This is a genomic window from Ningiella ruwaisensis (genome assembly GCF_004798935.1).
Taxonomy (GTDB): domain Bacteria; phylum Pseudomonadota; class Gammaproteobacteria; order Enterobacterales; family Alteromonadaceae; genus Glaciecola; species Glaciecola ruwaisensis.
The window spans coordinates 1-57,671 of record NZ_RAHT01000008.1; the positions used below are offsets into that span (position 1 = coordinate 1).

The 57,671-nt window shown below is 42.6% G+C and carries 54 protein-coding genes and 1 tRNA gene (1 of these 55 running past the window's edge); 17 read left to right on the top strand and 38 right to left on the bottom strand.

Annotated features, from left to right (window positions below; genetic code table 11):
- Positions 1-88: 88 nt before the first annotated feature.
- The 3 genes from D6V41_RS15115 (at position 89) to D6V41_RS15125 (ending at position 2,955) form a co-directional block, all read left to right on the top strand.
- Positions 89-796, top strand: coding sequence for a CoA transferase subunit A (locus D6V41_RS15115; protein ID WP_136252385.1), 708 nt, complete (start codon positions 89-91; stop codon positions 794-796).
- Complete coding sequence (locus tag D6V41_RS15120) at positions 796-1,455, top strand: CoA transferase subunit B (RefSeq protein WP_136252386.1); 660 nt, start codon at positions 796-798, stop codon at positions 1,453-1,455. Before D6V41_RS15115 ends, D6V41_RS15120 begins: the two co-directional genes overlap by 1 nt.
- Before the next feature lie 147 nt (positions 1,456-1,602).
- Positions 1,603-2,955 (top strand): DEAD/DEAH box helicase, encoded by a 1,353-nt coding sequence (locus D6V41_RS15125; RefSeq protein ID WP_136252387.1) that lies wholly within the window; start codon positions 1,603-1,605, stop codon positions 2,953-2,955.
- A gap of 80 nt (positions 2,956-3,035) precedes the next feature.
- Here the strand turns inward: D6V41_RS15125 and D6V41_RS15130 are convergent, their stop codons facing one another.
- The 4 genes from D6V41_RS15130 to D6V41_RS15145 all read right to left on the bottom strand — a co-directional run bounded on the left by D6V41_RS15130 (position 3,036) and on the right by D6V41_RS15145 (position 5,606).
- A complete protein-coding gene (locus D6V41_RS15130; protein WP_136252388.1) occupies positions 3,036-3,233 on the bottom strand; it encodes an LPXTG cell wall anchor domain-containing protein in 198 nt (65 codons plus the stop codon).
- 248 nt (positions 3,234-3,481) lie between these two features.
- Positions 3,482-3,745 (bottom strand): EF-hand domain-containing protein, encoded by a 264-nt coding sequence (locus tag D6V41_RS15135; RefSeq protein ID WP_136252389.1) that lies wholly within the window; start codon positions 3,743-3,745, stop codon positions 3,482-3,484.
- Between the two features lie 83 nt (positions 3,746-3,828).
- The gene (trhO, locus tag D6V41_RS15140) at positions 3,829-4,824 is read right to left on the bottom strand and encodes an oxygen-dependent tRNA uridine(34) hydroxylase TrhO (RefSeq protein WP_136252390.1); all 996 of its coding nucleotides are present in this window, start codon (positions 4,822-4,824) and stop codon (positions 3,829-3,831) included.
- A 110-nt stretch (positions 4,825-4,934) separates the two neighbouring features.
- Positions 4,935-5,606 carry a hypothetical protein gene (locus tag D6V41_RS15145; protein ID WP_136252391.1) on the bottom strand — a complete coding sequence of 224 codons (672 nt, stop codon included), beginning with the start codon at positions 5,604-5,606 and terminating at the stop codon, positions 4,935-4,937.
- A gap of 206 nt (positions 5,607-5,812) precedes the next feature.
- On the opposite strand from D6V41_RS15145, the gene D6V41_RS15150 reads away from it, so the two are divergent.
- Positions 5,813-7,459 (top strand): response regulator, encoded by a 1,647-nt coding sequence (locus D6V41_RS15150; RefSeq protein WP_136252392.1) that lies wholly within the window; start codon positions 5,813-5,815, stop codon positions 7,457-7,459.
- Positions 7,460-7,461: 2 nt separating this feature from the next.
- On the opposite strand, the gene D6V41_RS15155 is transcribed toward D6V41_RS15150, so the two are convergent.
- Entirely contained in the window at positions 7,462-8,391 is a 930-nt protein-coding gene (locus tag D6V41_RS15155; protein WP_136252393.1) for a DMT family transporter, read from the bottom strand.
- Positions 8,392-8,406: 15 nt separating this feature from the next.
- A complete protein-coding gene (locus tag D6V41_RS15160; RefSeq protein WP_136252394.1) occupies positions 8,407-9,249 on the bottom strand; it encodes a DUF6279 family lipoprotein in 843 nt (280 codons plus the stop codon).
- A gap of 131 nt (positions 9,250-9,380) precedes the next feature.
- On the opposite strand from D6V41_RS15160, the gene D6V41_RS15165 reads away from it, so the two are divergent.
- Positions 9,381-10,376, top strand: a complete 996-nt coding sequence (locus D6V41_RS15165; RefSeq protein ID WP_136252395.1) for an ATP-dependent 6-phosphofructokinase — start codon at positions 9,381-9,383, stop codon at positions 10,374-10,376.
- 138 nt (positions 10,377-10,514) lie between these two features.
- On the opposite strand, the gene D6V41_RS15170 is transcribed toward D6V41_RS15165, so the two are convergent.
- On the bottom strand, positions 10,515-10,976 hold the full coding sequence (locus tag D6V41_RS15170; protein ID WP_136252396.1) for an Mpo1 family 2-hydroxy fatty acid dioxygenase: 462 nt from the start codon (positions 10,974-10,976) through the stop codon (positions 10,515-10,517).
- A gap of 146 nt (positions 10,977-11,122) precedes the next feature.
- Between D6V41_RS15170 and D6V41_RS15175 the strand changes: the two genes are divergently transcribed.
- Together D6V41_RS15175 and gnd are read left to right on the top strand one after the other, a co-directional pair.
- The gene (locus tag D6V41_RS15175) at positions 11,123-13,042 is read left to right on the top strand and encodes a M61 family metallopeptidase (RefSeq protein ID WP_136252397.1); all 1,920 of its coding nucleotides are present in this window, start codon (positions 11,123-11,125) and stop codon (positions 13,040-13,042) included.
- 406 nt (positions 13,043-13,448) lie between these two features.
- On the top strand, positions 13,449-14,915 hold the full coding sequence (gene gnd, locus D6V41_RS15180) for a decarboxylating NADP(+)-dependent phosphogluconate dehydrogenase (RefSeq protein WP_136252398.1): 1,467 nt from the start codon (positions 13,449-13,451) through the stop codon (positions 14,913-14,915).
- A 118-nt stretch (positions 14,916-15,033) separates the two neighbouring features.
- On the opposite strand, the gene D6V41_RS15185 is transcribed toward gnd, so the two are convergent.
- The 3 genes from D6V41_RS15185 to yejK all read right to left on the bottom strand — a co-directional run bounded on the left by D6V41_RS15185 (position 15,034) and on the right by yejK (position 18,003).
- Positions 15,034-15,864 (bottom strand): M23 family metallopeptidase, encoded by an 831-nt coding sequence (locus D6V41_RS15185; RefSeq protein WP_421907853.1) that lies wholly within the window; start codon positions 15,862-15,864, stop codon positions 15,034-15,036.
- 181 nt (positions 15,865-16,045) lie between these two features.
- Positions 16,046-16,957, bottom strand: a complete 912-nt coding sequence (locus D6V41_RS15190) for a 6-carboxytetrahydropterin synthase (RefSeq protein WP_136252399.1) — start codon at positions 16,955-16,957, stop codon at positions 16,046-16,048.
- Entirely contained in the window at positions 16,954-18,003 is a 1,050-nt protein-coding gene (gene yejK, locus D6V41_RS15195) for a nucleoid-associated protein YejK (RefSeq protein ID WP_136252400.1), read from the bottom strand. The genes D6V41_RS15190 and yejK overlap by 4 nt, the downstream gene beginning before the upstream one ends.
- A gap of 156 nt (positions 18,004-18,159) precedes the next feature.
- Here yejK and D6V41_RS15200 point away from each other — a divergent pair, with 156 nt between their 5' ends.
- Positions 18,160-18,378 (top strand): YejL family protein, encoded by a 219-nt coding sequence (locus D6V41_RS15200; protein ID WP_136252401.1) that lies wholly within the window; start codon positions 18,160-18,162, stop codon positions 18,376-18,378.
- Between the two features lie 33 nt (positions 18,379-18,411).
- The gene (locus D6V41_RS15205; protein WP_136252402.1) at positions 18,412-19,950 is read left to right on the top strand and encodes a DUF3413 domain-containing protein; all 1,539 of its coding nucleotides are present in this window, start codon (positions 18,412-18,414) and stop codon (positions 19,948-19,950) included.
- Between the two features lie 66 nt (positions 19,951-20,016).
- Here D6V41_RS15205 and gmhB read toward each other — a convergent pair whose 3' ends face one another.
- From gmhB to D6V41_RS15275, 14 genes are all read right to left on the bottom strand, one after another.
- Complete coding sequence (gene gmhB, locus D6V41_RS15210) at positions 20,017-20,616, bottom strand: D-glycero-beta-D-manno-heptose 1,7-bisphosphate 7-phosphatase (RefSeq protein ID WP_136252403.1); 600 nt, start codon at positions 20,614-20,616, stop codon at positions 20,017-20,019.
- 64 nt (positions 20,617-20,680) lie between these two features.
- A complete protein-coding gene (locus tag D6V41_RS15215; RefSeq protein ID WP_136252404.1) occupies positions 20,681-21,034 on the bottom strand; it encodes a hypothetical protein in 354 nt (117 codons plus the stop codon).
- A gap of 18 nt (positions 21,035-21,052) precedes the next feature.
- On the bottom strand, positions 21,053-21,532 hold the full coding sequence (locus tag D6V41_RS15220; protein WP_136252405.1) for an AAA family ATPase: 480 nt from the start codon (positions 21,530-21,532) through the stop codon (positions 21,053-21,055).
- A gap of 92 nt (positions 21,533-21,624) precedes the next feature.
- The gene (locus D6V41_RS18400; protein ID WP_241664564.1) at positions 21,625-21,882 is read right to left on the bottom strand and encodes a hypothetical protein; all 258 of its coding nucleotides are present in this window, start codon (positions 21,880-21,882) and stop codon (positions 21,625-21,627) included.
- Positions 21,883-21,957: 75 nt separating this feature from the next.
- Positions 21,958-22,101 (bottom strand): helix-turn-helix domain-containing protein, encoded by a 144-nt coding sequence (locus D6V41_RS18405; RefSeq protein ID WP_338324272.1) that lies wholly within the window; start codon positions 22,099-22,101, stop codon positions 21,958-21,960.
- A gap of 127 nt (positions 22,102-22,228) precedes the next feature.
- Entirely contained in the window at positions 22,229-22,666 is a 438-nt protein-coding gene (locus D6V41_RS15230) for a hypothetical protein (RefSeq protein ID WP_136252406.1), read from the bottom strand.
- Positions 22,667-22,857: 191 nt separating this feature from the next.
- On the bottom strand, positions 22,858-23,328 hold the full coding sequence (locus tag D6V41_RS15240) for an energy transducer TonB (protein ID WP_136252407.1): 471 nt from the start codon (positions 23,326-23,328) through the stop codon (positions 22,858-22,860).
- A gap of 44 nt (positions 23,329-23,372) precedes the next feature.
- On the bottom strand, positions 23,373-23,777 hold the full coding sequence (locus D6V41_RS15245; RefSeq protein WP_136252408.1) for an energy transducer TonB: 405 nt from the start codon (positions 23,775-23,777) through the stop codon (positions 23,373-23,375).
- Between the two features lie 92 nt (positions 23,778-23,869).
- Entirely contained in the window at positions 23,870-24,286 is a 417-nt protein-coding gene (locus D6V41_RS15250; RefSeq protein ID WP_136252409.1) for a DUF6010 family protein, read from the bottom strand.
- 242 nt (positions 24,287-24,528) lie between these two features.
- A complete protein-coding gene (locus tag D6V41_RS15255) occupies positions 24,529-25,002 on the bottom strand; it encodes a cell wall metabolism sensor histidine kinase WalK (protein ID WP_136252410.1) in 474 nt (157 codons plus the stop codon).
- Positions 25,003-25,051: 49 nt separating this feature from the next.
- Complete coding sequence (locus D6V41_RS15260; RefSeq protein ID WP_136252411.1) at positions 25,052-25,525, bottom strand: hypothetical protein; 474 nt, start codon at positions 25,523-25,525, stop codon at positions 25,052-25,054.
- Between the two features lie 1,405 nt (positions 25,526-26,930).
- Positions 26,931-27,620, bottom strand: a complete 690-nt coding sequence (locus D6V41_RS15265) for a hypothetical protein (protein WP_136252412.1) — start codon at positions 27,618-27,620, stop codon at positions 26,931-26,933.
- A 94-nt stretch (positions 27,621-27,714) separates the two neighbouring features.
- Complete coding sequence (locus D6V41_RS15270) at positions 27,715-28,362, bottom strand: hypothetical protein (protein ID WP_136252413.1); 648 nt, start codon at positions 28,360-28,362, stop codon at positions 27,715-27,717.
- Positions 28,363-28,650: 288 nt separating this feature from the next.
- Positions 28,651-29,577, bottom strand: coding sequence for a LysR substrate-binding domain-containing protein (locus D6V41_RS15275; protein ID WP_136252414.1), 927 nt, complete (start codon positions 29,575-29,577; stop codon positions 28,651-28,653).
- Between the two features lie 215 nt (positions 29,578-29,792).
- Between D6V41_RS15275 and D6V41_RS15280 the strand changes: the two genes are divergently transcribed.
- Entirely contained in the window at positions 29,793-30,122 is a 330-nt protein-coding gene (locus D6V41_RS15280; protein WP_136252415.1) for a hypothetical protein, read from the top strand.
- Between the two features lie 73 nt (positions 30,123-30,195).
- Here D6V41_RS15280 and D6V41_RS15285 read toward each other — a convergent pair.
- From D6V41_RS15285 to D6V41_RS15305, 5 genes are all read right to left on the bottom strand, one after another.
- Positions 30,196-30,272: transfer RNA gene (locus D6V41_RS15285), tRNA-Arg, on the bottom strand.
- Positions 30,273-30,390: 118 nt separating this feature from the next.
- Complete coding sequence (gene mmsB, locus D6V41_RS15290) at positions 30,391-31,359, bottom strand: 3-hydroxyisobutyrate dehydrogenase (RefSeq protein ID WP_136252416.1); 969 nt, start codon at positions 31,357-31,359, stop codon at positions 30,391-30,393.
- A gap of 79 nt (positions 31,360-31,438) precedes the next feature.
- Positions 31,439-32,704 (bottom strand): enoyl-CoA hydratase/isomerase family protein, encoded by a 1,266-nt coding sequence (locus D6V41_RS15295; protein WP_136252417.1) that lies wholly within the window; start codon positions 32,702-32,704, stop codon positions 31,439-31,441.
- A 77-nt stretch (positions 32,705-32,781) separates the two neighbouring features.
- Positions 32,782-33,936 carry an acyl-CoA dehydrogenase family protein gene (locus D6V41_RS15300; protein WP_136252418.1) on the bottom strand — a complete coding sequence of 385 codons (1,155 nt, stop codon included), beginning with the start codon at positions 33,934-33,936 and terminating at the stop codon, positions 32,782-32,784.
- 69 nt (positions 33,937-34,005) lie between these two features.
- Positions 34,006-35,496, bottom strand: a complete 1,491-nt coding sequence (locus D6V41_RS15305) for a CoA-acylating methylmalonate-semialdehyde dehydrogenase (RefSeq protein WP_136252419.1) — start codon at positions 35,494-35,496, stop codon at positions 34,006-34,008.
- A gap of 470 nt (positions 35,497-35,966) precedes the next feature.
- Here D6V41_RS15305 and D6V41_RS15310 point away from each other — a divergent pair, with 470 nt between their 5' ends.
- Positions 35,967-37,622 (top strand): response regulator, encoded by a 1,656-nt coding sequence (locus tag D6V41_RS15310; RefSeq protein WP_136252420.1) that lies wholly within the window; start codon positions 35,967-35,969, stop codon positions 37,620-37,622.
- Positions 37,623-37,757: 135 nt separating this feature from the next.
- Positions 37,758-38,246: a glutathione peroxidase gene (locus D6V41_RS15315; RefSeq protein WP_136252421.1), complete on the top strand. Its 489-nt coding sequence runs from the start codon at positions 37,758-37,760 to the stop codon at positions 38,244-38,246.
- 7 nt (positions 38,247-38,253) lie between these two features.
- Here D6V41_RS15315 and D6V41_RS15320 read toward each other — a convergent pair whose 3' ends face one another.
- Together D6V41_RS15320 and D6V41_RS15325 are read right to left on the bottom strand one after the other, a co-directional pair.
- Positions 38,254-39,006: a methyltransferase gene (locus tag D6V41_RS15320; protein ID WP_136252422.1), complete on the bottom strand. Its 753-nt coding sequence runs from the start codon at positions 39,004-39,006 to the stop codon at positions 38,254-38,256.
- 37 nt (positions 39,007-39,043) lie between these two features.
- Complete coding sequence (locus tag D6V41_RS15325; protein ID WP_136252423.1) at positions 39,044-39,838, bottom strand: Nif3-like dinuclear metal center hexameric protein; 795 nt, start codon at positions 39,836-39,838, stop codon at positions 39,044-39,046.
- A 102-nt stretch (positions 39,839-39,940) separates the two neighbouring features.
- Between D6V41_RS15325 and D6V41_RS15330 the strand changes: the two genes are divergently transcribed.
- Positions 39,941-40,291, top strand: coding sequence for a hypothetical protein (locus D6V41_RS15330; RefSeq protein WP_136252424.1), 351 nt, complete (start codon positions 39,941-39,943; stop codon positions 40,289-40,291).
- 96 nt (positions 40,292-40,387) lie between these two features.
- On the opposite strand, the gene sohB is transcribed toward D6V41_RS15330, so the two are convergent.
- The 3 genes from sohB to D6V41_RS15345 form a co-directional block, all read right to left on the bottom strand.
- A complete protein-coding gene (sohB, locus tag D6V41_RS15335) occupies positions 40,388-41,434 on the bottom strand; it encodes a protease SohB (RefSeq protein ID WP_136252425.1) in 1,047 nt (348 codons plus the stop codon).
- 129 nt (positions 41,435-41,563) lie between these two features.
- Entirely contained in the window at positions 41,564-44,128 is a 2,565-nt protein-coding gene (locus D6V41_RS15340) for an acylase (RefSeq protein WP_136252426.1), read from the bottom strand.
- Between the two features lie 194 nt (positions 44,129-44,322).
- Complete coding sequence (locus tag D6V41_RS15345; protein WP_136252427.1) at positions 44,323-46,941, bottom strand: VolA/Pla-1 family phospholipase; 2,619 nt, start codon at positions 46,939-46,941, stop codon at positions 44,323-44,325.
- 267 nt (positions 46,942-47,208) lie between these two features.
- Between D6V41_RS15345 and D6V41_RS15350 the strand changes: the two genes are divergently transcribed.
- A complete protein-coding gene (locus D6V41_RS15350; protein WP_136252428.1) occupies positions 47,209-47,970 on the top strand; it encodes a YciK family oxidoreductase in 762 nt (253 codons plus the stop codon).
- 133 nt (positions 47,971-48,103) lie between these two features.
- Here D6V41_RS15350 and glnS read toward each other — a convergent pair whose 3' ends face one another.
- Positions 48,104-49,765, bottom strand: a complete 1,662-nt coding sequence (glnS, locus tag D6V41_RS15355; RefSeq protein ID WP_136252429.1) for a glutamine--tRNA ligase — start codon at positions 49,763-49,765, stop codon at positions 48,104-48,106.
- A 240-nt stretch (positions 49,766-50,005) separates the two neighbouring features.
- Between glnS and D6V41_RS15360 the strand changes: the two genes are divergently transcribed.
- Positions 50,006-51,046, top strand: a complete 1,041-nt coding sequence (locus D6V41_RS15360) for a LacI family DNA-binding transcriptional regulator (protein WP_136252430.1) — start codon at positions 50,006-50,008, stop codon at positions 51,044-51,046.
- A gap of 49 nt (positions 51,047-51,095) precedes the next feature.
- Here D6V41_RS15360 and D6V41_RS15365 read toward each other — a convergent pair whose 3' ends face one another.
- Entirely contained in the window at positions 51,096-52,562 is a 1,467-nt protein-coding gene (locus tag D6V41_RS15365; protein WP_136252431.1) for an MFS transporter, read from the bottom strand.
- Between the two features lie 250 nt (positions 52,563-52,812).
- On the opposite strand from D6V41_RS15365, the gene D6V41_RS15370 reads away from it, so the two are divergent.
- Positions 52,813-53,271 carry a tryptophan 7-halogenase gene (locus D6V41_RS15370; RefSeq protein WP_136252432.1) on the top strand — a complete coding sequence of 153 codons (459 nt, stop codon included), beginning with the start codon at positions 52,813-52,815 and terminating at the stop codon, positions 53,269-53,271.
- A gap of 19 nt (positions 53,272-53,290) precedes the next feature.
- Positions 53,291-53,860 carry a tryptophan 7-halogenase gene (locus D6V41_RS15375; protein WP_136252433.1) on the top strand — a complete coding sequence of 190 codons (570 nt, stop codon included), beginning with the start codon at positions 53,291-53,293 and terminating at the stop codon, positions 53,858-53,860.
- Here the strand turns inward: D6V41_RS15375 and D6V41_RS15380 are convergent.
- A complete protein-coding gene (locus D6V41_RS15380) occupies positions 53,844-56,534 on the bottom strand; it encodes a glycoside hydrolase family 31 protein (RefSeq protein WP_241664565.1) in 2,691 nt (896 codons plus the stop codon). The two genes, D6V41_RS15375 and D6V41_RS15380, sit on opposite strands and share 17 nt — an antisense overlap.
- An 8-nt stretch (positions 56,535-56,542) precedes the next feature.
- On the bottom strand, positions 56,543-57,671 hold the 3' portion of the coding sequence (locus D6V41_RS15385; RefSeq protein ID WP_136252434.1) for an alpha-amylase family protein. Its footprint extends 938 nt past the window's final position; 1,129 of the gene's 2,067 nt are visible here — the last part of the coding sequence; the start codon falls outside the window, past its right edge — the gene reads right to left on this strand; the stop codon is at positions 56,543-56,545.

The following is a 57,671-nucleotide window of genomic DNA, read 5'->3' on the forward strand; positions in this document are numbered from 1 at the left end:
ATTTTTATCAATTTTAATATTAATTTAATTTTACATAAGTTAACAAGTCGTAAATACTTATACGCATGCAATTAAATAGGAGCATTCAATGGCAGGTTTTGACAAAGTTGTGTCGAGTTATGAAGAGGCCATGCAAGGTCTTGAAGATAACATGACGGTAATTGCAGGCGGCTTCGGCTTATGTGGCATTCCGGAAGGGCTAATCGCGCAAATTAAACGCATGGGGACAAAAGGTCTTACCGTTGTATCAAACAACTGCGGTGTAGATGGTTTTGGATTGGGTCTCTTGTTAGAAGATAAGCAGATTAAAAAAATGGTGTCTTCTTATGTGGGTGAAAACGCCTTGTTTGAAAAGCAGCTTCTTAATGGCGAGCTGGAAGTAGAACTTACTCCGCAAGGCACACTGGCCGAAAAAATGCGCGCAGGTGGTGCAGGTATCCCTGCGTTTTACACCGCTACCGGCTACGGAACGCCCGTTGGCGAAGGCAAAGAAGTAAAAGAATTCAATGGTCGCCCTTACATATTGGAAGAAAGCATTACCGGTGATTTTGCTATTGTTAAAGCTTGGAAAGCAGACCGCTATGGTAACTGCATTTACCGCCACACTGCCATGAACTTTAATCCTATGGCAGCAACCGCCGGTAAAATTACCGTGGTTGAAGTAGAAGAAATTGTCGAGCCAGGTGAATTGGAGCCAAGCGCCATTCATACTCCCGGTATTTATGTTGATCGTGTTATAAAAGGCAGTTTTGAAAAACGTATAGAGCGTAAAGTATTAGCGAAGGAGGCAAACTAATGGCGTTAAGTAGAGACCAAATCGCAATGCGTGTTGCGCAAGAATTTAAAGATGGTGATTACGTTAATCTTGGCATTGGTATTCCAACACTTGCGGCGAATTACGTACCAAAAGGTATTAGCGTGATGCTTCAATCTGAAAACGGACTTTTGGGTATGGGACCCTACCCTAGCGAAGAACAAGTTGATGCAGATATGATCAACGCGGGCAAAGAAACCGTCACCGCAAGCACAGGTGCCTCTATTTTTAATTCTGCTGAAAGCTTTGCCATGATCCGCGGCGGACATGTTGACTTTACTGTGTTAGGCGCATTTGAAGTTGATGTGAACGGTAATATCGCCTCGTGGATGATCCCGGGAAAATTGGTAAAAGGCATGGGTGGCGCAATGGACTTGGTGGCCGGTGCAAAAAACATCATTGTGACAATGACTCATGCTGATAAGCACGGTAATTCCAAGCTTTTGTCTGAATGTACCCTGCCATTAACGGGCGTAAATTGTATCACCCGTATTATTACTGACCTTGCCGTGTTAGAAGTAAAAGACGGTGCCTATCATCTGCAAGAACGAGCGCCCGGCGTTACGGTGGAAGAAATTCGCGAAAAAACTGCCGGAAAACTGGTTGTTGAAGGTGATATTCCCGAAATGCAGGTCAATTAGGTCCACTTGGAGCTTTGCTCTTGTAAAAGAAAATGCGCTTCTTCTAAATTTAACGTTTAGTGGAAGCGCTATAAACGATATACTTGCGTCAATGACTAAATTAAAGCGTGTAGTTCTCACTATATGTTTTCTGGCACGGGCGCTACTTTGCAATTCACTGACCTCTCATTAGACAATCGACTCCAACGAGCCATCGCCACACTTCAGTTGAGCGAAGCCACTGAGGTACAAAAACAAGCGATTCCAAGAGCAATGCTGGGCAAAGACATTCTTGTCGCATCTAAAACAGGCTCAGGAAAAACCTTTGCTTTTTTGATCCCCGCTTTTAATCGTTTACTTACGCAAAAAGCGCTGTCTAAAAGAGACCCGAGAGCACTCATTCTTGCGCCTACAAGAGAGTTGGCGAAACAAGTGTTTAGCGTGGCCAAGCAGCTTGCCTCATCATTGAATATCAAATGCACACTTGTGGTAGGCGGAGAGAACTATAACGACCAAGCAAAAATGCTAAAAAAAGATCCTCACATTGTGGTCGGCACCGCTGGCCGGATTTTTGATCACCTTGAAGCAAAACATCTGTTCCTAAATGGTTTGGAACTGCTTATATTAGATGAAGCAGACCGGATGCTTGAGCTTGGGTTTGAAGAAGCGCTGAAGCGAATTCACCAAAGTGCCGATCACCGCAAGCGACAAACCATGATGTTTTCAGCCACAGCAGACAGCGCACAAGTAAATAGTTTAACGTCCCTCTTGCTCAAATCACCAGATACTATTTTTATTGATAAAGTGGCAACACCACATGCAGATATAAAACAACGCTTTTATTTAGCAGATGGGGTTGAGCATAAAAATATCCTTTTAAACCACTTGCTGAACATTGAAGGAAGAGAACAGGCCCTTGTTTTCACGGCGACCCGTGAAGATAGCGAGCGGCTTGCAAAACACTTGCAGCAACAAGGTATTGATGCGGCATTTTTGCACGGTGACCTGTTGCAGAATCAGCGCTCCGCCATTATCAACGACTTCAGCCGTGGCAAAATAGCCGCATTGGTGACAACCGACCTGGCATCTCGTGGCTTGGATATTGCCAATGTCGCCCTCGTCATTAACTACGATTTACCAAAATTTGCTGATGAATACGTTCACAGAATTGGCCGCACTGGTCGCGCTGGCAGTAAAGGTATGGCGCTGTCACTTGTTGGCAGAAAAGACTGGCAGAGCTTTTTGCTCATTCAGACTCGACTTGAAACCCGTTTTGAGTTTGCCGTCTTAGATGGCTTTGAGGCAAAGTTTAAGGGTATGGGAAGCAAACCAAGGAACTGGCAAAAAAAGCCGTCAGGATCAGCCTCAACAAAATTAAAGAAACCGACTCATAAAGCAATACAGAAAAAACGCTTTGATCCGCTTTCTTCTGAAGAAACCGGTTTTATCCCTGTCAAACGTAAGCCTTTGAAAGAAAACGATACCTCAAACGATAACAGCTCAGAAAGTGATAGTAACTAGTACGTATTTGTAAAAACGGGAGAAGGCGTTTTAAGCTATGCTGAACGATAAGCTTAAACGATCAGCTTAGACAATCGTGTTTAATTAATATCTTCACGCAGTAGTAAAACTAACAAAAATACAAAAGCAAAAGGCGGGAAAAACCCAGATAAAAAGCCCAGAAAGGTCGCTACAAAAGGACGCTTGCTTTTGCGTCGCCCCAAAAAATAGCCAATCAGTGCCATAATAAGCGATAAGCCAAGTAAATAAGGAACAAGCGCATTTAGTTCAAAGTTCATAAGCCAATCTCCTTAAGCAGGTTCTTCTTATTTAGCATTTTTAATATTTTCCAATGTATGTTGCATATTTTCGTAACCGTTCAATACATTTCATCGAATTTACCAAAATATAAATTTATTAGATTTTGGCCAATTTAATCTAAATTTCGGTACAAATAACTACAACCAAAAGCGTATATGGAAAATATTAAAAAAAGCGCCGTTTGGCGCTTTTAGAATCATTTAATGCATTTTATGGAAGTTGCTGCTTAGTATTCCCACCAGCATTCTTGCCACCACGCTAAAAACTCTTCAAAGTCGATATAGCCATCGCCATTACCATCAATTAGATCAAAGCCCTCTTGGACATGATTGATCTTGGTTTTAGGCGATAAAATCGTCAACAATTCTATAAATTCCTGAAGATCGATTTGGCCGTTTTGGTCTCTGTCAAAAAAATCGAAATCTTTTCTGATCTCAGCGATCTGCTCGTCGGTCATTTTGCTGACCGCAGGCGTTTGTGAATCACTCATGGGCAATCCCTGTTTGTGAAATGTTAGGGTCAGTTTACTCTGATAAAGCTTGCGCTGTCCAGGGAAAAACCTGATGATTTTGTCTATTGCTGTTGTTGCTGTTTTTCCAGTGCCCGCCTGCGCTGCGCTTGGGCTTTTTCTTCACGTTTCTGACGCATTAGATCACGCGCTTCTGTGCCCACATGCTCTTGCTGACGAGCTTTTGCCAGCTGTACCTGTTTTTCGCGCTCTCTGAATCGCGCCAATTGCTCTTCTGTGTGAGTTCCATAGCATTTAGGACAAGTAACGCCCGCTTCGTACATAGGACTTTGTTTATCTTCTTCGGTAATTGGTAAGCGACAGCCATAGCACTGGTCGTATTCGCTTTTTTGCAGTGCATGATTCACTGCAACGCGATTGTCAAATACAAAGCAGTCACCTTCCCAAAGGGAGTTTTCTTCAGGCACATCCTCAAGGTATTGTAGTATTCCGCCCTCTAAATGATATACCTCTTCAAAGCCCTGCTCTTTCAAATAAGCGGTAGACTTTTCGCAGCGGATCCCGCCGGTGCAAAACATCGCGACTTTTTTATGTTTTGCTGGATCCAGTTCCTTTGCCACATACTCAGGAAATTCACGAAATGATTCTGTCTTTGGATTTATCGCACGTTTAAAGGTCCCGATTTCTACTTCGTAGTCATTTCGGGTATCAATAAGCGTCACTTCAGGATCAGAAATCAAGGCATTCCAGTCGGCGGGCTTTACATAAGTACCAACAGTTCGGCGAGGATCAATACCCTCAACCCCCATGGTGACAATTTCTTTTTTGAGTTTGACTTTTGTGCGGTAAAACGGCTGTTCATCGTGCCAACTCTTTTTAAATGAAATTGGCGCTATCCGGCTATCTTTATTCAAGTAAGCCAGTAATTCTTCGACGGATGATTCTGAGCCTGAAACGGTGCCATTTAGCCCTTCGTTTGCAAGTAGGATGGTCCCTTTGATACTGCGGGATTCCATAAACTCGCGAAGTGGCGTTCTCATTTCTTTATAATTTTTCAGCGTAACGAACTTGTATAGCGCACACACCAAATACTGTTTCATTCTATTTTCCTTTGCTAGTTGGAACGTAAAACCAATGCAAATTGCATAACGACTTTTAAAACGGCGGCGAGACTAGCACACTCTGACGTATTTTTCGAATAAAAAGCAGCTTAGCAGTGTGTGTTCTCTGCTGTATGAGCAGTGGGCGTATAAGCAGTGGAAGCTTGAATAAGCTCGTATAACAAGGTGTTATCTTCTTTAAATGCTGCAGTAACAGAGCGATGCCCTAGATTATTATCACTCCAATGCTCATTGATACCCTCACTATCGTCGTGCAGCGAGCGTTCTATTTCTTTTTGGCAATGATGAGGACAATTGGCGATTATGTCGTCACTCAAACGCTGTGCATCATTGTGTAAGGATAGTGCAATGGGAGCAGCATTATTTATCCAGCGTAAATAAGTGCTTTTTAGCTCATTTGTTGAAGAGTTAGCGTCTGAAGTATTCGTATTCAACACAGCATTAATTTTGGCAAGTTGCGCAAAATCATTGGGCTCGGCCTTTTGATGATAATGCTCGAGGGTATCGTCAATTATACCTTGTAGAGCATGAGGGAATGGTCTTTCTCTGAACGCTTGGATAGGATCACGCTCGTGCTCCATGGCTTTTAAATATTGTGTTTCAAGCAACATCGCAGCAAACAATTGAAAGGATGCGCGTTTATCGCCGCCGCTTTGATTCACACCGCTTTTATTTTCATTATGCAATGTTTGCGCGTTCGCAGCTAAATGCAGACTTTCATTTAGTCGCGCTTGAGACGCGAGGTATTCATTTATATTCATGTATCTTGTATTTAGTCGCCTGAAGCAAATTCGTGATTGTAATATTTATAAAAACACATCGTTTTATCGCGTATGTTCAAATGTTAATCAACCAACATGGCTTTGTATCGGCAAGGGGCAAAAAGCCTCAAGCCTTTCTTTAAAAGGGCGATATTAAACATAGCAGGCCTAATGCTTAACCGTATGAGAGTGCAGTTCATATCACCATGGAAAAATTAGATTATTCAGATAAGCGATGTCTGGTTGTAGAGGATCGTAAACCTTTTATGATGCTCCTGCGTGGCTTGCTGAATGCCTTAGGCGCAAAAAAAGTGGATACAGAATTATCGGCTGAAGCAGGTATAAAAGCATGTAAGAGCAAAAAATACGATATTGTAATAAGCGATTTGCATTTAGGTACCAATCGCAAAAACGGATTTGAGTTTTTAGAAGAAATACGTAAAACCAAACTGGTTAAACCCACTACCGTATTTATTATGATTAGCGGCGACAGCCAGCGAGGTATTGTGCTCGGTTCGCTTGAAAAACAGCCTGACGACTATCTTATCAAACCCTTTTCACAGGCACAGCTAAATTCGCGTATCACTCGCGCTACACAAAGGCGCACAACACTTGCTGCCTTGTATAGCCAAATTGACCACGGAAAATATAAACTTGCCATTGAAACGGCAAAGCACTTTCTGGAGACTGAGCCGCGATACACCAGCCATTTACTCAAATATCTTGTAAAGCTTTACTGGAAATTAGAGCAATACGATTCGGCTGAACGTCTTTTGAATCAAATACTCGAAGAACGCGCTCTGCATTGGGCTGTATGCTGCATGGCTAAAACCAATTTGCTTCAGAAAAAGTTTGATAAAGCGGTTGAACTGGCAAAACGCGTTATTGAGAGCTCGTCAAATACTGTAGAAGCCTACGACATTATTGCTGATGCATACTTGCAAGATAATAAAAAGCCAGAAGCGCTTAAATATATACTTGAAGCTCTGGAGCTCTCCCCACTTTCAATCGACCGGCATTTTAGAGTGTGCGAGATAGCCCGTGAAAACAAGCACTATGAACTGGCTATGCAAAGTGCAAAATCCATATTTGAATTGTCACAGCGCTCTGTACACAAGAATGTGAATCATGTGTGCGGCTATATTCGCTCGATACTCGATATTGCTGCAAACGCTGAAAACAAAAGCGTGCGAAATCGCTTTTTGCAAGACACCATGCTAACGATGCAGCGACTGCAAACAACGGAATCGATGTTTGATAATCCAGATGACTTTGATTTTGATATCTTCTCACAAGTCATTCAGTCGCGAATGCTATTTATTGAAGGCAAACAGTCTGAAGCAAAAAAACAATTTGAAGAAACGCAAATCCTTATTGAGCGTAATTTTTCTGACTATCCGGTTGCCATGGCACCCGACTCACTTAAATTAATGATTGATTTAGGGGATTTTGAGGAGGCAAGTAAACTGGTTAAGATTATTCAGGCCAACAAAGAAAAGGTCGATCAATCCATACTTTATCTTGTGGAAAGTGAGCTCGCTAATGCATCAGACACGCGTCAAGCCTATATAAAACACAACAAGAAAGGCGTTAGCTTGTATAGTAAAGGTAGCTACGGTGAAGCGTATGAAGAGTTCACAGCAGCAAAAGCCGTTTGCCCTTTAAATATCAACGTGAATTTAAATCTCTTACAATGTTTGGTCAAACTCATAGAAAAAACCAACAAACCTGAAGGTCAGCATATTAAACAGTCTCGTGAGCTGTACCGCTTTATTAAAGACATGCCCTTAAAAGACGTGCATAAGACAAAGTTTACCAATATGAGAGAAGATGTTGAAAAAATCATTGGCTAAACCTACAAAGGTTTAGCGGTTTTTCGTCCGATAGAAGCAAGCATTGCACCTCCCATAATCATCAAGGCGCCCAAATAAGCCAGCATGTCCATTTGCGCATCAATAAAAATGTCTGGCGCAATTTCAATGGCTAATTTATTACTCACGTAAGTAAAAACAGGCGCAATCGTAATGACTGCACTGACCTTTGACGTGTCCCAAATATGCATCGCTTTCGTGAAAGCTCCGTATCCTATAACGGTATTTAGGCAACAAAAAAGCAAGGCGAATATCTGCCAATCTGATAGCGTCAGCAAAGATGCAAAGTCTGTAAAAGGTAAAAGCAAAAAACTGCCGAGGATGTAAATAAGCAAAGTCAATTGCGCACTCGTAAAGCTCATCAATAGCTTTTTTTGCGTTAAGGCATAAGCAGCCCAGGCAATAGCCGACAGCACAACCAAAAATACGCCTTCAATTGATTCTACCGCTGAGCTCAATATTACGGGGATACGCTGATTGAAAAACAGCCCCATCCCCACAAAAAGCACAATTGCGCCAAAAAACTGCAAGCGCGAAAAACTTTCTTTATAAAACACTACCCCGCCTATCATCAATATCAAAGGAGCCAGTTGCAGAATCAGCTGCACCGTAGCGGGACTCACATAGGCTAAAGCAATAACATTGGTAACGTAGTTAATGAGCAAAACAAAGGTACTGAGAAAAAGCACAATCCATATCGCCCCAGTTGCTTGTCTAGCATGCGGAAGCGCGCGAGACAGCGCAAGTGAAGCCAACACAAATAGCGCGGCAAATATGAAGCGAGACGCTGTGATCGTATAAGCATCCGTATGGCTTAGCAGCACTTTTAAAAAAACAGGAAGAACACCCCACATAAGTGCAGTAGTTAGTGCCAATAAAAAGCCCATCATAGATGGGCTTAAGGAAGATTTCATCACGTGTTAATTCAACTAGTTAGCCAATTCTGTAATATCATCTCGCAAGCTATCAATTTCTTCAATTAAATGTTGACGCTGTTTTTCAGTACTTAAGCTGAAAATAGTCAAAAGGTATTGTTTACTCGCACTTTCATTTCTGGCGCTTACTGCCTGCATTTCGTCACTACGAAAACGCTCAGGGTCGGTCAATAATTCTGCCAGCCTTGATGTGAACTCCTCGCCACGCCCTGCTTGACTAAACACTTTTCTAAGCGCCTGCTGATAATTGCGTTTATATTCCAGCCAGTATTGAGATGTGGAACTGAAGTTGCCATAACTGTTTTCAACGAAGGTTTCCTGTTCATCGGTCAGGTTTCCTAGCCATTTTTCAAGATTATCTTCGTTACGATCAAGCCAATCCGCCTTTTTGCGTTTTTCGCTACGTTTGGCACGCTCCTCTCGTTCTTCTTCATCTTCGAGGTTTTCTTTTTCAAGCGCGGCAAATAAATACACAACTTGTTCATCAGACAGTGTGGTGGCAAGCTGCGCTAAATCGGGCGCGATGTGCGCTCGAAACCGTGTCCAGTGCTCTCTTGCTTTTTCCTGATGATAATCCATTTGCGCAATACTGATGTTTTGTGACGCAATATCTGCTTTTAACTCTTCCAAATGCGCCAGATACAAAGGCAACTCTGAGCGCTTGTGCCAGCTAAGCCACTGCTCTAAATAAGTATCGAACTGCTGTTCCTGTGCTTTTGTCATATCAATGTAATCGTCGATATACCAGTACACCAACCAGTCGATATTTTTATATGCGAATTTGGTTGAACAGCCTGCCACTAAAAATACCGTTAATAAAACGATGATTTTTTTCATGCAGAGGTTTCCTTTCTTTGCTTTTGCGAGGTTTTTGTTATGCTAGCATTTATCTTTATTCACAAGCGCTTGCGTCTATTTGCGTCTCTATGACAGCATATATACGACAATCATAATAAAAAAGGTTTCGAATGAGTGTGAAGAAAATTGCAGTTTTAACATCGGGTGGAGATGCACCGGGTATGAATGCCTGTATTCGTGCGGTATATCTTGCAGCAAGAAATGAAGGTATCGATGTTATTGGCTTTCAGCATGGTTACAATGGCCTGTTAAAACGTGATTACGTTGAATTTGCCCATAAAGATATTCGTAACTTGATTCAGCGCGGTGGAACTGTGCTTTACAGTGCTCGCTGTGAAAAGTTTCACAAAGAAGAGCATCGCAAAAAGGCGGCATCTTATCTCGAAGAACTTGAACTTGACGGGTTGATTGTCATTGGCGGAAATGGGTCTTTCAAAGGTGCAGAGCTTCTTCAGCAAATTTGGAATAAGCCTGTCATAGGAGTTCCTGGAACTATTGATAATGATATTGCCGGAACCGACTACACCATTGGCTATCATACCGCTATTCAAACCGCAGTCGAAAGTATAGACAAAGTACGCGATACCGCAGACGCATTTGAACGTATTTTTATTGTTGATGTGATGGGGCGTGATGCAGGCTTTATTGCACTTAACTCTGCCATAGCGGCAGGTGCTGACCATGTTGTTTTGCCTGAGACCTTTGAATCCGCGGGTGATGAGTTAGTCAGAATTTTAGACAAGCTGGATCAGCGACGAAAAAATCACGCTAACAGCAGCCATATTATCGTGATCACCGAAAATTTGTGGCCCGGTGGACTGAATATTTTATGTGACTCGCTACAAAGTGAAACCGGTGTAGAAACGCGTATTTTAACCCTTGGTCATGTGCAGCGCGGCGGCTCACCTGTTTGGCAAGACCGCATTTTGGCAACCAAACTGGGCGCCTACGCTGTTGAAATGGTGATGAACAATGAAAGAGGAAGAATGGCGGGGATTCGCCATCGTTATCCAGAATCTGTTCCGCTGGAAAATAGTCGCGAAGATAGAAAGCCGCTAAATCACTATTCCATGAGCATGCTCGATAAAATCACCCTGCTCGGCTAGCAATTAATCCTCCCAAAACACGAAAAGCCGAAGGTGAATATTACTTACTTTCGGCTTTTGTATATTAGGGCTTTTGTATATTTGGGCTTTTGTATATTGGGCTTTTGCAAAATCGGCGTTAGCCAAAGTAAGCCAGTGCTAATAGCTAATGTTCATTCGCTTGAGCCAATGCACCCACCACCAAGCAGGTCCCACCAGGAGGTAGCGCAGATCTTCAAAAAACGAAGGCTTTTTACCTTCAATTTTGTGACCAACAAACTGTAAAATCCACATAACAACGAAAAGCGCCAAACAAAACTGCCAAACGCTAATATCCAGCATCACCAGAAGTTTAATCCCGCCAAAGGCTAAAATGGTGAGTAATGTCATGGCTGCGCCAATTGGTCCCGATAGCTTGAAATAATAATACAAGGTGGGAATAGCTAGCACATGTGCCCAGGTCACTTTCATTTGCGCCAAAAACTCTGGCACAGGAATAGACCAGATTAAGCCAATTGTGACAAAATAAATGCTCGGCACAGCAATGGCGTGGATCAGTATATTCGTTTTGTTCTGATGACTTTCGCCATAATGGTTAATTAAACGTTCTATCTCGCGCATACATCACTCTTGTTGTTGACTTGTTGAGAAGTTGTTAAAGCAAAGTTTACAACGGCTTTGCTCATCCGACAAGTAATCTAAGCCGGGGAATGTTAAAACACGAAAGAGCTTGATAAACTAGTAAAAATTTAAAAACTTTGGTCTACATGTCTCAATTAAACTCCCTATCTGTAAATCAATCAGACAAAGCTCAATCTGGCTCTCAAGCAGACCCGCGAATTAGCTACCACATTGCCCCCATTAACCTAAGTGAACATATTTTTGCTGTTGATATGATGATTGTGCTGCCTCATGAAGAAGCTAAATCGTCGCTAACTTTACGCCTACCAGCCTGGATCCCCGGCTCTTACATGATTCGAGATTTTGCGCGAAACATCATTGAAGTGTCTTGTAGCGAATCAAATATCAGTATCTTAAAAAAAGACAAACAAACCTGGGAACTTACTCACAAGCAAGGCAACAACATTCAGCAGGTGCTAATTAGCTATCGAGTGTTTGCCTTTGATTTATCGGTGAGAAGCGCCTATTTAAATCATGAGTATGGTTTTTTCAACGGCACTTCAATGTGTTTAAATGTCAAAGGTTTTGAAAAACTTCCTCACTATGTGCAGCTCGCTTTTGATCAGTGCAACGTGGATATCCATCACTGGGATTGCGTCACCGCAATGCCTATAAGCAAAAATGCGCTTAACGAGTTTGATAACAAGCTCACTCAATATTGCAATCCAGATTACGATACCCTAATTGACCATCCAGTTTTACTGGGTGAGTTATGCAAAAAGCAGTTTGTGCAAAGCGGTGTTACCTTTCATGTTGTATTTACCGGAAAAGAGACAATGGATCTCTCGCGTATTTGCGAGGATCTGAAGCCGATTTGCGAACACCACATTCAACTGTTTGGCGAAAGCCCGGTTGACGAATACTATTTTATGACACTGTTATGTGAGCGAGGATTTGGTGGGCTTGAACACAAGGGCTCGACGGTTCTTCAGTTTTCGCGATTTGAGCTTCCTTTCCCCAACGAATCTTTCCAAGATGCGAGCACTGCTTCAAAGCAGAAGGCAAAGTTGCCTGAAGGTTATCAGCAATTTTTAAGTCTGTGCTCACATGAGCTCTTTCATACCTGGCATGTCAAACGTATTAAGCCAAAAATGATGGTGATGCCTGACTTGAGTCAAGAATCATACACACCACAACTCTGGATTTACGAAGGGTTTACCTCTTTATACGATGACTTGACGCTTGCACGCACAGGCATAATTGATCCTCAGCAGTACTGCGAAATTTTGGGGCAAAACTTTACACGCCTTATGCGTAATCCCGGTCGACATTTGCAAAGCATCAGTGAGTCAAGCTTTGATGCATGGACGCGGTTTTACAAGCAAGATGCGAACTCAATAAATCATATTGTTAGCTATTATCTTAAAGGTGCCATTGTCGCTTTAGCACTTGATATCACCATCCGACAGCAAACCCAGAATACACATTCTCTGGACGATGTCATGCGCGTCCTTTGGCACGAGTATGGAAAAGAGGAAATTGGCACGCTTGACTCGGTCATAGACACAATCTGTGCAGAAAAATTGGGGATAAATATCTCAAGCTTTTTGCATGTGGCGGTTAACACCACCATGGATTTACCCTTCTCTTCAATGATTAACAGCATTGGTTTAAGTTTGCACATGCGAACAAGAAGCTCAAACACAGACAAAGGCGGAAAGGCAGCGGAAACGGCACTAAAACACGACATTGGTGCTAGCTTTACACAAGAGCCGCTCGGATTAAGAGTGAATCAGGTACTTGCCGGCAGTGCAGCTGCAAAAGCCGGTATACAGCTCAATGACGTAATTATTGCTTGTGATAAATTCAAAGCAGACATTGGGCTCTTGTATCGTCAACTGAATGCAAAGGCTGAATCTGATTGCATACTGTTGCATCTTATGCGCGATCATCAACTGATTGAATTGCCATTAGTGCTTGAAGCAGGCGTAATGGACACATGCTACCTAAGCATAGACGACTCGGCACGCTTTGAGCAATGGCTTGGGATTAAAAGGCATGAATAAAAGACAAGCAAAAGTGGCCTGCAGTCTGCACTACTTGCTACGCTACTTGTTAGAGTGCTTGCGATATATCTTATAGTAAAAAATAAATACAAAATAAAATAAGCACCTGCCAAAATAAGTAGTTGTTATCGTATTTAGACAACCTACAATATACATCAATGAAATTCATCGGCTTTACGTCGCTTGTGATTGAATGTTGGCCTTATGCTCGCAGGAAGCGTGGGGCAATTTTAAAGCGTCAAAATCATGGATGATTTTGTCGAGCGCCCATGGATGGGTTTACAGCAACTTTAAAATTGGTCCACGCTTCCTGCGCGCACAAGGTTTGATTCAACGCGCTGCGTCATAAGGCCTGTAAACACACCCCTTGTGTGTTTGAGCAGCAAATACAACAATAAGGAACTTTATGAAAGCACAATCAGACATCGCCGTAGTGGGTTTAGCCGTAATGGGCGAAAATTTAATTCTTAACATGGCGAGCAAAGGTTTCACTGTGACTGCTTACAATCGCTCCTATCATAAAGTCGAAATTTTTCTCGCTGGACGAGCTAAAGACCAATCCATACGCGGAGCCGATTCAATCGAAAGTTTGGTAGCGTCGTTAGAACGTCCTCGAAAAATTATGTTGATGGTAAAATCAGGACAACCAGTAGATGATTTTATTGAGCAATTACTGCCGCACCTGGAGCAAGGTGATATTGTTATCGACGGCGGAAACAGCCAGTTCGAAGATTCGAATCGCCGAACGAAAGCGCTTGCAGAAAAAGGCATCTTGTATGTGGGTGCGGGCGTTTCAGGCGGAGAGGAGGGCGCGTTAAAAGGCCCATCTATTATGCCTGGGGGTAACCCTGAAGCCTGGCCTCACGTTAAACCAATTTTTCAGGCCATCTCCGCTAAAGTGAAAGACGAAAACGGCGAACTTACTGTGCCGTGCTGTGATTGGGTAGGTGAAGCTGGTGCAGGCCATTTTGTGAAAATGGTGCACAACGGCATTGAATATGGCGATATGCAAATCATTTGTGAAGGCTATTTGGTTATGCGTGACCTCCTTGGCATGAGCGCTGACGAATGTCAGACCGTTTTTGCTCAATGGAATCAAACCGAGCTATCCAGCTACTTAATTGAAATCACCGCCGATATACTGGGCTTTAAAGAAGACGGTGAAGCCTTGGTTGAGAAAATCCTGGACACAGCCGGTCAAAAAGGCACTGGCAAGTGGACAGGTGTTACCGCACTACACCTTGGTGTACCGCTGACTTTAATTGGTGAAGCAGTGTTTGCGCGATGCTTGTCTGCACAAAAATCTCAACGAGTAGAAGCCGCTAAATTAATTAAAGGACCCGCGCCATCATTTTCAGGTGACAAACAAGCCTTTTTGAACGATTTGAAACACGCCTTGTTGGCAGCGAAGATCGTATCATACGCACAAGGCTTTGCTTTAATTCAAGAAGCCGCCAAAGAATACAAATGGGATTTGGACTACGGCAGTATCGCCATGATGTGGCGCGAAGGATGTATCATCCGTTCAGTGTTTTTAGAAAATATAAAGCAGGCCTACGACAAGCATCCGGAGTTGGATAATCTCATGTTAGACGATTACTTCAATGATGTACTGGCGAGCGCTCAATCCGGTTGGAGAAATGTCATTGCAGCAGCAACGGTCAACGGTATTGCCATGCCATGTATCTCATCTGCGCTAAGCTACTTTGATGGTTATCGCACTGAAAACCTGCCGGCCAACCTGTTACAAGCGCAGCGTGATTATTTTGGCGCGCATACTTACGAACGCAAAGATAAACCACGCGGTGAGTTTTTTCATACTAACTGGACAGGTAGAGGCGGTGCAACCTCTTCAAGCACCTACGATGTGTAATGCACTCTTTCTGAGATAAAGCATTCGTTTGATGTAAATGTAAAAGAAACGATAAAAGAAACGAAAAAAGGACGCAAAACGCGTCCTTTTTTGTGAGCAAGTATCTTAAAACCCAGCTTTATTTCTTACTGGCAGCGCTCTTTGTACCAGTATTAGTCTTAGCATTGGCATCAACATCAAAATCAGCAAGTAGCAAAGCAGGATCCAGTCGTTCACTGTACCAATTAATTCGCCAATCTAAATGTGGCCCGGTCACTCTGCCCGTTGCGCCAATTTCACCGATTTTATCGCCTTGCTCCACCCGTTGGCCAACTTCAACATCAAGCTTGCTCAAATGAATGAACGTAGAAGATACGCCAAAACCATGATCCATAATAATTGTGCCACCGCTATAGTACATGTCAGGGTGTGTCAGCGTAATAATCCCGCCAGCAGGCGCTATTACCGGCGTACCTACCTTGTTTGCAACATCTAATCCAAAATGCGGACGACGCGGTTCTCCATTAAACACGCGCTGAGAGCCGTAAACACCTGAAATTCGCCCTTCAGCAGGTAAAATAAAATCACTCAAAAAGTCTTTTAGCTGCGATTGATTTCGTCTTGCTTTAGCAATTTCTCGATTATCTTGTCGAATACGTGCTAACACTGCTTCAGGAGGGCTCACATATTTTTGTTCCACCCCTTCTATGCGGTCGATGTCATATTCACGCTTGCTTAATGTAAGCTCCTTGCTAAAAGTCGCGATAGACTGTTTGTCTTTAGCGCTTGCAGCACTGTTTGCATTCTCTGAGTGCGCCGGATATTGCCACTTCAGCTCATGGCTTAATGGAGCATCCCGTCCAAAGCCAAAAACAAAGTCACCATTTTCAGAAACATCGATGGCTTTACCATTCAGCCAAATTTTGACGCCTGCTTCTGTTTTACCGCGGATCAAAGAACCTTGTGTCATTTTTCCATCTAAAACAGGTCCAATTAAAACAGGCCCATCTGCTAGTGTTGGCACCTGCGCAAGCGCAGATAATGAACAAAGCAGGCTTAGACTGATGGCTACAATACCTGCAATACCTGTAACTAAGGCAAGACATCGTGTTTTGACCTGAATACGTGTGAGTATCATATAAACAGCCTCGCTAAAGGTTTGAAGACTCAACCATTGCGCCTTTGCCTACTCCCTCAAAGGCGCTAACAACAAAACGTGTATTTTTGTTAAGGCGCTCCGACTCTTCTAAAATATACTGAGCTAAACATTCAACGGTCGAATCATAAGGCACTATTTCGCAAACCTGCTTGGGAATGGCCATTTCAAATTCACCCTGAGAGGCCTCGTAAGCAAAACAATAATGCGTGTCGTCACTGATAGCGTCATGTTGTAACTTTAAACGATTTGCCGCGACCAAGTCTTCTTGTGTACCGATGTAAATATCTCGCCAGCGTTTTGCCCAGTAATTTTCGTTTTGCTCGCTTCGTTCACCGTTTTCAAAAATAATCACTTTAGAGCGATGCCCATGAGCAATCCGCTGACAATTTCCATCGTGTTTTTTAAGCCCGTGAGTGTAATGATAATAAGGACTATCTATTACTTCTGCTCTTAGCATAATTTCGATATCGTGCACATTGTCAGGCAAATGCGTTTTGATGATATCTTTTAAGTAAGTCGTGACCGATTGCATACTCACTTCGCTATCGTATACAAAGGCGTAAGCCTCTGGCGGGCAAAGAAGATGGATGCTCTTTGTGCCAGATTCAGAAGTACTATCTGCATCGTTTTTAAAGGCAAAATCCACTTTTACTCGCCCTTGCGTCTGATCATGTTGAATATGCGTGTGCGCGTATTCAGCAGGCACAACCAATTTGTGATCGACATATTCATCTATCAGCTTTTTCAGCTGCTTTTTCACAATGCCAAAGTCCTGCACCATGCTTTCGTCGTTTAATGCCCCGTTTAGTATGATATCTACAATCCAGCTTTCTCCCACCATGCCTCGCTTTGGACAAAGGTAAGAGAAATCCATAACGGTAAGATCATTTACAAAGAGCTTCATTCATCTGACTCGCTAGTAATAGACTTCATCAACTGGTCTTTCAGGTTGGGCGGTATTCCTTTAATGGTAAGTGTGTCAGACTGAGGGTCAAATTTTACTCTCTCACCCAAGAGCTTCTTTTCAAAACTTACGGACACGCCTCCGCCCGCACCTGAGAACTTTTTCATCGCCGTTAACATGCTCTTGTCGGGCTGAAACTGAGGCTCAATAGGCTGAGGTAATGATGCGTTATAGCTGGAGAAGCCATTTTCGCTTGCGCCCTGGCGTGGGAGTACATTATCTAAATCCTTGATTTGAATTTCTTCGCCCAAGCTGACTTTTTCTTTATAGTAATTTGCTAGCGCTTCTTTGTGTTGGAGCTTTTCTTCTTTATCCAATGGCTCGCCAGATAAGTACTCATCCACTTCGTGAAGCAATCGTTTATTTTGCTGTTTAATATCGACCTTTTCGTCGCAACCAATAAAGCGCATAAAAAAGTCACCCACCTTTCGGCCCATGCGACCTTTTAAGAAACTAATATAGCGGTTTTGATCTTTATTCACGTCAAAAGCGGTCAAATCAATACGCACTGCAATTTGCATTTTAGACAAATCTAAATGCTGGCTTTGTGTGATTTCTAAATGATGATTTACTTCGACATGCTCTTTTGTATCGAGCATGGCAATCATCAGATAATCCGTTGCCAGATATTCATAGCGATTAAAAATAACAAAACCGGTTTCAAGCATGGCTTCATTGACAATTGTATCTAAAAGGTGCTTTCCGGTAATAATGCTAAACTCATGAAAATCCATTTCTTCGCTTAATACCTGAGGGAGTAAATCCTGTACAGGATTAGTCGGCTGCGAATCAGCGTTTTCCTGCAAGGATGCAAAGCCCCCTATCCCTTTTCCGGGTTTGGCGTTAAAGGTGTTATGTAATTGCGCTGCAAGATTCGCAATTTCGGGAGTGATTTCAAAGCAACTACCGCGAGGAAGAAACTCTAACTTTCCGTCTTTAGTTAATAATATTCTGTGGACAACAAACTGTTGAACATTTGCGCTCATATTTTCGCACTCACAACTGGACTGATTGATAATTTAAAAACAAAAGTTGGTGTTCGCCTTAACTGCCTTTATACTTTCAGGCAATTAACTCGCTTACCCGCTGAAATAAAGCCGTGATTGTACCGATTTTTTCAGCAAAGATCACAGGACAAATGCATGCCCATTCAGTCAAAATACTCCAATGAAGAATTCGAAGCGCTTATGAGTGACGTGTTTAATAGCCTCGAAAAGCATGGAGCCAATCGTGACTTATCAATAATGGTGCTTGGGAATGTACTTTCTTCTATATTTACCCAGCAGGTTAATGAAAAAAACCGTAAAGACATGGTTGAGCAATTTTGTGCGATTTTGAAAAAAAGTACGCAAACACAATAAATAATAAAAACGAAGTATTGCAACGGTAACACTATGATTTACACAGAATCCCCCAGACGTAAGCAAATCACCCAGCAGGTTTCGTGGGGACATTGGTTTGCTTTGGCAAATATCATCATGGCGCTGGTCATTTCGTCCGTATATATATTTGCCACGCCATTGGCAGGAACGCCGCTTAGCTTTAGCTACATGATTTTAACCTGGCTGGGCCATATCCCTTTTATTACCTTTATTGTATTTGTTGTAGTCATACTACCGCTTTGTTATCAATTAACCAGCATGCGGGTATTGCGAGGGATTGCTTCTGTTGTTTCGGCAGTCGGCCTGGCATTATTGGCTTTTGACGCCCTTGTTTACAACAATACGGGGTTTCACATCAGCTTTAGCACAGCAGAATTATTAAGAAGCGAAACGCAAGTTCAGGTCAGTGCCTTTAGCTGGCTACAGTGGTTTTATTTGGCACTGTTATTTGTGATTTGGCTCATGTTTCAATTAGTGATCGCAAATGCCATTTATAAACGCATGCATCGTCTGTCGCGTTTGCATTTAGGGCCATATATCATATCTGTTTTTGTAATTTGCTTTATCGCAAGTCATGCCATTCATGTTTGGGCAGATGCAAAGCTTTATACGCCAGTATTAAAGCAGGACAATATGTTTCCATTAAGCTACCCCGCCACAGCTAAAACCCTTATGGCCCGGTATGGCTTTTTAGATTTGGAAGACCGTCAGCAGCGAGAGGAGCTGCAACTTCAGGGTATTTCAAATCGCTTCATCTATCCTCCACAAAATGTGTTCTGTAGCGTTAATGGGCAGAAAAAGGTTGTCGTACTTGCTAGCACTGAAGCATTAAACACCAATACATCACCACTATTTAATGCCTTACCTTCAAATGCCTTTCATTTGAATACCCAAACAAATGAGGCCGATTTTCTAGCGCAGCTTCAATACGGCATTCCTAAAAATCTGATTGTTAGAACCAGTTCGCCGCCGGTAATGATTGATTTACTCGACGCTTTTGACGTACCCCATCAAATATTTTTATCGGATGCGGCCAAGCAGGCCAATGTAACTGGAGAAGCTGCACAAAACGAAGGGTTTTCAGCGTTCAAGGCAGACCTTGAAGCCGCAAAAGCCGGTTTATTTATTGGTGTGTTGTCGGCAGCGGAATTAGAAGCCGCCATAAGCGATACCTTGTTGGCATCGTCAAGCGTTTTGGTTATCGCAAAAGATGCGCAAACCCAGTTGTATAAACTGCATAGCAACTTTACCAATACCAATATGGCCTCTACTAACGAAGACATCGCGCCGACGGTAATGAGGGAATTTGGATGCCTTGCAGATGTTTATCGTTTTTCAACAGGTCAGGCGCTACAGGCCCCAGGACGCGACTGGTTGGTTAGCACAATGGGCGATAATATTGTGTATTTTAAAGCGCCCTATTTAACTCAGGTTGCAAAAGACGGTTCATACGAGGTGATTGATATTCGCGACCAATCAACGGTGCTAAGCGACATTGATACCAATATGCTAAGCCGCTCAATCAAGCATTTAGAGAATTTTGTTCGCTAACTTATTCTAAAAGCGTGTGGCTACAGAGTTTAGCCACACGCTTTTACTATTGAGTCCCGCCAAATATCATGGCAATACAATATTGCTTAACGCACTTACCGATTCTACAGGAATGCTAAGTTGGTATGCTTTACTAATGGCGGCATCTGATTTATCAAGTGCACTAAACAGGTAGCCTTTTAGAAGACCTGCGCGAGATGCACACTGCATATCAATGCCTTTATCCCCCACCATTACACTTTTGCTTAAATCGATACGCCATAATTGAGCTGCCTCATGCAGCATGCCTGGTGAGGGTTTGCGGCACTCACAGTACTGTAAATAGGCCGGCTTGGCATCGCTAGGGTGGTGCGGACAATAAAACACATCATCAATCAATGCATTGTGATGCGCTGCCTCTTTGATCATCCAGTGACTAAGCGACTCAAATTCTGCTTCGCTATACATGCCACGCCCTATTCCCGACTGGTTTGTGACTACAATGACTAAGTAGTCTTTTTCCTTTGCCTGTTGAATCAGCGAAAAGATTCCGTCAACCCAATCAAAATTGTCTTGTTGATAAACATAGCCGTGGTTTAGATTTATCACCCCGTCCCGATCTAAAAATAATGCTTTATTAAACTCAGGACTTTTCGTGTTGGGTGATTTTGCGGGTTTGAGCTGAATAGTGCTTTCCTTTTACATTGAATTGACTTGTCATGAATAAGCTTAGGTCAATTCAATAAATATGTTACAGCGAACCGACAAGTTCTCTGGTTACCAAGACTGTTATCAGCTTCTCGCCTATCTCTATAGAAGCCTCTTTTCCATACTCTACTACAAATCTAGGGTTCATTGCGCCTGTTGAATCAGATAACTCGGTAACAATTTCAGCTGTATTAATTGACTTCGGGTGCACTGTAACACGATAGTTAAAACTCTCGCCAATACTAAGTGTAGCAGACTTATTTGATTCCAAAATCATCTCAGGTGAACCTAGCAATTCGCCGTTAACGTAAACCGATGTTGATACGCGAAATGTGTCATCAGCAAAACTAAAGCTAGAAAAAAGCAGAAACGCGCTTAAAAGAAACAAATGTTTCATTTTCAATCCTTAATTAAATTAGTGATTCGATGTTAGCATTATCTTGCGACCAGAAAAACGTTGAAAGAGCTTTTCATGCGCTTCTCTCGAAAAAGTATCCTTGCGATTATCGTACTGTTTAATCCAATCGATAAGCATAGGTAAATTAGCGTCCTGAGCATTTTTAGATGCATATTTATGAGGCTCCCAGGGCCGTGCTTCAGCGTTCTTAATACACGCCTCGACCGGCAAATTCAGAAAAATAATTTCAGAGGCGTCAGATAAGGCCATTTCGAGTAAATCTGAATAACATCCCTCAATAACCCAGTTAGTGTTCGCACAAATAAACGCCTGAATACATTCTCTAGATTCATCTAAACTGCGACGTTGTGGCGGCGAACTTGAGGTCCAGGCAATGGTATCTAAATCCAGATGAGCAAGCCCCTTTTCCCGCGCAAGGCGCATTGCCATCGTCGATTTTCCAGAGCCTGAATTCCCGAAAATTAAAAGTTTTGTCATATTAATCGCTTAATTTCGGCAAATACCCTCGCTACTCGATTGTGACCATTCAACAAAAATCGGATGAGAAGGAAAGGAAACAAAAGTATAAGCTAGCTAATGCTCTTATACAGTCTTTTCTTATTCAAATGTTCTAAACAAATGTTTGTACTCAACAGAATAAACCCAACAAGAAAGCAAATTCCACCAAAATCGAGATATCTGAAATTGCCATGTATTTCATATTGCTGATTAAAGTCAGCTCCTTTTAGTGTTGGAATGAGAATATCTACAATCCAAAGACCAAAAAACACGCTTGATAAGGCAAAGGCAATTAACCAGGCGTACTTACAGATAAATTGAAAGGTCATATTTTCAAAGCCGCTCGATACTTGCAAGTCATCAGGGGTTAATGAAAATACCGAAGCAAGTGCTTTGGTTGTTTCTTAGGAGGCTGTTCCGTTTTTTTCCAGTCGTTGAATTGTTCGTACGTTTAATCCACTTGCTGTAGCCAGTTCCTCCTGGCTCCAACATTTGATAGCGCGTAATTTTCGTATTTTATCTTTATTTAACTTCATATCATTACTCATCACTCAACCTTTCTAACCAATAAAATGAAAGGCCATCTTAGTCTGATTATTATCATTTACCCTGACAAGAGCCCGACAACTAGCCGACATTCCCCCGACATACGCCTGACACTTGAGTCAGAAACACTTAAATTAAAAACAGCAATAATCCAAGCAACGCAAAAGCTCGCGATGCAAATAGCAACAACTTGTGTGCAATAGGCACGTCAATTGTTTGCTTAGGTGGATCACTGGCTAATAATTTGGGCGTAAAATCATTCGCTGGCATCGATTGTAAGGTGTAGATACCCTGTAAGACACAGGCAATGCCAATAAATAAAAAGCCAAGATGTGCGCCTGTAAAATAGGAATATATCGCGTAAGCAGCTATCAAAAATACAATTAAGCTGGGCCAATGCGGCCCAAGCTGATTAGACTTTTTACGATTGAGGTTGAGATTGCCGGTAAATTGTATGAGAAAAAAGACAATAGCAAAGCCAATAAGAAACCACCCTGCTGATTCCTCTTTATACAGACTGTTTATTCCTAACAGAGGTAAAACTAGGGACAAAAAATACTGGTTCATGCTTCGTTCCTTCATATCAAATTAATGTTTGAGAAAGCATTGCACTAACTGACGATATCAGAATCTCTCTCCAAAACCCAACATCGAGGATTATGAGTAAAACATATTTTTTCGTAATAGGTATTTGCAGCCGGGGCAGCGACAAGAATTAATTTACTGCTTGGCGTGATTTAAATACTTTTTGCTGTGATTCAACGTATGATCGCACTGCCAACAGAATAGATTACATCTTGACCTGGACAGGCACTGCTTAATTTTTGGTCTGAACAAATGAAATCAGATTCGTTCAAACAAAATTCAAATCTCGTCATCACTTTAATTGGCTTATCTAACTCTTTTGAACTTATTTCTGCCCATTTCCAATTTTGAACTACTTGTTTAGCAGACGTCGCAAAGTAATGTTTGGTCGCAGAAACAACTTTTATGTCTTCTATCTCATAGTCAGGAGTGACCACATACTCGACCGTAGCGCAGCCCTCCTCTGAGTTTTTTGCAGCTCTTTCTGGGTATCTGGGAGGAAATCTATTCAATTCTGAAAAACTAGATTTATTAAAAGCCCCCTCACTAAGCGGTAAATCCCCGTATTTTTTTTGACTGTTTGTTGCGGCGCAGCCAGACAATGCGCATACTACAAGAATAAACAGACTAGACATATATTTCATAGAAATACTCCTTATTTAATGAAACTCACTCTCAAGCCAAAGCGCTAATTAAAATAGAATGTGCTCTGCACTATGACTGGGGTTCTGGAATTATTACTTTTCGAAGGTTTATACCTTAAGTTAGTGACGGCCTCTAAACCTGCTTCATCCCACATTCCCTCAGGCTGAGACTCTACTACTTGGGCGTCAAAAGTATGCCCATTGGAATCTATTAAATATTCAACTACGACAAAGCCAGGTTGGATGTTATAAGGGGAGATGTTTGACGGCGTTTTAAAGCTAAAGGTCTGATTTTGCTGCACCCAATACTGATTAAGATCTGCATTCCCTATGGATATCGGCTGACCTAAAAGTTGCTTTTTTGGCGTAGTCGGTGTATTTGGCGTAGTCGGTGTAGATGAACAAGCAACTAATACTAAAACAAATAAAAAAACAAATAGTCGTTTCATGAATATCCTTATACTTACTGCACTTTGCGCAGAAAAACAATGCTCTAATCGCAGCAACAGTTTAATTTCTTTTGTAAGCGAGCTTAACCACTTCACATAAATTTATGCTTCTTAGCCTGCAACTGCAAGCGCCCTTTTTTACATGAGTAAATCACCCAACTACCTAATACTATGTCTACAGTAGCGCAAAAAGCCGGCCACCATGACGGCGATACACTATTATTTAAATAGACCGCATGGATTATGTCATACGCGCCGTGAACAACGATACCTAAGCCCACAATAACAAGAGATTTGTATGCGCCTAGAATAGCGATGCCAAAAAACGCAAGCGCGATAAACGCCTCCAATAATATTGAGTGTCCAGCAATTACTGAAAACAGCACATAATAAGATGCTATGACAATTAATAAGGTAGGATAAAAGCTCAGATCTTGCTCAAAACGAGTCAACTTAGCGAATACGATGATTAAGAGTGAAAGAACTAAACCAATAAAGATAGAAATCATCGAATGTCTTTAGTTTCCTTTGCCGTGTTACGTTGCGTTAGTCACAATTTAAGTGAAGCAGAGGCAATTTTGCGCAGGCAACGTGATATGCCTCATTATTGATAAAAGCAAATGACCTTTCAACACTGACGGCAGAAAACTCTGTCGGATTACTTTTTAACATGCTTGCCATAAATTCGGCAGCCATGCCAAGATGCTTTTTAGGAATTTCGTTTTCAAATCATACCGTTTAGTTAATCTAATTAGACTTTTGACTGCGTATCAAAGTAACTATAACGCGCTAACTCGTGTGAAATCTTTTTATTGATTTGATTACGCACCAATATAGAGACGGGAAATGGCAAATCACCGGTTTGGGTTAGCACGAGATAATTTCCCTCTTGTTTTAATTTGAATTTTTGTTCAAAGCTTTTCGCTCGTCTTATTCCACGCAGCGACTTTTTAAACGCAACAACGTCGCTATAGTCAATTGCCAAGTACGCGCTAAGTTCTTGCAGTATTATCGATAAATCTTTGGGTCTTTTTGAAACAAATCTTATTCGTTTAGACTCCATTTTATTTTCATACCACACAATAATAACGATAAAAGCTATCCATAAAACTAAGGACGTAAACGCGTCTGAAAATGCAGTTTTTTTTGCATGAAGAAAAATACCGATGCCTGCGGCAACCACTATGTGAAGTTTTCCAAAATAAAACCAAAATCGATTCAACATATATCCTTAATAACCTGTACAGATCCGTATTATTTCATTCGGTAAACTTCTATGTTCCTGCAAATTTAAAAAACCGCCAGAGCTTAGTCAAGCTGAAAGAAAATACACACAGAGTGAGGCCACACGACAGGCTTGCGATCCCCTGCCAAAAATAAAAAGTTTCTGGCTCTGATAATGCTGCAAACACCAAATAGTGCTGACTGATTGAAACAACACCATTAAAAGCGAAATATAAGCCTAATAAAAAAATTCCTGCTGATAACAATTCGCTTGCAGTACAATCCAACTGAGAACTAAAGCCAAGAAGTTTTCCAATGAGTTTACGCGCAAAGATAATAGATAAACCGACTACTAGCTTAGTAAGCAAATAAGCATAAGTTAATAAGTAAAATGCATCCTGCTCTTTATTATTATTTAGCATGCTAATGTTGAATATAGATACTATAAAATCAGGAATCACGGAAGCTATAAACCAAACGCCAGCTAAGGCCAAAAGGGTTTCTCCCGAATTATTCAAACGCATTCATTTTCTCCCTGGTAAAATCCCCATTAAAAGCGCTGGCGCATAGATAAAGATTCATAAAGCTCTGAAAACAACCATCAATTAAATTTCGTGCGATATGATGTAAATGCAGATTGCTATTAACAGTAGAAAACCTACAAAGCTGCACAAAGCTCCAGAAGAATTCGTGTGTGACCAATATGTATATTGACCTTTTCTCGGGTATCTGCCGCCAGATATAACCTTGCATATCGGCCAGCCTATCCAATAGCATATTGTCCCAAAAAAGATGTCAGCCAAAATGTAGCCGATACCTCGAAAAAAACCGTTAATTATTGATGAGCCTAAATCATCCATAAAACTTAGTGTTCCTTTAAAAACCAAAATACTCGCCCACTCAGTGCGGCAAAGCATTGTCAGACAGTTAAGCGTTTACTACACATAAATCCAATTTAATCCTAGTTCGTTGTGAATTTAAGAATTTAAGACTTTAAGTCAAAAAACTGATTTTTTAAAAACCGCCTTAAGCTTATTACACAACTTTCGTTCAGCTTTGTTTGCCTTGATGGATATCTTGATTACACATCTAGGCACATGACCAAAAAGACACAAATAACCAATAAAAATCATAGCTATTGTCGACACTGATATTATTAATATCTGCTCTTTAATAAGCCACGGCGCGGTCAAAAACATTTTAAGTATCGCATAGAAAAGCGACAACAGTATCGCGCCTAATAATAGTCTGATTACTGGTCTTACAGTGTTTTTATCCCTGTATCCATGCATTTTTTATCCTCAAATAAACCTTATTCCTGAGCATGGAGCCCTGTTCTCTGGGCACTATGTCACAGCGGGGCGATAAATTTGCTTGCTATGGACGTTCCCCTAATGTCTACAAACTGTAGGCGGCAATAAAGGTTTGTTATAACTAGAACAACTCTACTTTGATTTGAACATATGTACAGTATTATGCGCAACTCGAAGTCTGCGTTGGCAGTTAACACCGCCAACAGGAGGGACCAATGTTGTCCCATATAACGCCAGGTAAGATGAGGCAAACTGCTTGGCCTTGTTATGTGTTTTAAGTAACACTAGCTAACACCAACAAAACAGCAGTCAAAATAGCGGCAAAAAGGAAATATTTACCCAAAGACTTACTTGCCTTCGCCTCACGCTGCACTTTATCCAACAGCTGATGTAGACGAGCCTCACATAGGTCTCCACAATGTGGGCATTTATCAGGGCTAGGTTCAACGTACCTTAAGCCACAGCGCTCGCACTTTTTTGTTGGCTTCTGGTTCTTGAGCATTGCCGCTCTAGCACCAAGACCTCCTATGCTCATAACGGAACTCCATCACACACAAAACCGTTCAATAACGAGTTTTTAAAAATATAGACTTGTGGTTTACTGTTCAGCATTTTGTTATGAGCCAACTCGAGGGAGCTTTTCTGATTCACTTATTTCAAAGCGCTCCAAATTAAGTATTGCTGAGTATGAAATACCGGCTTTTTGATAAATAATAAACAATTCAGTTTGATTCAACATAGCATGGTCTACGATATTTTCTACGTCTTTAATTACTTCTCTATATCCTGTTCCGTCCGGATAAGTTATTGCCAATGTAGATAAGTCACTTGCTGCCAAGCGATTATTTTGGTCTGAGTCGAGCTGAACTAATTGATACAAGATCGCGACCACTGGTTTGTCAGAACTGTAATCACCTTCCCTTAATTTATCGCTTCGTTCAATCAAATAATTGGTATGATCAAATAGCCATTTCTTTTCAGACGTCTCGGTATTAACAAACAAATAATTTCGAGTTGAACTAGATGATTTACTAAAATATGCGCGATTAAATGACTGATCTGAAAAAAGTGGAATCATGATGGTCTTATTATCATTGAGCTTTGATAACTGCCCAAATCTCCAGTTTTCCTCTATTTCAGAACTTCCTTCAAGATTTACAATGCTGCTAGTGCTTCCATCTCTAGTAACTTCCTGAAAAAGATTATACGTCACCAATGCGAGGACAGCGACAGCTAATACACCAACAACAGAGATGACTAATCCATTGAATCGCCAAACTAATTTAAAAAATTTATTTTCTTCCATGATACTCCATAACTATAAATTGGCTAACGTTTCAATATGAGGCATTGCGCTACTTTTGGGCAAAATCCTTCAAATTGTTTTGTTAGGCTTACTTTTACAGCGATAAATAATATTCAGCATAAAAACTATTCATAAAATCTATTGCTTCATCTTCTGACCAATTGTATTCGCCCCCCATTAGATTTTTGAGTTCCTCTTGGAACTTTTCAGTTTCTTTAAACGTTTGAAATTTTATTCGTTTGTATGTTTCGAACTCAACTGCTGAAATGTCAAGATGTTCGATAACCACTCCTTGATTTATCTGTAGGACAATATATTTTTCGTAGCTAGAACCGTAGCCCATATGAACATAGTTGGTCATTTCACCATAGGGAACAATTAAGGCTCCAGAATACCAGTTGGCGAAAATTTTGTTTTTATTGGGGAAAATGCTATTTAAAATACTTACTTGATCGTAACGGTGCTCTTCAGTCTTTGAGGCAACTCCGATTGTCATATCCGTTAAAAGTAAATTGCCTGCTTCTACTTTCCAAGAGGCAACATAGCCTCTCCAGTTTGCTGATGAAATAGTAGCTATTTCTGAAATTTCCCATTTGATCTCAGTTAAATATTGTTCTAATGGGTTTGTGTTTAGTCGATACTTAACTTCATTAATTTCTATTGCATCAGGAATTTGAGCTGTTGAAAAACAACCGAATGAGATAAAACTTAACGTAAATAAAATTGTGATATGGAATTTCACGCTCTTTCCTTGATAAGCCTAATACTTTATTATCCACACCTCTCATCATATTCAAAGTGCAGATACTTGATAAATGCTTTAATGCCATTCTTGCTGTATTTTTATTTATATGTCAATAAAACAACAGTTTAATCAGCTTACTAAAACGTAACGCATTGAAGAAAAATCGTCATAGCGAGAAATCTCGCTTTATAAAAAAATAGTAATTTCAATAACCTAAACAACATCTCACCCTAAATTCAGTAGACTTATTCAATACTTTTGCATTCAAGGAGTTATCCCTGATACTTACCAAGCTTCTACATCGCCAAACGAGGTGCGTAATTCAGGCAGTATCCAAGTTTGAAAATTAGCCACTTTTTGCCAATTAAAGTGATGCTCTGGCGCAACTAAATAAAGTGACCATGGGCTGGTTTCTTCAAAATCGAGCACTTGTTCTAATTCACCGCTAATTAAATATTGCGCTACCAAGCCCCTATTGATAAAGGTAAATCCTTTAGCGGCAAGCGCATGTTCAATTAAAATCATGGAGTTATTTGAGCGAATGGATGCGGTCATTGTTTTAGCGTCAACGTCGTAATGTTCACAGGCCTTGTTAAATATCTCTTGTGTCTGTGGGCTAGGATCTTCAATCCACGGGAGTGAGAACACCTCCTTCGGGGCCGTTATTTTCTTATTTGGCAGTGTTTCAATAAGCCTTGGACTTGCAACAAACACCAAATCATCACGCATCAGCTTTATTTCTTTTAAACCTTTGTAATTGCCTCCTCCCATGCGTATGGCTAAATCAACCTCATCGGTTTCAAAATTTGTTATTTCATTCGATGGCGCAATTTGGATCATAAGTTCAGGGTGTTGCGATTGGAAATCAGGCAAACGCGGCATTAACCACAGCGACGTAAAAGAGTGTATCGCAGAAACACGCAGAATATGCGGGTTTAGGTCACCAGAAATAGCGCGCAAACCCGTTTGAAATTGATCGAACCCGTTCTCGATATAAGGAAGTAGTCTGGCACCTGTTTCCGTTAAACAGGTATTGCGACTGTTGCGGTAAAAGAGTGCCTGTCCAATATATTCCTCTAAGCTACGCACCTGCTGACTAACCGCCGCTTGGGTAACATTAAGCGATTGAGCCGCTTGTTTAAAACTAAGTTTTTGGCCAGCCACCATGAAAAAATGCAAAGACTTGAAAGATGGAAGATATGCTTTTTCCATGAACCGACCCTACCGTTTGCAATGCCTGCTTGAATATCTCGTGCTCCAAGAATGTAAACACAACATAGTTAAGATTTTCTTAAGTATAGGTTATTTTTTATCGTTTGTTGAATGTTTACTGAGTGCCTATTCTTCGCAGTGTTATTTAATTCAACAACCGTTAATGCACCATCAATTGCACATTAAAAGTGTTAAAACATAACCGAGGGGCCTATATGAAAGCTAACAAACTCTTCACTCTGGCAAGCGCGCTTACCATTGCTTTGGCAAGCACAAATCTTGCTGCCTATACATCTACTCAAACACTGAACGTTTCATCTGCAGACTCAGGATTCTTATACCAAACATTGGTTAAACATTCCGATTCGCTCAAGATTTCGTATGTTAAAGAGGAGAAAAATATTCAATGCTGGATTGAGCGAACACACAAAGGCGTAGAGCAAAGCAGCACGCCTGTGAATGTAAAACCGAACAAATTTAGCGTTAAGCCATTAAGCGCATGCTTGTCTCGTAAGCAAGCTATGGAATGGTTGTCTAAACGCTAACTGGGCGATAACTGGGCGCTAATTAGTGATGAAGCTTTGTGGCCTATTTATCAGGTAGGCAGCTTGAGAGAAATGGCGCGCCCGGAGAGATTCGAACTCCCGACCGATTGGTTCGAAGCCAATTGCTCTATCCAGCTGAGCTACGGGCGCGTTGAGGACGCATATACTAGGTGGAATTTGTCCAAGTATCAACAGAAATTCTGGCTTTATGCGTCACTTGCTTATTTTATTTTCAATTTTGGTAAAAGCGATAAGTATAAACAACAAATCAACGCTTGGCTTTTAACGACTCGAAGATGCTTGAAAAGTCTTTGCCACCATTGCCGTTGACGCTATGCAACTGGTAAAGCGATTTAGCCAATGATCCCATTGGCACAAGCGATTGATGCTTAGCGGCAGTGGCCATCGCCAAACCCAAGTCTTTGTTCATCAAATCGACCATAAAGCCACCTTTGTAACCGTTAGAAGACGGCACATTTTCCATCACACCAGGGCATGGGTTATACACTTGTAGCGCCCAATTATTCCCTGAGCTTGCTTTCATAATATCAGACATCACTTTGGCATCAATGCCATTGTCCATAGCTAATTGAAGCGCTTCGCTCGTGCCAGCCATTAATATTGCCAAGAGCATGTTATTGCATATTTTGGCAACCTGCCCTGCACCCACATCTCCCGCATGAAAGATATTTTTTCCCATAGTCTCAAGCACCGGGCGAATGCGCGATACTGTTTCTTCGCTGCCACCTGTTATAAAGGTCAGCGTACCAGCCGCAGCCCCTGCTACTCCACCCGATACAGGCGCATCAGCAAAGGCTAAACCTAGCAATAGCATTTGTTGATTAATGTCTCTTGCTTCACTGGCTTCAATGGTTGAACAGTCTATAAAAACAGCACTTGATGGCGCGCTTGCAGTTATGCCCTTAGTACCAGATGTTTCATCGCCAAAATACAAACTTTTTACATGTTTGCCGGCGGGCAGCATAGAGATCACAAAATCTGCTTCCTTAACAGCCTCATCTGGCTGTGCAGCTCCCATAACATCTTTATTATTCGGATGCTGATTTAAAAAAGCATTCACATTACTTTCTAACAAGTCGTAAACACAAACGCGCATTCCTGCTTTAACAAGATTAGCGGCCATTCCAGCGCCCATATTACCTAAGCCAAAAAAGGCGATTTTTGTGCGCTTTTGTGGATCAGAATGAATATTCGCTGACGGATTTTCATTTGCCATAGCAATTCCTCAAGGCTTGACATTTCTCAAGCAAATTAGTTATTTTTTTCATCGACTTAATCTTCAATGCAAGACCTATTTATTCGCCAAAGTCTCTTTCCAAATCGCTTAACGGGTGCAAAGCATTATTCGACGTGTATTCGCCCAAGCACTCAAAATGCGCGTTAATAATTTCGTTTGGCACATCAGCCATACTCTTGTACTGCCAGTCGGGTTGATTATCTTTGTCTATCAATAAGGCTCTTACGCCTTCCTGAAACTCCCCTAGCGCACCACAGGTAAGTGCCATGCCAAGCTCCATTCTAAAACACTCAGCCAGACTTAAGCCTTTAGCTCGCTTAAGTTGCTGAAAAACAAGATGCGCTGTAATTGGGCTACCATGTGTTAAACCCGAAATAGCTTTTGCCAGATATTCACCTGCACTCTGGTTTGTGTCTTGTAGACCCTGATGAATGCTTTTAAGGCTGGCAAGTGCCTCGATTGGGCCCTGAGCTGCGTCTAATAAGGCAAGTTCTGTAATAAAGTCATGTATCTTGGCTGGCCGCAAAAGTACGTTGTCGCCAGGGTCGCCGTCTATGCTCTGTGCAAACTCCATGGCAAACTGCTTCACACGCTCTTTATTAGCAATTGATTCTGGACTTTGCTGACACAGTTCGTCTAAAAACGCTTGCTTTTGCGCATGAGCAATACACACATCGGCCATGTTAACCGCAAGCGCATCAGCCGCATTTACATTGGCAGCTGTCAGGCCTAAAAATAATCCAACGCCTTTTGGCAAAGTATTTAAAAAATAGCTGCCACCTACATCAGGAAAAAGCCCAATGGTGATTTCTGGCATGGCAATGCGAGCGCTTTCGGTTACGATCTTAAGGTGAGAGCCACTGAATAAACCGAGTCCACCGCCCATGATAATGCCATTTCCCCAAACAATGACCGGTTTGGGAAAGGTATGAATGCAATAATCCAAGCGATATTCTTGGGTAAAGAAGTCTTTTAAAAACGCAGGCGTTTCACCACTTACGTCTTTTCGAGCACTTGTATCATCGTCTTTCATTGCTTTGTACATCGAAACAATGTCACCGCCCGCGCAAAATGCTTTATCACCTTCGCTGTCTAAAAATACAGCTAATACGCTCTCATCATCTCGGACCCGCGCAAATGCATCTAGTAGGCTTTCTACCATTTCTAAATCGAGTGCATGTAGCGCTTTTGGTTTATTTAAAGTGAAGCGAACAATTTGCTTTTTGTGGGTTTGGCTCAGAGTTTGACTAACTGGGTGATAACTGACCAGCACTTTGTCGCTGCCGGTTTTAATATCGTTATTTGCTCTTTTTTTATCTTGCATGTTCTGTTCTTGCATCAGCAGGCCTTTGCTAAATGAAAAGTCATCTTAAAAGAATGCGCGAAACGGCATTGATTTTTTTAAAGTATATCCCGGTCATCGCCTAATAGTCGTCGACCCACGATCACGCGCATAATTTCATTCGTTCCCTCGAGTATTTGATGAACACGCACATCGCGAACATGACGCTCCAGCGGATATTCTTTGATATAACCATATCCACCATGAATTTGTAAGGCCTGATTGCACACCTCAAATCCAACATCTGTTGCAAAGCGTTTTGCCATGGCGCAATAGGTGGTTTTATCTGGATGATTGTTATCGATTTTACTTGCGGCGAGCCTTACCATTTGTCGAGCGGCGACTAGTTCGGTAGCCATATCGGCAAGTTTAAATTGAAGTGCCTGAAAGCTGGCCAGAGGCTTACCAAATTGGGAGCGCTCTTGCATATAATCTCGAGCAGTATTTAAAGCCTGTTGCGCCGTACCTATGGAGCAGGTCGCGATATTGATTCGCCCACCGTCTAGACCTTGCATAGCAAATTTGAAACCTTCTCCCTCTTGTCCAAGCCGGTGTTCTTCGCTTACTTCTACGTTGTCAAAGCTTACCATGCGTGTGGGCTGGGCATTCCAACCCATTTTTTCCTCTGGCTTACCGTAACTGACCCCTTTTGCATCCGCTGGCACAACAAAGGCAGAAACACCACCTGCTCCTTCTCCACCGCTTCGGGCCATTACCACCAACACTTGTGTTGAACCTGCACCAGAAATAAACACTTTGGAGCCATTTATCACATAATTGGTACCTTGTTTTTCAGCAGAAGTACGCAAAGACGCAGCATCTGATCCTGCCCCCGGTTCCGTCAAACAATAACTGGCGATACTTTCACCGGTTACAAGTTTATCCATCCAGGCTAATTTGACCGCGTCGCTGCCCCATGTTGCAATCATCCATGTCGCCATATTATGAATAGTCAGCATTGCAGTGGTGGTGGTGCAGCCCATGGCCAACTGCTCAAATATAATAGATGAGTCAAGCCGACTCAGCCCAAGGCCGCCTGCTTCTTCTGGCGTATATAAACTGCAAAAACCCAATTCGCCTGCCTTTTTAATGACTTCAACCGGAAAATGATGTTCTTTGTCCCATTGTGCGGCATAAGGGGCCATTTCACTTAAGGCGAATTGTTTAGCTGTATCGGCAAACGCTATTTGGTCGTCGCTTAGTTCAAAATTCATCGCTACCTCAATACTTTATTTTACTATGTGTGTCTTTGTATAAGCTTAGTGAGTTAATCTGCATATCGCCTATCGCAGGTTAATTGTCATGTTTGGTCCAGAGTCGCTCTCGTCGTCAAACCAGCGTGCAGTAATTGTTTTTGTTTCAGTATAAAAACGGATTGCTTGCTTACCGTATGCATGCAAATCGCCATAGAAAGAGTTTTTCCAGCCAGTGAACGAGAAGAAAGGCAATGGCACGGGTATGGGCACATTGATGCCAACCTGTCCAACTTCTACATTGCTCTGGTAATATCTCGCAGCTGCGCCACTTGCGGTAAAAATACTCGTTCCGTTTCCATAAGGATTGGCATTAACCAGTGCCAGCGCTTCTTCTAGCGTGTCGACTTGCATACAACATAATACCGGACCAAAAATTTCTTCCTGGTAGATTGCCATGTTGGCAGTAACGCCAGCGAATACTGTTGGGCCTACCCAATTGCCGTTTTCATAACCTTCAAGCGTAAATTCACTGCCATCAACTAAACAGCTTGCGCCCTCGTCTTTCCCCTTTTGTATGAGGCTAAGCACTCGCGCTTTGGCTTGTGGACTGATTAGCGGACCAAAACCAGCATTTTTATCATCCCACAGACCAGGTTTTACTTTGCCAATTTTTTCAGCCAGTTCGGGGATCCAGTTAGCGCTATCACCAACAAACACAGCCACCGAAATTGCCATGCAGCGCTGACCGGCAGCACCAACAGACGAACCTACCAGGTTATTCAGGACTTTTTCTTTATTTGCGTCAGGCATGATAACCGAGTGATTTTTTGCCCCCGCAAAACATTGAGCACGTTTCATATTTTTAGTCGCCGTGCGATAAATGTGCTGACCAACCGGCACGCTGCCTACAAAAGACACTGCCTTAATGTCTTCATGCTCTAGCAAATGATTCACTTGGTCTTTGCCGCCATGGACAATATTTAATATGCCAGCAGGTGCGCCTGCCTCGATAAACAATTCGGCCAATTTCATTGGTGTGGCAGGATCCTGCTCTGAAGGCTTTAACACAAAAGTGTTGCCACAAGCGACGGCCATAGGGAACATCCACAGCGGGATCATGGCAGGAAAATTGAAAGGTGTAATACCCAAGCAAACGCCAAGAGGCTGGATCATCGAATAAGTATCGATATCGGTCGCCACGTTTTCGACGGTTTCACCCATCATCATAGACGCCACATTTGCAGCCTGCTCAACCACTTCAATCCCGCGCCACACATCACCTTTAGCATCTTCAAATGTTTTACCGGTTTCTTTAGACAAAATGCTGGCAATGTCGTCGTGATGTTCTTTAAGCAGGTGCTGATAACGAAGCATTACCCGCGCACGCTCTGATACAGGCACTTTTTTCCACGTCTTAAATGCTTCTTTTGCACACGCGATTGCTCGCTCTATTTCAGATTCTGTTGAAACTGGAAGTTTTGCGATCACTTCGTTATTTGCAGGATTAGTGACGTCAATCATCTCTTTTGACTGAGATGTCTCAAACTGGCCGTTTATAAGTTGCTGAATTGTTTGCATATTTACTCTCATGAGGGTCGAACGCGATACCGCAAACTAATCATTTTTGATTGTGCAAGGGCTTGCGTCTAAAGATTAACCTTTACGTTAACGTCAACTATAAAGGATCGACCTACTGCTTGTAAATCACTTGTTAAATGATTGTGGTGCTTAATCGTAAGCGAATTTGTAAAGCACACTTCACTACTTACACCCTTTGAACTAGGGACTGATGACCCTAAATGCAGAAACTTTGAACAAAAATATCAGGAAATAAAAAGCATGCCGATAAGTAAAGTATGTTTATCTTTGTTCAATAATTACCTTCAAGCAGGCTGAGGCCAACTTACATACGCTTAAGTGTTGACTGCTTATATACCTGCATATGGAACTGACTACGTTTTGGACTTATTGAACTGATAAAGTGATGGACCTGATAACAGAAGAACCATCAATGATCGAATTTTAACGTGCGGGATTGCGTCAAGCCAATGATAAAACTACAGGGCTATCAGGCTCCTCAAAAAGTCAATTTGCGTGTTGCTATTGTTGAAGACAATACAACCGCTCGCATGAATTTGCGCAGTCACCTAATGTCAATTGATAGTTTTGATATTGCAAGTTACAGCAACGGAAAAGAACTACGCAATGGCTTACGTACCTCTAATTTTGATGCGGTTTTTATCGACTTTCATTTAGGTCAGGCAAAAAACGGTGTTGAGTGGATTCAGCAACTGAAAGAAACCGGACTATTGAAGCCATCCACCGGGATATTCTTTATTACGTCAGATAGCTTGCCTCAAACCATTGGACAAATTCTGGATTTATACCCTGATGCCATCATTATTAAGCCTTATACCATCAAAAATTTGAGTACAACGGTTAAGCATTATCTTCATGCCAGGAAGCATTTGCTGCCGGCATTGCAGTACATGGATCAGAAAAAAGAAGAACATGCGCTGGAATTTTTGAACGAGCAGTTGCGCAAAGGCATTTCAAAACGAATAGAGTCCGATTTTATAAAATTAAAAGGTCGCTTGCTTATTTCAGCGAAGCGTTTTGATGAGGCAACGCAACTCTACTCCTCTATTTTAGAGCGCTCAAACGGCGTGCTTTGGGCTCATTGGGGCTTAATTAAAAGTGAGTTTTTTACTGGCAAATGGCAGCATTGTAAAAAAATGCTCGATAAATTAATCGAAGAAAGTCTGACAAAAGACAAAGCCTACGAATGGTTGGCCAGCGTTGAGATTGGCAAAAAGAATTATTTTTTGGCAGAGCAGCTTCTCGATAATATCAAAGACAGCGAACTAACGATTCAGGCTACTCGACTAAAAACACTTTGCTACAAGATGCAGGGTAAAACCGAAGATGCGATTGCTTTGCTTGAGAAGAAAGTACAAAGCAATTTAAGCGTTAAAGAACGCCTTGTTGATTACGCCATGGAGCTCGCCCGATACCATCTGCATCTTGCCGAGCAGTTTAGAGAAAGTCAGCAACTCTGCCTTAAAGATGAATATGCAGATTACGTATCGTCAGCACGCGTGATGCTTGGCAAAGCGTCCAGAAATATCAATGATCGCCATGCGGCCTTACAAAAAGATACCATGCTGGCATTGGCCTTTTTGCTTGATAACGATTTACCCCGCGCAGAGCGCATCATTAAAGAAACCAGTGAAGAGCATCAGTTTACCAAAGCAAATGTCAGCACCATGATAGACGCGGTTAAAGTATGGTTTGGGCTTGGTCACAAAGATAAAGCGAAAGAAATTCTGGAAAAATGCGACGACCAATTGCTTGAGCAGGAAAATCATATAGAAAGTCTTATTGCGACTGATCTTGTAATCAACATTGAAAAGTCCCTTGGCCTTGAAAAAGAGCGCGCGCTCAAAGTCAATGAAAAAGGCATGAAGGCTTATAGTAATAAAAAGTATGCAGAGGCTCTTACTTATTTTTATCGCGCTTACAGCATGTTTCCGGGCGTGCCTGCTTTTGCTTTAAATCTCTTGCAATGCTTAACCGATGCCAAACAAACCGAATACAAGGGTATAACCATTGATATTCTCATATTGGAGCTAAGCGGGCTAAGTCTCTCCGACAACAACAAAAAGCGCATGCACGCCATCAAAGAAAAACTTGCGCTTGCCTGAACAAACAGGTGAGTCACTATCGTCTAGCTGGTTTATGGAGAAGCAATGAATAGTTATGGATTCAAATAAATCATACTGCTTCTATCGTTATGCTGATATATTGAAGCATAGGCTTTCAAGTTAAATGGGATCAGCATGACAACTAGCATCTATCAACATCAGCTCACCTTAAACAATGGTGAAACCCTTGACTTATCTGAGCATGCCGGAAAGGTACTATTGATTGTAAACACGGCAAGTAAGTGCGGTTTTACCCCTCAGTACAAAGGCCTTGAATCGGTTTACAATGAATTTAAAGACAAGGGCCTGATGGTGATTGGCTGTCCTTGCGATCAGTTTGGGCATCAAGAGCCTGGTGATGACAAGGAAATCGCGCAATTTTGTGAAATGAATTTTGGCGTGAGCTTTCCGCTTTCTGAAAAACTCGAAGTCAATGGAGATAATGCGCATCCACTTTATAAAACACTTAAAAATGAAGCGCCTGGCATATTGGGTTCAAAGCGCATTAAGTGGAACTTTACGAAATTTTTAGTAAATAAAAACGGCAAGGTTATTAAGCGTTACGCCCCTACTACAAAGCCTGAAGAGATAACAAGCGACATCAAAGATGCCTTGAGCGCGTAAAAGTTTGTTAAGCCTTTCGCGCCTTGATGTAAAAGTACTTACCAATAAATTTAAACGGCGCTTGCTTGCCATACTGTTTTTCAAGCGCCAGTATCTGTTCAAAACCACTGCTTTGCTGACTTATATCGCGCATATAATCATGAAAACAGCGTATCCCGGCGCTTAGTTCAATTTTTATATCTGTCCTTTGCTCTAAAAACGCTAAAATATCAGCTGGTTTTTGAGGGTTATGCGGATTTAGTCTGACGGTATTGCGCACTTTCATTCCCTTCGCGATATAGTCAAAATTTCCATAAATCGCATTATTAAACAGCATTGCATCCTGATTGAAAAAACTCAAACTTAAGACCCCGTTTGGCTTTAACTTTGAAATGAGAATGTCTAGCGCCCTCAATGGCTCATCCAGCCATTCTAGTACGGCGTGACACAACACCATGTCAAAGCTGAATGCATTGCTTTTAAACGCGTCTACATCTGCCAACTCGAAGTTTACAGCTGCAAATGCGCTTAAGCGCGATTTTGCGATTTCCAAAGCTTCTGCCGATACATCAAGCAGGTGCAGCTTGTGTCCTTTTTCGGCGAAAGCCAGGCTCATCATGCCTGTACCCGCGCCTGCATCAAGCACATCTAAAGGTTTATCGGCTTCAATTTCATCATTTAGGTAATGCAATAAGAGTAAATGACGCAAGCGCCCTTTTGTTGTGCCGTAGATATTCTGATCAAACTTATTTGCGATGCCATCAAAATTGCCGCTTTTCATAAAGCGCATTTCCTTAATTGAGGATGTTCATTTAAAATCAGGCTGGGTTGTCAATGTCTACAAAGCTTACTTTCAAACCATGGGAGTCACCAAACTCTGCAGCCAAATACTCTCCCACGGCTTTAACGCCATAACGCTCAGTGGCATGATGACCGGCAGCAAAATAATCAATCCCCAGTTCTCGCGCGCTGTGAGTGGTTTGTTCTGAAATTTCACCCGAAATAAAGGCGTCGATGACGGGGGTGTCGTTTTCCATGGACTCACCGGATAAGGATTCAAAAGCATCTATGTAGGCTTGCCCGCCGCCTGTGCACCATGCAAGATGCTGAATACTATCTTTGTTACCAACGCTTGCGATGTCTCTACTTAAAGCGCAACTAAGGCGCGTTGAAAAGGCCTGATGAGACTCAGGCTCCGGCAACTCACCCTGCATTACTATTCCCAGCGGTTCGATATTTTCAAGCGGTCTCACATTCTTTAAACCAAGCACTTTCGCCAATTGTGCATTATTTCCAAATTCAGGATGGATATCGATGGGTAAATGATAGGCTAACAGATTGATATCATGTGCTAATAATTGCTGAATTCGGCGTTTTTTCATGCCAACGATGTTATAAGCCTCGTTTTTCCAAAAATAGCCATGATGGACGAGGATCGCATCCGCTTGAAGTGATATGGCTTTTTCAATAAGTGCTAAGCTTGCCGTAACCCCTGTGACGATATGCTTTACCTCAGTTTTACCTTCAACTTGTAAGCCATTTGGACAGTAATCTTTTACTCCATTTGGCGAAAGAAGCTGACTGAGTGCTTTTATTAACTTATTTCGTTGCAAATTGAAGCCCTTTTTATCAAGAAATTAGACATTTAATATTTTTTGTGTATAAACTTAGTGATATTAACATTTTACATACAAGAACAGGGTGTATTCTACTCGATGAGCAAATTAGATAAAGACAGTGTATTAGAAAAATTTACCAAAGCGTATGAAGCGGCAAACGGCAAAGCTCCTAACATTGAGGCTAAAGGCGGCTGGTATAGCGTAGATGGTGATAAAAATGTGCGTTTAGCCCAACTTGACGAGATGGCTGATGAGTTGAGTAAAGGCGCAGGGAAGTCAGGCAAAAAAGCCGAAGCGCCCGAAGCTAAAGCCGATAAAAAGCCAAGTGAGAAGAAAGCGGTGAAGAAAAAGGCGACAGCGAAAAAGCCTGCTAGCGCATTTTCAGTGAAAGACTTTTACACACAGCAAATAATGGAAGCCAATCCGGGCAGTAAAGCACCTCGCTAGTTTTCCGCCTTAAGCATCCCAAAAGAGCATTCAAAAAAAGCAGCGTTTTATCGACGCTGCTTTTTTGTTTTCCCAATTCTCAGGCTAGCGTGCAAGTTACATCCAGGTGTTTTTGAGTTGAGTAATGGCTTTATTGATTGCCGTTTCCACGCCGTGTGATGCGGCAAGACCAAGTTTTTGTGCCAGGTTCTTTTTAGTGGCGTACTTGAGTCTATATAGCTTATGCGTTTCGTTTGCCGCTAACAGATAATCATCAGAAGTCTGAATTTTATCTACCAGGCTTAGTTCCAAAGCTTTTTGTCCGTACCAGTATTCACCTGTTGCAACCTTTGCAATATCCACATCTTTTCGATGTTGTGACACAAAGTCTTTAAACATCTGATGCACTTCTTCCAGCTCTTCTTTAAACTTCTCTCTGCCCTCTTCGGTGTTTTCACCAAATAAGGTTAGTGTCCGCTTAAAATCACCTGCTGTATGCATTTCGTAGTCAATGTCGTTCTTTTTAAGTACTTTGTTGAAATTGGGGATTTGTGCAACCACACCAATTGAGCCAATAATAGCAAAAGGCGCAGAAATTATTTCATCTGCCACACAGGCCATCATATAACCGCCGCTTGCCGCAATTTTATCGACACTGACCGTGAGCTTTAACCCTTTATCCTTGATGCGTTTAAGTTGAGACGCTGCCAAACCGTATCCATGCACTACTCCTCCACCGCTTTCAACATTAACAAGCACTTCATCTCCTTCTTTTGCAACACAAAGCACAGCCGTAATTTCTTTACGAAGTGAATCTACTTCTTTCGCCATTGATGAGCCTTCAAAGTTGATCACAAAAAGATTCGGTTTAGCGTCCGATTTTTCAGCGTCTTTTTTCTTTTTGCTTTCTTCAGCTTTTTTCTGCTTTTCTGCTTTTTTATCGGCTTTTTGTTTAGCCTTGAGCTGCTCTTTATCCAAAAGCACTGCCTCTGCCTGATGCTTTAGGTCATCATAAACGTCAGAAATTGAGTCGAACTCAAGATTCCCCGGTCGCTGTTTTTGTTTAGACGCCATCGCAATGATTACGCCTACTACAACTAATATTGCCACCACGAGGGTAATTGCTTTGGCCAGAAACAAGCCATATTCGAATAAAAACTCCAAGGAACTACTCCGTATATATTTTTAAAAACACATTGACCGCAAAAACAGGCCACAAAAGAAAAAGAGCGCAACGGCTCTTTTTCAAAGTTTATCACATAAGCGTGATCCTGAATCAAGAAATCATGCTTGCTAGTTTTGAACTGCTGTCTCTTGAGTAGATACGCCAGTCGAAATAGCAATTGATTCGATTAAACTTGCTTCTATTTCTGCTTCTGTATACGCCATCGGACGCAAAGAAGGTTGCTCAGAATAAAAACGGCTCTGATCATCAAAATGTTCAGATTCAGTATTGTTTGACTGTGAATAAGTCAGTATACCTCTTCCTTTAGGACCATCCTCTGTAAAGTTAACTACCATGGCCCAACTGGTTCCGTAAGTAATGTGATAGCCCTCTGCTTCTGCACTTAAACGGGTGCTTGAATCGATTACCGGATAAGTGTGACGGGGTAACAGCGTACCGTTATCGCCAGTGCGAACATCAAAGACATTAAATCCACCTTCAATATTATGCGCCCCGCCCCATGGCAAACGCTCACCTGACGGCATGCCTGTAACAGTGCTTTTTTCAACAAACTGCACTTCACCGAGGCTTGCATCAAGTTCTATGCCCGCCTGCTGAATTTTAGCAACCGCTGTGGCTAACTGCATTACTGTCGTATCGTTTGCAATTAATCCGTTTGGTGTACTTACTGGCATTTCTGGATCGTAAGCCACTTCCCATTGGGGATCAAAGCGAAATTGGAAGGCAAACTCACGTAAAATATGTGCACCCGTGCTGTCTTTGTTCATGGTGCCATCAAAACCTGCCAAGGCATCACACGCTGGACCAAGGTTGACCATGGTACCATTAACATCTACGGGCGTTTCACGATTTTGCTGACATATTTGAAGTAGCTCAGGCAAAATGGCTTCTGATAAATAATTCCGATTCCCCATAAGCGCTTCTTCAACTTCTGCAGGGGAGAATTTACCATCAGCGCCCGATTCGCTTGCCAATAGTTCATGTGCCATTCGAGAGCGAAGGCTTTGTTCATTGCCAACCTGTCCATACAGCGGCGAAACGCCTGTGATAGGAGACTCAAGGTTAGTTAACCAGAAGCTGTCATTTGAGTTTTGCACATAGTCGGTGCCAGCGTACTGAGGTGCGCGCTCAAACGGAACCGGTTTATCAAAATCAAATACTGACGCAAAACCTGGCAATACAGTAAAGCCTGCTGCCTGTCTCGTTGCAATTAAGGTTGGATTGGTCGTGAGTTGCTGTATGGCTGAGTTTGTCAGGTCCGGAACGGTTGAGTCATCAATATAAAAAACCTGACCATCTTTAGATGCTGCCATGGTGTTATTAAAAATAACGCCGTCAAAATCCATAAATGCCTGTTTAAACTCATCCATGCTTCCGGCCAGGTTCATTGCCAACCAATGATCAACGACATCAAAGTTTGGCAGGTTCACATCTTTTATCGCAAAGGCATTACCGCCCGGCCCCCATTCAAAATTACCTGGTACAACAATCATCGGGCCATAATTGGTCACATAGCTATCTTTTTCAAGTTGTATAGTCTGCCCTGGAGCAACAGCCACTTCGATCGTATGCGTTTCTTTAAAAATAGTTCGTTTGGCACCGTCAACCGTGTGCGTCAGGTTTTGAGCATCACTGTCATCTAAGCTTAGCTGATAGACGACAAAGTGCTCTGCCGTTGAAAAGGTGTGTGTCCATGCGACGTTTTCGTTATAACCAATATTAACAACACCAGGTATGCCCATTAGTGAACCACCAATAACATTTAAATGGCCTTCAATGGTGGTTTGGAACTGCCAAAAACGTAAATTGCCTGTATGCGGGAAGTGAGGATTACCTAATACCATCCCCATGCCATTTTCTGTCATATCGGAGCCTAAGCCCCAGCCATTAGAGCCCATATCCTGAGGATTGCGCTGAGGCATTTTAACTTCAGGTTTAATAGACATGGGCAACTGTTCAGGATTACTGATAGTGCTTTGCGAAACCATGCGCGGGAGCGGATCAACACCAGGAGGAGCCGCTAAAAACATCGGCCCTAAAAAGTTTGCTGCACCAGGTAAAAGTGCAACGCCAAGTGCGTAAGTCAAAAGATCGATTTCATCTATTGGCTCTACCCACGGCTGTCCAGCACACTGTGGGTCGATATCATCTGGGTTATCCAACATAAATTGATTATAGCCTTGCACATAGCCTTGATACAGCGCACGCGAGTTTGCGCTCATACTTGCAAAACCTTGTTCAGCCTTCTCTCTTATGCCCACTGTTAAAAAGCCAAAATCGTTAATTAAATGCTCAGAGTCTCCACTGCCGGGAACAAGATCTGGACCGAAATACTTTGCTCGCTCTGAATTATATTTAACGATCTGGTCGGCCAAGATGCATAAATTATCTCGTGCAAACGCATAACCAACTCCATAGGCCATGCTTTCTAAGTTATCCGCTTTAACATGAGGCACGCCATACTCTGTCCAGCGAATTTCAGCATCTAACACACCATCCTCATCAAAGTTCGGCACACTTGCAACTGGGGGCGTTGGAGGCGTAACAGCAGGCGGTTCTGGAGGAGAAATATTAGAAAAATCATTCTGATTATCACCACAAGCCGCGAGTAATAGTGCTGACACGGCAATGCAGAGGGGTTTTACTGCTCTGGATCTGCGTCGTAATTTCATAGTCGTATCCTTTTAATAAGAATTTAATTATTGTGTTGTGTTAGGTGCTTCTTGAATTAAACGCCGCAGCAAAATCCATCCCACTGCAGCGATTCATTTCTATACGCTGTATTACAATAAAAACCCACTTCAAAAGTGGGTTTTTATTCATTAGTTCATTACTTCATTTGCGCTTAAAAACGTTAATGTAGTCACTAGTTTGCCACGATAGATTCATTAGTTACCTGAATGACCGTTGCATCAGACCCTAGATAAGTCGCTACTTGAGACTGCATTTCAGCAGTGACCGCTGCGTTTGGACCCGGGTTAATGCTACTTGCGTGCGCACCAGCGGTGTATTTTACAATGCCGCTAAGTGGCTCGCTTGACATCACAGTAGATGAAATTGTTTCGAGATTCATCAATGTAGCGAGCGGTAACTGGCCTGAAAGCGGAACCGATGTAGACACCGGAATCACTTGGTCTGGCAGGTTTTCGCCTCCGTCACCGACAACAGTGATCATATGAACATTTGTATTTTGTCCAAGCGTTTCAAAAAAGTTTATCGGGTCTGATTGGTCACTCACGGTTTGCGCAGCAAAAGCAAACTGAGCAAACACTGCATTTACGCCAGCAGCTTGCTCAGGCGTCAAGGCCGCCAAAAAGTTGTTTGTTGCTTCGACTAATTGGGCTTCAGTAACATCCGTTGAGCCATAAGTTGCTTGTAAGAAAGCCTGAAAATCAGCAGACGCTTCTGACAGCAAGAAGCCTTTAATAAGGGGACCAAAAGCGGCAGATTCCAATAAGAACTGCGCCAGGCCACCGCCAGGTGATTCAAGCGATACAGCCTGTACATTAAATAATCCGCTCAAGGGCGCCAGTTGGCCTTCAAATGGCGTATTCGCAAGCGAAGCAAAGTTACCGCCAGTGATTGCACCGAGGGAAACGCCCATTGCCGATACATCAGTGCCGTTAATTTGCACCATATCGTTGCCGGTAGCATTAACAAACGCATTCAAACCTAAACGAATACCCAATAAATCAGACACGGCCTGGCGAGAGTTATCGCGAGCTGTCGGTAAACTGGCAAGGTTTAAAAACGCCGTTGCACTTACTGTAGTAGCATTGATTTCATCGCCCGGATTTGTTGGGTCTACATCAAAGCCGCGTGAGCCATGAAGGGGTTGATCTATCGCTACCGTTGCAAAACCGGCAAGTGATAATGCTCCAGAGATAGAAAGCATATCTTCTTTTTGCGAGGTGATGCCGTGAATGAGCATCACAACTGGCCATCCACCCTCTGGCATCGCAATATCAAACCCTAGGGCACCCGCTACCGTTGGATTGGGAATGGTGACTTGTACGTCTAGCGTTTCTCTGCCCATATTTCCGCCTTGCATCTGCGGAACCGGGTTGAATTTAGTCAGGTTACGATCTTTATCTAAAGGTTGCCCGTTAATCGTCACATCACGTAATCCAACCGCTTGACAGAACGCATCATTCGGGCCTGGCTCAGCAGCGGCTAGTGCATCACCTGCAAGCGCCAGTACCAAGCCTGAATCACATGCCGCAGTCCAAAACTCATTTGCAGGAGCGGCCGGGTTATCTGCTCGCGGAATTGGCGAATAGTAAGGTAGAGATACATTTCCTTCGAACAGATTGGCAGCACATAATGGACCTGCGCCCTGTCCCAGAATGCCTGTTCCTATTTGCTGAACCACGCCATTAACTTCCGCTTCAAATGGTGTAAAAGACTGCCCTGTGGCAGCAGCAAATTGACCACTGGCGGCAGCAAGTAATCCATTACAAGTGGTAAGCGCTGTAAAATCACCTGATTCAAAGAATGGAGCAAGCGGTGCAGCAGCTGGATTCTCAAGCGCGGTAGCGATTGCGCCATCAACCGCATCCTGAGAAACAACGCCCAGCTTTTCCATTACATTGCCTTCTTCTGCTTGCCCGGTAACAACAATGGCAGGTAATGCTTCACCGGCACTTGGGTCACCGGCAGCCGAACGTTGCGCAAATTCACTTACGTACAATTGTTTAATAGTATTCATCACCGGTGTAATAGACTGCGTGGTAAAAGCCGCTACATAGGTCAGTTCATTTCGGCTAAAGCCCACTGGCTCCAAAGTGTCAATGTGAGAGTTAACAATACCCTGCAGATTTAACTGGTCTTCTGTTGATAATGGATTCGTATCGATGTCTTGCTTGACCAAATCCCATGTTGTTGAACCTTGTACCGACTTTCCGCTGGTGTCTTTCAGGTCGGTGGTCATAACAAGTACGTAGCTTTGCGCTTCTTTTAGTGGACGAAGCGGCACAACATTAACCGTGTCTTCGTCGCCAAGGCTAAGCACATAATCTTGACCAAAGCTTAACTCATCACCCACTTTACATCCGGCGCTTGGAACTTGAATAACGGCACAATCCGGGTCTTGTTGGTTAAGCGCAAGCGTTGCTTCAAAAATTCGAATGCCTGCAGATAAGGTGTTTGGATCGATTGATACGCCAGCGGGCACATCAACATTAATAGTAAATGGTGTATTCGTTGACCAACCATCTAAAACATTCAAAGCATTCTGTGGATCACTGAAATCGCTTGGATCATCGACCGGTATATTTAAAGTGAAGTCAAAAAAACCGTCGTCCCCCGGAAGCATTAACAAATCATTAGGAATGTTAAGTTCACCCTCTCCCGGATTAAAAACAATACGTGAAACAGGTGTTTGCACCACTGTTTCTTCCTGGATTTCGGAGATAGTTTCTCCGCCACCGCATCCGGCAAGCCCCAATGCTGCTAAGATACTTGTGCTTACTAACAGTTTTTTCATTCTTTCTCCCTACTCAATCTGTAGATGCTTTTTATAATCTTGAGTGACAAATTGTACGGTCTGCTAACGGATGCTTTTTTGCACAACTAGTAAGACCAGTTAATAATTGCCTATAGTATGTACTTTACGTTGACTTTGCAAAGTGTTTGTAAACGTAATGTAATAAAAAAATAGAATATGCTTGTAAGTATTAGCAGTTACTTTAGCTAATTCAAATTCTGCGCTACTATTCGGCCACTTTTTTTATCGGTATTTAAGAGTTGATGCATGTCTGAACTTCTTCCACATTTGGCATTTGAAGCGCACGAACATAGTTTATTAAATAAAGTCATTTTGGTGACTGGCGCTGGCGATGGCATAGGAAAACAAGCGGCTTTAAGCTATGCAAAGTGTGGGGCCACTGTGATTCTTTTAGGCAGAACTGTCTCTAAGCTTGAAGCAGTATACGACGAGATAATGTCCAATGGTGGTAAACAGCCCAGTATCGTACCGCTCGATTTGGAAGGCGCGACTTTGCAACATTATCAAGGCATGGCAGATACTATCGCAGGTGAATACGGCAAATTAGACGGCGTATTATTTAATGCCAGTTTGCTTGGTGCCTTATGCCCTTTTGCTGAAATTAAGGAAAAAGAATTTGATCAGGTCATGCAGGTAAACGTCAAAAGTCAGTTTTTGATGATGCAGGCTCTTTTGCCCTTGCTTAAACAAAACCAGACTGCTTCGGTAGTGTTTACAAGCTCAAGCGTCGGGCGAAAAGGCCGAGCATTTTGGGGGACTTATTCGATGAGTAAGTTTGCCACTGAAAGTATGATGCAGTTACTTGCTGACGAGTATAAAAATAAAGCGCTAAGATTTAACTGTATTAATCCCGGCGCCACTCGTACAGATATGCGTGCTAAAGCCTATCCGGGGGAAGATCCTAAAAAATTAAAGACACCGGCGCAAATCATGCCAACTTATATTTATTTAATGTCTGATGTATCTCGCGGCGTGAACGGTCAGTCGCTTGATTGCCAACCTAAATAAGCACAGGCCAACGTAAGAAAGTTTATTTTTAATAATCAAAATATAAAAGGATGCGCTTTTAGTTACGCATCCTTTTTTATTAGCTAGACTAAAAAACTAGAACTAAAAGCACCTGGTAATAGACAGTCGTGCATTAATCGCCAATTTTAGCCCAGGTATCTCTTAGCTCTACCGTACGGTTAAATACCAGTTTTTCCTGGCTACTTTCAGTATCAATACAAAAATAACCAGTGCGCTCAAACTGAAAGCGCTCCAAAGCCTCACCTTTGGATAATTCAGGCTCAACAAACCCATTCACCATAATTAAAGACTCAGGGTTAATTGTCGCTGCAAAATCTTCTTGCGCAGCAGGATTTGGGTGGGTAAATAACCGGTCGTACAGATTAAACCTGGCAGGCTTTCCTTCACTTGCGCTGACCCAGTGAATTACGCCTTTCACTTTGTTCTCTACCGGATCTTTACCAAGCGTATCCGGGTCGTAATGACAGTACACAGTTGTGACATTACCTTCAGCGTCTTTTTCAACGCGATCGGCATAAATACAGTAGCTGTTGCGCAAGCGCACCCCTTTATCCAAGGTCATTCGCTTGAACTTCTTATTTGCCGATTCCCTAAAATCCTCAGCCTCAATGTACACTTCTCGCGTCATGGGTATTTTACGTGCTCCCATATTTTCATCATTGGGATGATTAGGCGCATCGAGCCATTCAATTTTATCATCAGGATAATTTTCAATCACAACTTTTATTGGGTCCAGAACGGCCATTCGGCGAGGAGCGTTCTGATTGAGCTCATCACGAATGCAGGCTTCCAACATGCTCATCTCGACCATATTATCCATTTTGGTCACACCAATGCGTTTACAAAATTCACGAATTGAAGCGGGTGTGTAGCCTCTGCGGCGAATACCGGCAATAGTGGGCATGCGCGGATCATCCCAGCCATTTACATGCTTTTCGTCAACGAGCAGAATCAGCTTCCGTTTACTTAACACCGTGTATTCCAGATTTAAGCGGCTGAATTCGTACTGACGAGGCGTACAGTCAATGCTGATATTTTCAATAACCCAATCATACAAGCGACGATTATCCTGAAACTCCAGTGTACAAAGCGAATGCGTAATGCCTTCAATCGCATCAGAAATGCAGTGCGTAAAATCGTACATTGGGTAAATGCACCATTTATCTCCTGTTTGATGGTGATGCGCAAACTTGACTCTATAAATGACGGGATCACGCATACACATAAAAGGCGATGCCATGTCAATTTTTGCGCGCAGACTACAAGTACCTTCTTTGTATTCGCCTGCCTTCATTTTCTCAAAGTGAGCAAGATTCTCTTCAGGCGCGGTGTCGCGGTACGGACTATTCTGGCCGGGCTCGGTGAGAGTGCCACGCAATTCGCGTACCTGCTCCGGCGAACTGAAATCGACGTAGGCCAAGCCCTTTTCAATTAGCTCGCAGGCATAAGCATATAGCCTATCGAAGTAATCAGAGGAATAGCGAACATCTCCGTTCCATTCAAAACCAAGCCAGTGAACGTCGTGCTTGATCGAATTGACAAAATCGATATTTTCCTTTTCAGGATTGGTATCGTCAAAGCGCAGATTACACGTTCCCTGATAGTCTTCGGCAATGCCAAAGTTTAAACAAATTGATTTAGCGTGTCCCATGTGCAAATAGCCATTGGGCTCAGGCGGAAATCGGGTTGCAACCTTAGTGTGTAAACCAGAAGCGAGATCTTTATCGATAATTTGTCGAATAAAATTGGTCGGACGTGGCGCAGTCTCGGCCATAAAAATGTTTTCCTTATTATAACTGCCAACCTGCAAAACAGATATCTCTGTTTTACAAGCGCAATACTCAGTTAACTTGAGCGTGTTCAGTAATCAATTGCGTGAAAGTATAACACTTCAAATATGACTGCATCATGCATTTTTTCAAGCCCTTATACTTTTATACTTGAACAAATTGAGCGCTCTCGTGTATAAACTCCTAGAAAACAATAAATATTGTTCAATAGGTCAAATTCCTGAATGAAAAATAAAGCCACGTCTTTTGACATTGCTCATATGGCAGGTGTGTCACAAAGCACCGTGTCTCGCGCGCTTAGCGATAGCCCCTTAGTTAACAAAGAAACGCGCGACCGAATCAAGCAAATTGCGAAAGAACTCAACTATAAAGTGGATAAAAACGCCAGTAATTTGCGCAAGCAACAAAGCCAGACTTTGGCACTTTTACTCTTTGAAGACCCCACTAATGATGATTCGCTCATAAATCCGTTTTTTATCAGTATGCTTGCCAGCATTACCAAAGCAAGCGCAGCGGCAGGCTACGATCTACTTGTTTCATTTCAGAATATGAACGACGACTGGCATGCTGTGTACGAAGATTCAAACAAAGCCGATGGTATTATTTTGCTTGGCTATGGCTCCTATACCGACTACGAGTACAAACTTAGCCAATTGGAAGAACAAGGTACCCGTTTTTTACGATGGGGCGCACCAGATACCAAGCATCCGGGAATATCGATTGGCTCGGATAACGTATTAGGTGGTTATTTGATGGGAGAACACTTGTTATCCTTGGGACATCGTAAATTTGCATTTGTGGGCGAAGCTAATCGCGGCGCACCCGAGTTGTTGGGAAGGCTAAACGGTTTGAAAAAAGCAATGAGGCAGCAAGGCGTCGATACCTCCGATATCAAGCAAGTTGATGCTATTAGTACCGAACTTTCTGGCTTTAAGGCTGCCAACGCCCTGCTTAAATTGTTTAAAGATGCCCCGCTGCCAGATGCCATTTTTTGCGCCACTGATTTGATTGCAATTGGCTGTATTCGGGCGCTACGCACTGCCGGACTGAAAGTTCCTGAAGATATTGCGGTAGTCGGTTACGATAATATTCAGATAAGCGAATTCTCAACACCGCCCCTCACTACCGTGCGCCAGGATACTTTATTGGCAGGACAACTGCTCGTTAGTAATTTGATAAAACTTATTCGCAGCGAAGCGGTTGAGGATACCTTGATGCAGCCAGAACTGGTGATACGAGAATCTTGCGGAAGGTTTGTAAAATAAAGAAAGGCTTCTTAAAGAAGCCTTCGCCAATACACCTCAAATCCTGAGCTTAGTCAGCCACCTGTCGCTCCGTCTCTTTTACAAAGAACACCGACACTGCGGCAAAAATCATTAAGACTCCTGCCAAGGCAATAATGTTTATCGCTTCATTATCAAACGCATATTTAAGAATAAGGCCTGCGGTAAGCGCACTGATAATCTGCGGCGCAGCAATAGTGAAGTTAAAAATTCCCATATAAATGCCAGTTTTATCGGCAGGTAAAGCGCCCGCCAGCATAGCATAAGGCATCGCCAAAATAGCCGCCCACGCAATCCCTACACCTATCATGGGAACAAGCAAGTACAAAGCGCCCATGGGCACAGTGACTTGCGTTATCAGTAAATTAACATCGACGGGTGTTAAATCCTGAAAAAACATAAAGCTAATATAACTCAGACCGCCTAGAGCGAGTGCACCTGAATACACAAGTTTTCTGCCTAATCTGTCTGCCAGTTTTGCCAAAAACACTGAAAAAATAGCAGCAAATAACGAATACGCAGCGAATATAATACCTACCCAATCTCCTGCCGCACCCTTTGCCGCAGCGATTTCAAGCGGTACCGCGTCAAGCGTTGCTAAGAAACTTTGATCAAACCACTTTTTATCAACCCCCCAAATATGCTGCGTGATGGCATTTGTGGTATAGACCCACATAATAAAAAGGGCAAACCAGGAAAAAAACTGAGTAACTGCCAAACCCTTCATAGTAGTAGGCATATGAATGACTAAGCGAACAAAGTTTGAAAGGCGCTCGGAAACCGGTGGCTTTTGTTCCCGTGCTTTAGCCACCTCTACCGCATCCATTCCTTTGTAAGCATAGTATTGCTCAGGCGGGTATTCCTTTGTTCTAAAGACCGTCCAAAGTACTGTTCCAAGCAGCACAGTTGCACCAATATAAAATGCCCACATGACACTTTGTGCAACAGAGCCAGGCTCAGTAGTATTGTCCAGGCCAATCACATTAGTCAGTAAAAATGGCAATAGTGAACCTACTACTGCGCCAATATTGATTAACAGCGATTGCACTGAATAGCCTACGTTTCGCTGCTTAGGTGGCACCATGTCGGATACCAGCGCTCTGAATGGCTGAAAACACACGTTAAACGAAGCATCCATAATCGCCAACATCAGTACGCCAAAAATCATAGGCGCAATAAACGCTACAAACAAAGGCGCGTTCGGCATCAGTACCATACCGATTGCGGCAGCAATAGCACCTGCAAATATAAAGGGTGTTCGTCGCCCCATTCTGTTCCAGGTTCTATCTGATGCTGCACCCACAAATGGCTGCACAATAAGCCCCATCAAAGGCGCAACAATCCAAAAGAACGAAAGTTGGTGAGGGTCGGCGCCCAAGTCAGACAAGATCCGACTCACGTTAGCGTTTTGCAAAGCAAAACCAAACTGCACGCCTAAAAAGCCAAAGCTGACATTCCAAACTTGCCAGAAAGATAATTGAGGTTGTTGTTTTCCCATTATTCGCTCTTTATTTTATTTTTATACACTAACAGTATTTTGTTAACTAATTGTTATTTGCGCTTGATTGTACATGCACAGCTCTAAGAACACTATTTATCTGCATACGTATTCACGCAGGAATTCTATTCGGTGAAAAGATTCGAAGATTTAAGTTAAGTCATGGATAAACATAAAGCCGCTTCAAGCATGCGATAAAATGCGCTATGTTTATGCGTAAATAAACTTCCACCTACGACTAAGCAGAAATATGCAACACATTGTGATTTTAGGCGGCGGCACTGCTGGCTGGATGTGCGCCAACTTGCTTGTTAAGCATCTTGACGCGCATAGATTTAGCGTAAGCTTAATTGAAAGTCCCGACATTGGGATTATTGGCGTGGGTGAAGGCTCAACACCGCATCTAAAAGTGTTTTTTGATGATTTAGGCATTAGTGAAAAGGAGTGGATGCCCGCATGTCATGCTACTTATAAAAATGGTATCAGCTTTGTAGACTGGTCCTCACATCTTGAACAAAATCGGTATTTTCATCCCTTTCCCTCCTATGCAGACAGACAAAGTGCGGCTGCATTTCTTATGCATTGTCACTTAGGGTTTAGAGGCGTGCCCATTCAGGCAAATCCAGATGACTATTTTTTAGCAGCGCGATTGCCCTTGCCTCAACTGAAGAACAAGCAATCCGTTCTGAGACTACCGCAAGCGCACTGAAGATGCTAGAAGAATTCATATGAAGGTGGGCAAACTTGAAAAAACATGGAACAAAAATGTGATAGCACTTGGACTTTCACAAGGTTTTATTGAGCCATTAGAAGCTACCGCATTACACCTTGTTTTAGAGACGATGATTGGCTTTTTCACGCATTTTAAACAGGGTGACTTTTCCCAAAAAGACATTGAGCATTTTAATCAATCAATATCGGCGCGTTACGAAGGCATACGCGATTACATTGTGTGTCATTACAAAGTGAATACCCGAAACGACACTGAATATTGGCACGATGTAAAAAGCAATATTCCTATTTCCGACAACTTGTGCGCAGTACTAGACACCTGGGATGCCGGGAAAGATATCACGCCGGTTTTGCAAGCTCGCGGCATGGATAAATATTATCCGGCGGTATCGTGGTACTGCTTATTAGCCGGATACGGGCGCTTTAAAAATAAGCCTGGCACCGTAGACTATGACCAAAAAATAAGTGAGCAGATCAGTGAGCAGCGCAAGCAGGTTCGGCGCTTTTTACAGGCCACCAAAGGGCGCTTTCTTTCTCACCAAGATGCACTTAAAGCACTATCTTAAATGAAAGTGCTTGAGTAAGTTCACCCGACACATACAAACGTTTGTTTTGTTCATCCCAGTAATACCCGGTTTGCATGTTAAGCGCATTTTTGTCAAACACTTCGCCTACCTGTTTTTGCGCAACTGAAATACTTTCAGGTGTTGAATTCAGTCCTGTAATATCAAATACCAGATGGCGTTTTAATGGCGCATCCGGGTACTTGCCTTCGACCTTGACTTCAAGCAGTAAAGTGTTTGCTTTACGCTCACTGTTAAATACGATTTGCTGATAATCACCATTCTCAATGGTTGCTGGCGTTTTACCATCATCTTCATACAGGGTATAGAGGCTCTTGGTTTGACTTTCATGAGTGAAGTGTCGCACTTTAAGTAAGCGACTTGAATATTGCTCAGTATTTTGAATCGCATCAATCATGGGAATAAAGCTTCCGGCTCTTGCAAAAACCGGCAGCTCATCAAGAGGCGTCAACACAGAAATGCTCTGTCCGCCTTTAAAAAACGGGGAGTGACCAAAAAAATAAAACCACCCACCTTCAGGCAATTCAATGCTCTGCGCCTCCACGCCAGGTGATAGCACGGGTGAAACCAACAATGCATCGCCCCACATATAGGCATCTGTGCGACCAATATCCTGGCCTTCAAATACCATAAACAGTGGCCGCATCATAGGGATACCCTGCATGCTATTTTCCATGCTTAAGCTGTAGTTATAAGGCAGTAATTCATAGCGCAGTTTTACAAATGGCCGCACTAAATTCTGTGTTGACTCGTCGTGAAACACAGGTTCCGGCGCAATATGATCCTGTGCATGAGGACGATAAACCGGTTGAAAAACGCCATACTGCATCCATCTTACGTAAAGTTCCGGATCAAAGACCTCGCCACCGGCGAAGCCGCCTAAATCAGAATGCGTGTATGCAAGGCCAAATAAACTCATTTGCAATGCAAGTTCTACTTGCGGTTTAAGCCCATTCCACGAGCGCTCTACGTCACCTGTCCAGGGTACCATCCCATAACGCTGCGAACCTAAAAAGCCAGCGCGCATCATCACAAAAGGACGTTCATTAGGGCGCATCTCAGCTTGTCGTGAATACACCATTTCAGCCCACTTGTGGCCGTAAACGTTGTGAATTTGATCACCCGTCACCCACTTCGCCTTGGTATTTGAATGTGTGTCGTCTGTATATGTGTTAAACCAATGCAAACTGTCAGCGGGGTGCACTTCCGGCTCACCTAAATCGCCCCACCAGCCTGCCACGCCTTGCTTGTTTAATTCGGCGTAATATGACCAAAACCAGTCTTGAGCGCCTTTATCAAACACATCGACCAGCCCGGTATTGCCAAAATAAAAATCAAAGCGGCGTGGCTCTCCTGCCAGGTTTTTAGTAAGCGCATTATTATCAACCGCCGATTGCCATTGTGAAGAACTTGTAAGAATAAACGGTTCGGTAATAAGAATGGTTTTTACGCCTTTATCTTTAAGTGTGGCAATCATCTTTTCAGGCTCGGGAAAGGCATTTTTATCCCATTGTAAATTTCCCATATGCCCTTTTATATCTGGACCAAACCAAAATAAATCGAGCACAACTGCATCAACAGGGAAGTCCTGCTCTATAAATTTGTTGATGGTTGCTAAAGTTTCTTCTTGCGTTCGATAACCAAAACGTGAGGCATAATTACCCAGCGCCCATCGAGGAGGGAGCGGTTGTGTGCCTGTGATGCTAACAAAATTTGATACCACATCGCTTGCTGAGTCACCTGCACTGAAAATGTAAGCGGTGCGGCCTGAGACTGCTTCAAACTGCAAAATATTTTGTTCGGTGTGCGCAATATCAAGAAAGCCGCTGGCGCTGTTATCAAAGGCAAGAATGTAATGTTTACTGCTCATCACTGCAGGCAAACTGTAGTACATTTGCGAAGATTCAGTGGAGTAACCATAGTGCGCTTTATTGTATAAAGGCAATCGATGCCCTCTCCTGTTCATACCTAAAACGCGCTGTCCGCCTCCAAGCATGGCCTCTGTGTCATCTAGCTGAAAGCGAAAACCTCTTAAGGTATCGTATGCAAAAAGCCCGCTTTCTTCTTCCAAGAGCAGCTTATCGCCTTTTTTAAAGGCAATTTTTAGGGGTGAACGATCAATAAGCACATCAAGCTCAGGCAAGCGCATAACAAGCTTATCGGAAGACGTAATCAGCTCAACTTCTTTAAATACAGCGTGATTTTCAGGCAAGGCAAATGAGGGGAGCTGATGTACGTTGGGGGGCTGGTAAAAAACTTCGACAGATTCCTGGTTAAGCGCGGTGATGTGTAATTTGCCCTCGCTCAGCTCAATACTTAGAACTCCATCACGAAGTTCAGCGTGCTTTATTTCTCGTGAAATAGCCTTGCGTGAAATAACTTTAGATGAGATGACTTCAAGAGAAAGCGGCTTAGCATTGGCTGAACTGGCAAGCACATTGCCGCTTGCAAACATAAGTGAAGTTGAAACAATCGAGAGGGTAAACGCAATATAAAGCGCGCCTTTTACCTGTTGCAAGTGCTGCTGCACGTGTTTTAGCAAGAACAATTGCAGAAGCTGTTTCGGGTGTTTCAGCTGTGGTACAAGGCCGCGTACATGTTCGAGTTTTTTAGACGCTAATGATGCAAAATCACCTGTCAAGAAGAACCTTTTCATTCTTATTCCTATTGCTTGTTCTGCTCGAGATTCAACTCATAAATCACTGAACCCAAGGGCTGAATCTTAACGTTAACTTGCCCTGTCTTATCGGCGTTCACTCTCAGAAATACTTCATCATTTGCCTTACTATTCTCGTCAACAAGCAGGTGCCGCAAAGAATAATCACTTTCGCCCAGCCCCCACTTTTGAATTAAATCATCAGGCAGCATTAAAGAAAACTCGCGCGCTTCTTCAGCAAAATTACTCACTGTTATCAATGCTTTGGTGTTTGAACTGCCCGCTTCAGGATACCGAACAAAGGCAAATTGATTCTGTGAATAGTCCGAGTCATTAGCAATATTTAAAGCATGTAAAGACTGATACGCTTCTCGCATACTTGGATGCGTCGCCGAAATAGTCATTACATCAATGTAATATTGTCGCAAAGCCTTTTCCTGCTCACTTAGCTGCCCGCCATCAAAACGACCATCGTTCATCCAGCGTTGATGGGCAGGAACGCCGGCATAATCGAAAATAGTCGTGCGCGTCGGATCGCCAAAACCGGTTTCTTCGCTGCCATCTTCTCCCACATCCTGACCAAAGTAGAGCATGGTGGGCGAACGACTGATCAATGCAGATACCACAAGTGCCGGTTTCCCTTTTAGCGCATCACCGGCAAAATCAGGACTGGCAATGCGCTGTTCATCGTGATTTTCTAAAAAATGCAGCATGTGTTGCTCAATATCGGACAAACTCTCTTGAATATCTTCTAATGGCTGGGCAGGTCCCTTTCCTTGCATGAGTAATTTAAGCGAATCGTAAAACTCGACTTTATCGTAAAGGTAATCCATTTTACCCAGGTTCAGATAATCACGATAAAGGTGCGGTTGATACACCTCAGCTAATAGTAGCGCATCGGGATGCTTGTGCTTGATTGATGAATTTAAAAATGACCAAAATTCCACAGGCACCATTTCTGCCATATCAAAACGAAAACCATCCACACCTCTATCTAGCCAGTAGTGGACAATATCTTCAAATTTGTACCAGGAATCTGGCAAGGATTTATTCTGCCAAAAGGCAAAATGCGCTGGATGTTCAAGTGATTCAAAGCCTTCTGGCAATTGCGGAAAATCATAGGTTCCGTCGGGTTTC

What these genes read in the sequence shown, in the direction of transcription:
- D6V41_RS15115 (WP_136252385.1), top strand. Translation starts at nt 89, where the DNA reads ATGGCAGGTTTTGACAAAGTTGTGTCGAGTTATGAAGAGGCCATGCAA.
- D6V41_RS15380 (WP_241664565.1), bottom strand. Translation starts at nt 56,534, where the DNA reads ATGAAAAGGTTCTTCTTGACAGGTGATTTTGCATCATTAGCGTCTAAA.
- D6V41_RS15300 (WP_136252418.1), bottom strand. Translation starts at nt 33,936, where the DNA reads ATGAATTTTGAACTAAGCGACGACCAAATAGCGTTTGCCGATACAGCT.
- D6V41_RS15350 (WP_136252428.1), top strand. Translation starts at nt 47,209, where the DNA reads ATGTCTGAACTTCTTCCACATTTGGCATTTGAAGCGCACGAACATAGT.
- D6V41_RS15370 (WP_136252432.1), top strand. Translation starts at nt 52,813, where the DNA reads ATGCAACACATTGTGATTTTAGGCGGCGGCACTGCTGGCTGGATGTGC.
- D6V41_RS15215 (WP_136252404.1), bottom strand. Translation starts at nt 21,034, where the DNA reads ATGAAACATTTGTTTCTTTTAAGCGCGTTTCTGCTTTTTTCTAGCTTT.
- D6V41_RS15245 (WP_136252408.1), bottom strand. Translation starts at nt 23,777, where the DNA reads ATGAAACGACTATTTGTTTTTTTATTTGTTTTAGTATTAGTTGCTTGT.
- D6V41_RS15160 (WP_136252394.1), bottom strand. Translation starts at nt 9,249, where the DNA reads ATGAAAAAAATCATCGTTTTATTAACGGTATTTTTAGTGGCAGGCTGT.
- D6V41_RS15295 (WP_136252417.1), bottom strand. Translation starts at nt 32,704, where the DNA reads ATGCAAGATAAAAAAAGAGCAAATAACGATATTAAAACCGGCAGCGAC.
- D6V41_RS15365 (WP_136252431.1), bottom strand. Translation starts at nt 52,562, where the DNA reads ATGGGAAAACAACAACCTCAATTATCTTTCTGGCAAGTTTGGAATGTC.
- D6V41_RS15135 (WP_136252389.1), bottom strand. Translation starts at nt 3,745, where the DNA reads ATGAGTGATTCACAAACGCCTGCGGTCAGCAAAATGACCGACGAGCAG.
- mmsB (WP_136252416.1), bottom strand. Translation starts at nt 31,359, where the DNA reads ATGGCAAATGAAAATCCGTCAGCGAATATTCATTCTGATCCACAAAAG.
- D6V41_RS18405 (WP_338324272.1), bottom strand. Translation starts at nt 22,101, where the DNA reads ATGAGTAATGATATGAAGTTAAATAAAGATAAAATACGAAAATTACGC.
- D6V41_RS15175 (WP_136252397.1), top strand. Translation starts at nt 11,123, where the DNA reads ATGTCTCAATTAAACTCCCTATCTGTAAATCAATCAGACAAAGCTCAA.
- D6V41_RS15130 (WP_136252388.1), bottom strand. Translation starts at nt 3,233, where the DNA reads ATGAACTTTGAACTAAATGCGCTTGTTCCTTATTTACTTGGCTTATCG.
- D6V41_RS15280 (WP_136252415.1), top strand. Translation starts at nt 29,793, where the DNA reads ATGAAAGCTAACAAACTCTTCACTCTGGCAAGCGCGCTTACCATTGCT.
- D6V41_RS15275 (WP_136252414.1), bottom strand. Translation starts at nt 29,577, where the DNA reads ATGGAAAAAGCATATCTTCCATCTTTCAAGTCTTTGCATTTTTTCATG.
- trhO (WP_136252390.1), bottom strand. Translation starts at nt 4,824, where the DNA reads ATGAAACAGTATTTGGTGTGTGCGCTATACAAGTTCGTTACGCTGAAA.
- D6V41_RS15315 (WP_136252421.1), top strand. Translation starts at nt 37,758, where the DNA reads ATGACAACTAGCATCTATCAACATCAGCTCACCTTAAACAATGGTGAA.
- D6V41_RS15150 (WP_136252392.1), top strand. Translation starts at nt 5,813, where the DNA reads ATGGAAAAATTAGATTATTCAGATAAGCGATGTCTGGTTGTAGAGGAT.
- D6V41_RS15155 (WP_136252393.1), bottom strand. Translation starts at nt 8,391, where the DNA reads ATGAAATCTTCCTTAAGCCCATCTATGATGGGCTTTTTATTGGCACTA.
- D6V41_RS15205 (WP_136252402.1), top strand. Translation starts at nt 18,412, where the DNA reads ATGATTTACACAGAATCCCCCAGACGTAAGCAAATCACCCAGCAGGTT.
- D6V41_RS15200 (WP_136252401.1), top strand. Translation starts at nt 18,160, where the DNA reads ATGCCCATTCAGTCAAAATACTCCAATGAAGAATTCGAAGCGCTTATG.
- D6V41_RS15305 (WP_136252419.1), bottom strand. Translation starts at nt 35,496, where the DNA reads ATGCAAACAATTCAGCAACTTATAAACGGCCAGTTTGAGACATCTCAG.
- D6V41_RS15310 (WP_136252420.1), top strand. Translation starts at nt 35,967, where the DNA reads ATGATAAAACTACAGGGCTATCAGGCTCCTCAAAAAGTCAATTTGCGT.
- D6V41_RS15240 (WP_136252407.1), bottom strand. Translation starts at nt 23,328, where the DNA reads ATGAAATATATGTCTAGTCTGTTTATTCTTGTAGTATGCGCATTGTCT.
- D6V41_RS15120 (WP_136252386.1), top strand. Translation starts at nt 796, where the DNA reads ATGGCGTTAAGTAGAGACCAAATCGCAATGCGTGTTGCGCAAGAATTT.
- D6V41_RS15190 (WP_136252399.1), bottom strand. Translation starts at nt 16,957, where the DNA reads ATGAAGCTCTTTGTAAATGATCTTACCGTTATGGATTTCTCTTACCTT.
- D6V41_RS15330 (WP_136252424.1), top strand. Translation starts at nt 39,941, where the DNA reads ATGAGCAAATTAGATAAAGACAGTGTATTAGAAAAATTTACCAAAGCG.
- D6V41_RS15165 (WP_136252395.1), top strand. Translation starts at nt 9,381, where the DNA reads ATGAGTGTGAAGAAAATTGCAGTTTTAACATCGGGTGGAGATGCACCG.
- D6V41_RS15375 (WP_136252433.1), top strand. Translation starts at nt 53,291, where the DNA reads ATGAAGGTGGGCAAACTTGAAAAAACATGGAACAAAAATGTGATAGCA.
- D6V41_RS15255 (WP_136252410.1), bottom strand. Translation starts at nt 25,002, where the DNA reads ATGTTGAATCGATTTTGGTTTTATTTTGGAAAACTTCACATAGTGGTT.
- D6V41_RS15230 (WP_136252406.1), bottom strand. Translation starts at nt 22,666, where the DNA reads ATGAACCAGTATTTTTTGTCCCTAGTTTTACCTCTGTTAGGAATAAAC.
- D6V41_RS15145 (WP_136252391.1), bottom strand. Translation starts at nt 5,606, where the DNA reads ATGAATATAAATGAATACCTCGCGTCTCAAGCGCGACTAAATGAAAGT.
- D6V41_RS15320 (WP_136252422.1), bottom strand. Translation starts at nt 39,006, where the DNA reads ATGAAAAGCGGCAATTTTGATGGCATCGCAAATAAGTTTGATCAGAAT.
- D6V41_RS15360 (WP_136252430.1), top strand. Translation starts at nt 50,006, where the DNA reads ATGAAAAATAAAGCCACGTCTTTTGACATTGCTCATATGGCAGGTGTG.
- D6V41_RS15170 (WP_136252396.1), bottom strand. Translation starts at nt 10,976, where the DNA reads ATGCGCGAGATAGAACGTTTAATTAACCATTATGGCGAAAGTCATCAG.
- gnd (WP_136252398.1), top strand. Translation starts at nt 13,449, where the DNA reads ATGAAAGCACAATCAGACATCGCCGTAGTGGGTTTAGCCGTAATGGGC.
- D6V41_RS15185 (WP_421907853.1), bottom strand. Translation starts at nt 15,864, where the DNA reads ATGACACAAGGTTCTTTGATCCGCGGTAAAACAGAAGCAGGCGTCAAA.
- D6V41_RS15340 (WP_136252426.1), bottom strand. Translation starts at nt 44,128, where the DNA reads ATGAAATTACGACGCAGATCCAGAGCAGTAAAACCCCTCTGCATTGCC.
- yejK (WP_136252400.1), bottom strand. Translation starts at nt 18,003, where the DNA reads ATGAGCGCAAATGTTCAACAGTTTGTTGTCCACAGAATATTATTAACT.
- D6V41_RS15260 (WP_136252411.1), bottom strand. Translation starts at nt 25,525, where the DNA reads ATGCGTTTGAATAATTCGGGAGAAACCCTTTTGGCCTTAGCTGGCGTT.
- D6V41_RS15250 (WP_136252409.1), bottom strand. Translation starts at nt 24,286, where the DNA reads ATGATTTCTATCTTTATTGGTTTAGTTCTTTCACTCTTAATCATCGTA.
- D6V41_RS15345 (WP_136252427.1), bottom strand. Translation starts at nt 46,941, where the DNA reads ATGAAAAAACTGTTAGTAAGCACAAGTATCTTAGCAGCATTGGGGCTT.
- D6V41_RS18400 (WP_241664564.1), bottom strand. Translation starts at nt 21,882, where the DNA reads ATGACCTTTCAATTTATCTGTAAGTACGCCTGGTTAATTGCCTTTGCC.
- D6V41_RS15265 (WP_136252412.1), bottom strand. Translation starts at nt 27,620, where the DNA reads ATGGAAGAAAATAAATTTTTTAAATTAGTTTGGCGATTCAATGGATTA.
- glnS (WP_136252429.1), bottom strand. Translation starts at nt 49,765, where the DNA reads ATGGCCGAGACTGCGCCACGTCCGACCAATTTTATTCGACAAATTATC.
- D6V41_RS15220 (WP_136252405.1), bottom strand. Translation starts at nt 21,532, where the DNA reads ATGACAAAACTTTTAATTTTCGGGAATTCAGGCTCTGGAAAATCGACG.